This is a genomic window from Streptomyces sp. WI03-4A (genome assembly GCF_033792105.1).
In the GTDB taxonomy this organism is placed as follows: Bacteria; Actinomycetota; Actinomycetes; order Streptomycetales; family Streptomycetaceae; genus Streptomyces; species Streptomyces collinus_A.
The window spans coordinates 1-57,208 of the sequence record NZ_JARAUO010000004.1; the positions used below are offsets into that span (position 1 = coordinate 1).

Sequence of the window (57,208 nt, forward strand, 5' to 3'; positions counted from 1 at the left end):
GTCGATCGCCATGCGGACCGAGTCCTGCACGCCGTACCGGCACCAGGTGGAGCCCACGCAGGACTTCACCGTGCGCAGCGACTTGCCGTAGGCGTGCCCCGGCTCGAAGCCGGCGTCCACCAGCCGCGCCCAGATCAGCGGGAGCTGCTCCACCCGGGCGCCGAACATGTCGTAGGTGCGCCGGTCGAGGTACGTCAGCGCCTCCTTGACTGCCCGCAGGAGAGAGCCGGTGAGAACGTCGAGCTCGTCCAGTGCGCGCAGGGCCTGGGCCCATTCAAGCTCGTCGAGCCGGGCGAGCAGTGAGGTGTCGCTGGTTTCGGCGTGTGCAGCTCGTTCCTTCACTTCCTCGCGCAGGGCGGCAAGGAGTGTATGGGCGATCTGCTGGCCGGTTCCGAAAGGGCTGCGGCGGTGCATGGTGATCAGGTCGCGGAGCCAGGCCGGCCGGCGGCCCGGGTCCTTGAGATCGGCCCCCTTATGCAGCCGGAGAGTGACCGAGTCGATCGCACACCGGGACCAGTCAAGCTCGCTGCCTACGGGCTCGACCCTGCCACCACCACCGCACTGCGCGCCTGGGCCCTGCAGTGGGACGACGACCTCGCGGCCCGCCTCCTCGCAGAGATTGATATCCCAGACATCGACTGATGAGTCCTTGCCCCTCCACGTGTTGAAGCTGTCGGCCGGGCGGCGGGTCCCTCTCCCGACTGCATCACCTGAGTCGGTCGTCCCAGCAGCCGGCGCAGCACCAAGGGCTGACTGGCAGCCAAACCGAGCGTTTGTTCGGCGGTGGCCTCAGAGGTGACTGGGCGGACTGGTCGCACTGCGCAAATTCAATCGGACGCCATTACTTGATCTTGAGGCCGGCCCTAGGCTGATGGCGTGACAGCCAGGGGCGAGCGGTCAGGTCCAGGTCCTCGAAGCGTGATGCGGTGGTCGCTGAGCCTGCATGTTGCTGTTGTGCTGGTGCTTTCCGCCTTCACGGTCGGCATCGTCGCGGCCGCGCTCTGGCTGCTTCTGGGTACGCCTCGGCTGCACGTAGCCGGACCACTCAAGCCCGGAGATATTTACGACGGCATCAAGATCGCATTGGCGATCGTCGCTGGAGCTGGCGGCGTGGTGGCTCTGGTCGTCGGCTACCGGCGCCAGCACCTCAGTGAGGTGAGTGAGGAGCGTGAGCATGGCAGATCCTTCACCGACCGGTTCGGGGCCGCAGCCGATCAGCTCGGGGCGGATCAACCAGCGACCCGGATGGCGGGTGCGTATGCCTTGGCCCGGCTCGCCGACGAGTGGCGCCAGGAGCGTCAGACCTGTATCGACGTGCTGTGCGGCTACCTGAGGATGCCCTATGCGCCCGATCCTCCGGCCAACGAGTCGGCCCTCGTCGCCTGGCAACGCGAACGTGAGATACGCAAGACCGTCCTCCGGCTCATCGCCGCCCATCTGCGAGATGACTCACCCGAATCCTGGCAGGGGTACGACCTCGACTTCACCGGAGCCGTCCTCGACGAGGCGTACTTCCGTGGCGCCCGCTTCACCGGCGCCGACATCATCTTCGTCAACGCGCTCTTCGTTGGCCACGATCGAGACCAGGTGGTCTTCGACGAGGTCGAATTCGCCGACGGGAGTTGCGTCTACTTCCGCCTCGCCGAGTTCCGCAGCGGCACCGTCCGCTTCGACCGGGCCGTCTTCAGCGGCGGCTGGGTCACCTTCGACAGTGCCCGTTTCGCTGGCGCCCGTGTGAACTTCCGCGATGCCGCTTTCAGCGCCGGAGAGATCCGCTTCGAGGACGCCGAGTTCTCCGGCGGTCTCGTCGACTTCGCCGGATCCAGCTTCACCGGCACCATCGTGGGCTTCGGTGAGCACCGCCTGCAGAGCCTCCACATCACAGTCCCGCCCGCCCGCTTCACCGGCGGCACCGTTGATCTTTCCCGTACCGCGACGTTCACTCACCCCCCGCGCTTCGGACTGCCAACAGCCCCAGAGGGGCTCCTGCTACCCCCCGGGACCAACATCTCCGAACTGTCCTGACAGGGCCCAGGTAGCGCCCTTCCCGCCACGCGGGCAGCCGGGGCGATCAGCGCCCTGGCCGGCCGACACGGCCCGTACGCTCCACGACCGAGCGGCCGCAGCCCTTTAGACCGTGTCCTACATGGTGAGCTTGAGGAGTCACCTGTAGCAGCAGAGGGCTGCGGCAAGTCCGAGAAAGGCCAGGTAGTTGCGGGGGTTGGCGTTCGTATCGGAGGCTGAGTCTGCGGTAGCCGGACAGCCAGGAGATGGGCCGTTCGATCACCCACCTGCGGCGGCCCAATCGTTCGCTAGACCGTGTCCTACATGGTCAGTTGACAGTCGTACCGGACATGGAGAGTGGACGGTGGGGATGGATCGTTCCGGACGGCTTGCGGGAGATCGCGAAGCCGTTGCTGCCGCCGGCGCGGGCGCGGCCACAAGGAGGGCGGCGTCGCGAACATCGACTGCCCTTTTTTTCGTCGTCGGTGGTGGTCAGCTTCCGTACAGACTTGATGTGCGTGTAGTCCGCGGCGTACGTACACCAGAAGGCGTGGTTCGTAGGCTTCCAGTCGGCCGGCCCGCTGTCGGACTTCGACGTGTTCGACGACTCCGACGCGATGAGCAGTTGGGGGTCCTTCAGGTCGTTGCCAAAGGAGCGCCAGGCCTCTGCCAGGGGCACCATGTGGTCGATGGTCGCCTTCGCGACCTCGGTGACATCTGTGTCTTCATACGCCGAGTACCAGGACCCGGACTCCGGCTGGCAGCTGCTCGACTTGTCCTGGACGTCCTTGCCGTCGCGGGCGAGGACCGCCTGGCGGGTGGTGCAGCCGCCGGGCTGGGTGGACCAGATGTCGAACTTGTCGCGGGCGTAGCCGTCCATCGAGTGCAGAGCGGCCACGCTCAGGCCGGCCAGTTCCTGCCGGGCGGTCGATGTCGTCGGAGGCGGGTCGGCCAGGGCCGGGGCAGCTCCGAGGGTGGCCAAAAGCAGTGCGGTGCGGGCAGGCCGAGGACGGCACGGCGCATGAAGTCTCCAAAAAGTGTGGGAGGTTTGGAGATGCGCACACGAGAAAACCGCACGCCTCCACCTGCAACAGCGGCGGCATGCCTTCCGGCATTGGCGGCCTGAACGAGGTCGACACCGGCAACGACTGCGTGCAGACCTACGCCACCCGCGTCAAGCAAGGCGAATGGCACCTGTACGACGACATCCGCGGCGCTGCTCCGACCTGGAAGGAGGTCTGTGGCCGCTCGGCGATGTCGGGCTGGATCAACTCCACCTCGATGGGCGGGGCCTTCAGCTCGGGCTTCTCCGGCAAGTACCGGCTGCTGGACAAGGACCCGTACTGGGTGGACCATTAGCACCCGCTCGGCCACCGGCAATGACCACGGCCGACCCCGCAGCCTGCCATTGCCACCCCGCTCCCGCAGCACCTTCAACAGTCCCGAAAGCTGCGTCATCCGCAGCCCCGTGAACGTCTCCACCCACACCCGCTCAGCACGTGACACCGCGGCCATACCTAGGAGATGCCCAGCTCGCGGCCTTGTGCAACACCCTTTAGGGGCGGCTCTGCCGCCTTCGAGCGAGGCTGCGCAGCCCTCGCGCAGTACAGGCAAGAGGGCACGTAGGTGCGCTCCTCGTGGCCCTGGCCACCGCCCTCAACGCGGAAGATCAGCCCCCGCGATCAGGATGAACCTGGTGCCCCTGAGGCGATGATCTCGTTCGACGCGCACGCCGCAGCCTGACCCAGCCCGAAGCCCCCGCCTCGGAAAGATCCGGCCGGCGGGGCTTCAAGGTGAAATCAGTCAGTGAGACGTTCCAGGATCGGCGCCTACAGATCCTCCGGTGGCCGGACGTAGAACTCGTTCCCCTCGGGATCAGTCATCAGAGCCCATCCACCTTCGTCCCACTCCAGCACCCGGCCCCCCATAGCGGTCAGCGTCTCGGCCAGTTCCTGGACTGTTCCGACGAGTGGACTAGTGACCGGCCGCATGGACGACACCGGCCCCTGGGAGATCGTCAGGCCGTCCATTCCGGGAACGAGACTCCAGAAACGACGAATGTGTTCCAGATCAAGGGCCTCGAACGCGAACTCCATGGGGCTCCTTCGTCTGCAGTCCACGTAGGTGTCGCCCGAGTCCGCGATACCGGTTTCGCTGAAGTGTCCGTGGTACTCGACCTGAAGCGTCACCTGCGTGTTGTACGTCTCCTTGTGGCCATCATGCACGCACTTGAGCGGCTTCGTCGTCACTCGGCCGCTGCACTTCGTCCACCCGCTGTCCTTGTGCTTCACCGCGTGCCAGTGCCCGTCATAGGCTTTGAGCCGCTGAAGATCGACCTGGGCCCGGCACTTGTCGGACACCGGAGTCGAGCAACCCGTGTAGTGCCCCTGGGCGATCAGTCCCCCGTTGTAAGTGAGCTTGAACGGCTTCTCGCCCTGGAAGGTGCACCACACGTACGCACCAGGATTCTTCACGGCGACCTTGCCCGTGCTCCGGACTGAAGCCAGCGCAGCCGACGCCGTGGTGGTCCATCCACGGAGTGCCGGTGCGGTACTTGAACGCGATCGCGTCGATGACCTGCCGGTGATCCCGCCACCGCCCTCCCCGCCTCGGAGTCCGGTCCGGCAGCAGCGGCTCGATGCGTGCCCACTGGGCGTCAGCCAACGACACACATCAACCAACGATCAGATGATCCGAAGTAAACGGCTTAAAGGGTGTTGCACGAGGCTTGGTGGCGGCATGTCTGGATGATGGCTGACCTGCTGTTTCACCCTGCCATGGCGAAGTGCGCGTGGTGGCTACGGCCTGGACGGCGTGATGGAGGCCGTCGCCCCTTTGGCGGCAGTCGCGGAGGACCTTCCAGTTCTTCATGCGAGCCAGGTGTGCTCGACGCGGGCCCGCACCCGCCGGTGCTCGGCGTTGTCTTCCTCCTGACCGCGCAGGAGGGGGCGTCCGGCTCGTCTGCGGTGCGGGACGATCAGTCCCGTACCCAGGTAGGCGCCGTCCGCGATCACTGAGCGTTTTCAGAGTGGCCACTGATCGGGTGACGAGGTCGACGTCCGCAACGCACGAGGCTCCTCTGCTCGCAGAACAGGGTGACCCGTGGATTGGCCAGCGTCACAAATCGCAGTCGCCCATCCGACTTACCGCCCGATCGACCGCTGGGTCGTAAGCGGACCGTGTTTTGGCTATCCGGCTTTCGCCGCCTCCACCGCCGCTACGAGCGCAAGCCGGAGCACTTCCTCGCCTTCACCGCCATCGCCGCGACCCTCATATGTCACCGCAGACGCCGTCGACGGGTCCGTGCGGCACCTGCCGGACTACATCCGCGGCAACGGCAGCTCTGTCCTCAACAACAGCAGCCGCACCGCACGCATCTACCAGAAGGACAACTACTTCGGCAGGCACGTCTGTGTCGGACGCGAAGGCGGCACCATCAGCGACCTGCGCTCCTACCAACTCAACGACACCACCCACAGCCTGCGCAACAACGACACCCCCTGCGGCGCCTGAGCGACCGACGGGACGGGCTGACACCCAGGCGAGCGAGCATCGATCAGCCGCCTTTCCTCCTGCTTGCGTCGGATCGGCCACGAGCAGCAGGAAGGGGCCCGGGCGCGAAGGTTCCGGCTGGCCCGCCCCCCGCCCCTCCCGGGCGAGGGGCGCGGCTGTTACGCCTACACCGCTCCCCCGAGCCGCTGGTAGAGCACGTACCGGGACCGTCGGACACGGGTGACGAGCCCGGCCCGGTGGAGGATCTGCAGGTGGTAGGAGACGGTGGCCGGACTCAGGTAGAGCCGCTGGGCGATCTCCGTCGTGGAACGCGGTTGGCTCAGCTCGGCCAGGAGCTTTCGCCGCATCGCCCCGATCAGCGGGTGGTCCTGGGCGGGCGGAAGACAGTCGACCTGCGCGGCGGGATACACGATGAGCGGAGTGCGCGGCGCCGGCGTCCCGGGCGGTTCCCCGGCGCAGAAGAGGGCCCGGTCGACGAAGACGCTCGGCGTGAGGATCACCGCTTCCGCGTCCAGCGTCAGCCGGTGGATGCTGTCCGTGCGGAGGTGGACGAGCAGTTCGCCGTCGCGCCATTCCAGGTTCGGGGCCAGCCGGTTGAGGGCCTCGACGAGCCCGTACTGGGCGATCTCGGAGGCCCGGGCGGTGACGTCGGCCTCCAGTCGGGCCCGGATGGCCGGCCACGAGGGCTTCAGCGCCGCGTGCCAGAACCGCGCCATCTCGTCGGCGAGTCGGCGCGCGAAGTGGTCCTCCCCCCGGCCGAGGGCCTGCAGGAGCTGCCGCGGCGCCGGGCGGCCGGAACCGGGGTCCCAGGAGTGGCCGTTGACGGCCCCGGCCAGCTCGTAGCGGATCCGTTCCTGCGGGGTCGTCGCGATCTGGTGCAGCGCGGTGTCGAAGTCGGTCAGGAAGGCCGGGGGTTCCGGCCGCAGGAAGTCCGGGGCGTAACCGAGGGGGCCTCCCCCGCCGACCACGGCCAGCAAACCGAGCCGGTGACGGGTCAGCGCGTCCGTGGTGCTGGTCCGCCAGGGCGGGGTCAGGGTGCCTGGGCTGAAGCCGACGAGGCGGAGCAGGTCCTTGGCCGAGCCCATCGGTGAGACCGCGAACCTCACGCCCCCCAGCCCTCGGGCGCCCAGGCGGATCCGGATCACACGCGTTCCCCCTTCGCCAGTCCCTTCGAAAGAAATCGAATCATTCGACCGGTCAATCGGCATGGCGTTTCCTGGATTCACCGCAGAGACCGGCCCCGAAAGGAATCCAGGACCCATGATCGTTAACAAGAAGCTGGCCACCGTCGCGACCGCCGTGGCAGCCCTCACCGTCGGTGCCTCAGGCGCGGCATCCGCCCAGGCCGCCGAGCCCGCCGCCCACCACGTGGCCTGGGAGCATGGCCAGGCGCCCGGCGCCCGGGCGGGCTCCCTCACCGCGGGCATCTACGTCCGGATCTACAGCCTTTACCAGGCGACCCCGGGCCAGTGCCTGGACGCCGACGCCACCGCCGGCGGCAACGGCACCAAGGTCCAGGTGTGGGGGTGCAACGGCACCACCCAGCAGGAGTGGCTGCTGTCCACCGACGGCAGCCTGCGGAGCGTGCGGTTCCCGAACATGTGCCTGGACGCCGACACCAGTGGCGGCGGCGCCAACGGCACCCGGGTGCAGCTGTGGCAGTGCAACGGCACCACCCAGCAGCAGTGGTACCACCCCTCCGGGGACCTGGCCATCTACAACGTCCGCTTCAACAACGGCAACAACACCGTGCTGGACCGCGACACCAACGTCCCCGGCAACGGCGCCCGGGCCCAGCTGTGGGGCAAGAACTTCCGGTCCCAGCAGTGGTGGGACATCCGGACCGCGTGACGCCTCCGACGCCGTCGGCGCCGGTGCCCGGTGAACAGCACGTCTCGACGCGGAGGGAACACGCATGAACGCAGCGGCACGTACCCGGAGGAAACTCAGCGCGGGGGCCGTGGGGCTCGCCGCCGCGATCGCGTTCGCGGCGGGGGTGACGCCGGCCTCGGCGTCGGCACCGACCGCGATCGCGTCCCCCTCGGTCAAGGACGGGGAGATCGTGGAACTCTGGAACTACAACAGCCAGCACTGCCTGTCGGTCGGCGCCGGGAGCACGGCGGGCGGGGCCGGGATCATCCAGTGGTCCTGTTACGGCGGCGCCGAGCAGTACTGGGGCCTCTACCCCATGCCGGACTCCGGCGGCGGCTACGAGGTCGTGAACAAGAACAGCGGCAAGTGCCTGGCCGATCCGGCGAGTTCGCCGAACGCCGGTGTCCAGCTGATCCAGTACGGCTGCGACAAGGGAGCGGAGCAGACCTGGTACTTCGACCGGAACCCGGACACGGGCTTCGCCCAGATGTGGAACCGGGCGAGCGGCCTGTGCGCCGCGGTCGGCGCCTCGAGCACGACGCCGGGCGCCCCGGTCGTCCAGTGGCCCTGCTACGGCGGCGCCGAGCAGCGGTGGACGACCTCCGCCTGATCGCCGACCGGGCCGGCCACAGGCGGCCGTTGACCGACGTGTCGCGGCTTCTTCCTCACGGAGCCGCGAGACGGCCCGCCCGGGCCGCGCCCCTCGCCCTCCCCCCGTTCACCCGATCGTGAGTAACAGACACAACGGAGACCTGCGCCTCAAGGGCCGATGCATTGAGCATTCAGCCGCACGTCCCCTGAAAGGCTGAGGCGGAGAGGGCAGGATTCGAACCTGCGTGGACCCCGAAGGGCCCGACCGTGAGGCGAGCTTGCTGGTCCCCGATCAACCACTCCGGGCACCTCTCCCCGGCCGGGCACCCGAGGCAGCCAGCGGGTCAGGGCGCGGCAGGCTCGCTTTGTGCTGGTGGCCGGTCGGGGATGAGGCGGGGGACGTTTCTCACGAGCCGCCGCCCTCGGGCCGGCCTGCGGCGATAGCTCAGCCAGCCGCTTGGCTGCCGTCCCTCTCCGGCGGTGGGCCCAAGGTAGGCATGCCGAGGTCGGTCCGCGCTGGTGCCGTGCGGCAGGCAGATGTCCGGCGTCGGTGAAGTACGACGAGGACTCCGAGCCCGGCTGCGACGGCGAGGACCGCGAGGGCGGGTATCCAGAGCGCGCCGATCGCGGAGGTGACGCCGATTCCGCCGAGGACGGCCAGGAGCGGGCCCGCGCAGCACACCGCGCAGGCGGCGATCGCGGCCGCGCCGGCGCCGAGCGTGCCCCAGGGCCGGGACGGACGGGCAGAGGAGGCGGTCATGCGGGTGCTCCGAAGAGGTCGTCCAGCATGCCGGCGGCGGACTCGGGGGCCCGCACGTCCAGCTGGAGAGCGGTCGGGGTCAGGTGCAGGGTGAAGTCGAAGAACGCGCAGCAGCCCTGCTCCGCCGCGGCCAGCTTCGCGAGGTCACCGGCCAGCTCAGCGTCTGCGGGGAAGGACAGTCGAAGGCCGTCGGTGATCTCCTCGTGGCTCGTGCCTCGTGGCCTTGGCGACCAGCTGCTGCCACTGTGCGGTGCGCTCGCCCAGCTCGGCGCCGCCCGGGGTGCAGGCCACCGGGACCTCCCGCCACGGCTCGGTGTCCATTGAGAAGCGTGTCGGCGACAGCTCGATGGGCACAGGCTCGGCCGCCGGCGCCGAGCTGGTCGTGGTGCAGCCGCAGTCCGGCCCGCACGCCCCCGTCGGAGCCGGGCCGGACAGGTCGGCATGAACGCGAGCCAGGTGGGCGGAGAACGCACGCAGCTCGGCGATCCGGCCGTCGGTCTCCGCGATCCGCCTCCAGATCAGCGGCAGCATCCGTGCCCGGACCGAAGCGCACACCCCTTCCTCGCGGACGGCCAGGAGCTCGCGGATCTCGTCGAGGGCAAGGCCCAGGAGCTTGGCCGAGGAGATGAAGGCCAGGCGCTCCACCGCGTCCTCTCCGTACACGCGGTACCCGGACGGCGTGCGGTCAGCAGGCAGCAGACCGGAGTCCTCGTAGAAGCGCAGCGTCGTGGCCGGAACGCCGGAGCGCTGGGCCAGCTGCGAGATGCGGTAGCTCGTCACACAAGCGACCGTAAACCTTCGACCCGACTCGAAGGTCAAGTCGGAGCGGCCGAAGCGCCTCCGCTCGCGAAAGGACCTGCTCAGCACACCTGGTGTGCCCGTGGCGCAGGCGGCGTGGGTGGCACTCGACCACGCCCACCGACAACTCGACCTCACCCCGCAGCAGCGGCTAGCAAGCCGACACGTACGCACCCTCCCCATCACGGCAGCCATGACCCTCGCCGACCTCACCACCACACTCACCCTCCTCATCACAGCCGGCCACTGACCGCGACACGGGCACCGCTCCGGTACCGACCAAAACCCCCGCCCGGGTTCTGGCCGTACAGGGTCCGACCCGCACGCAGCACGGCTCCGGCTCACAGTCGGTACCGCTCCGGCTCGCCGCTAGTCGGCACTCACCGCCGCGTCAGGCCCCCGGCACCGCCGGCGGGCCGGCGTCCGCGCTGCGGCCCGCTCGTGCCGCATGCAGCGGTCCCCGGACCGGGCCCCGAGCGGGCGGCCAAGACGTCGGCGACGACTCCGGTGACCACGACGCAAACGCTCTCGTGCAACACAGCCACGACCAACTCCTGGCGCGGCCAACTCCCCAGCGACGCACCAACCCCGGGGCGTCGGCCTTCGCACTCACCGCCGGACAGGCCGGTGACGCGCCCGCCTCCACTCACGTCACGGCCCGCCTCCACGCCCTTCGGTGACGAGGACGCCCCCGTACCAGGCCGGACGTGGCCCTGGCCGACAAGACGTACTCCTGCCGCGCGATCCGCAAGCACCCGCGTAAGCGCGGAAACCAGGGCAGTCACCCCCGTCCGTCTTCTCCACCGGGGATGCCTGGGCATCGTCCCCGCCGACGGCGCCCCTCCCTTCACTCGCCCAGGCCAGCACGTAGGCATCGACTCTCGGCAGCGGGCGATGGCCGAGCGCCCATGGTGGCGGCTTGCCCGCCGACGTCGGGCGGCACGGGCAGCTCGGTCGTCCGGCGGCCTGCTGGTCCACACTTCATCGCAGGGACCGTGTGATGAGCCGCTCCATCGTCGCCTCAGGCAGTGCCGGGTTGCTCGCGGCGGCCTGAGCAAGGCAGCCGTCAGGGGCGTCGATCAAGGTTTCCAGGGCCGAGAGGGCGATGGCCGGGTTGGCGGCCGCGTGATGGCGGGCGGCGGGATCCTGGACGGCCAGGCAGAGAAGCAGCGTCTCGGACCGCGTCGCGGGGTGGCGGGCGATCTCTCTTAGGGCGCGCCGGGTGACGGCCGGGTCCGCCGCCATGCGGTGGAGCAGTGCGGTGGGACAGCCCGGGTGGCGGGCCACCGCGGCGAAGATGGGCGGTCCGTGCCGTTCGACCAGTACGGCGAGCCGTTCAGGGTTCAGTTCCGGGCGGGCGGCGATTCGCCGGGCCACGGCGATGTCCGGGTCGCCGGCGAGCTGTTCGGCCAGGTGGGCGGGCAGCCGCGTGCGGTCGGCGACGAGCGCTCTGACCTGTGCCACCCGGCTGCGGGCCAGCGCGCGCAGTTCGGACTCGGTGGCGGACTCGACGCGGGGTGCCGGTGCGGTGGGCAGCCGTTCATGAGCGGCCACGGCGACGAGCAGGTCGAGGGGGACAGCCGGGTTCTCCACGACGGCTCGGCGGACCTCGATGGCGCGGTCGGCGGCGAGTGCGCGCAGCACGCCTTCGCAGACGGCGGGGTTCGCCGCCACGGCGGCGCGCACGTCACAGGAGGGATGAACGGCGAGCCGGTTGAGGAAGTCGGCCGGCAGGTCGGGCCGGGCGGCGAACGTGGCGACCGTCCGTGCCTCGGGAGCATCCAGGAAAGCAGCGAGGCCTTCATAAGGCACAGCCGGGTGGCCGGCGGCCGCCAGCCGGACGCGCCGGATGCCGGGTGCGTGATCCACACACCCCCTGTCACGGTTGTGGCAGGCACCGCAACGGGTCGGGGCCGGCTGCCCGCCGTCACCGAGGAGGGCGGCGAGCAGCGCGGGCGGTGCGCCCTCGTGGCCGGCGACGGCCTCACGGACGACGGTGCTGGGGTGGCGGGCGAGGTCGGGAAGCAGTTCGGGCGGCAGGTGCGGGCTGCAGGCGGCGTCCGCGACGACCCTCGGGTCCGGATCGCGGGCGAGGGAGGCGATGACATCGACCGGTGCGCCGAAGGCGCAGGCGACCTCCTGCCGCACTTCGGCGTCCGGATCGGTGGCGGCCTCCCGCCAGGCGGCGGCCGGAGCCACCCCGCCGAGGACCGCGTCGAGCAGCCACCCCGGGTGGTCCCGCGGAACGTCGGGCCACGGCACGAGCCCGCTGCGGACCAGAGAGCAGGTCAGCGACGCCTCGCCGACGGCGAGCAGACTCCTGACCTGCGACGGGGTCAGCCGCTCACGCGCGGCGAGCGTGTACTGAACCTCGTCGTCGCCGCTCGCCAGGAGCCGGGCGAACAGCCTCGCGGGCAGGGCCGGATTGTCGGCCAGCCCCAGCAACGCGTCACGCAAAGGGTCCCTCTCCTCGACGACTCGGCCCGCCGGCCACCTGGTAGTAGCTGTCTACGACAGGCCGATGTGACAGGAGCCGGTGTAACAGGAGTGGAGCTCCGCCGTCCATCGACTGGAGGGCGGCGGCCCGCCCGCCGCACTGTCTCACCGGAGGGCGAAGTGGTCTGTGGTGAAGGAGGTCTGGTCTCGGCGGCGGGTGCCGTCGGTGATCCACCAGTGGTCGGGGTGTTCCCCGTACAAGCCGAACAGCAGGCCCGGTGCCCAGGCCAGGACGAGTTCGTCGTGGCCGTCGCCGTTGAAGTCTCCTGCGCCGACGGGGCGGGCGTGCAGCCACTTGGCGGGTGTGTGCCGGCTGCCGGCGGTCGCGGGGCCCTGGCGCAGCACGTTCGTGCGACGGTCGCCTTCGATGAGGGTGGCGCCCTGGTAGGTGGCGACCAGCATGGCGGGCTGAACTTCCTCGCCTGGTCTGTGGGCCGTGCGCTATAAACGGGCTGGTGACATTGATCGTTGAGCGAACAGACGCACGTACGTGGCCTGATGAGCAGATACAGGAGCTCTTCAGTGAGGGCTTCCCGGAGTTCATCACAGCCGATCGGCTAGCCAAGCAGTACATCGGCAGGATCAGGGAATGGTTCCCCGACCTCAACCTCACACTGGTGAACGAGCGCGGCGTGCCTGTCGCGACCGGCTGGGGTATACCGATCCGCTGGGATGGACGAACGGAGACACTCCCCACTGGGTACACCCAGGCCACCATCTGCGCCGTGGAGGGCCGAGAACAAGGCGTCCAACCCGACACCCTGGTGATCTGCGGGGCAATCGTCACCCCATCGCTCAAGGGACGCGGCCTGGCCGGGGAGATGCTCAAAGCACTACGTCGGCTCGCCGAGGATGCAGGGTGGCCACGTGTCATCGCACCGGTCCGCCCGACGCTGAAAACCCGCTACCCACTGACGTCCATTGAGGCGTTCATGAGGTGGACCCGCGAGGACGGTTTGGCACTCGACCCATGGATCCGGACGCACCAGCGTCTTGGCGCCCGTATCCTCGCGGCTGCTCCCGAGTCGCAAACCATGACCGGCACGATCGCCGAATGGGAGCGATGGACCGGCATGGTGTTCCCCGAAACGGGTGACTACATCATCCCCGAAGGGCTGAGCTTGCTACGGCTCGACCGTTCCGCTGATCAGGGAACCTACGTAGAGCCCAATATCTGGATGCGACACATCTGAGTAACCGCAAGTGGTTCCGGACTGCTGCTTTTCAGGGTGTGGTGTCCTCCTGGTGGAGCGGGATGAGTCCAGTGCCGGTGAGGCAGCCGTCGAGGACGTCATGGCGGTAGTGGAGCTGGCGTAGGCCGCGTCGGACAGCAGTGATCAAGTCATCGGGGCCGGCGAAGGCACGGTTGGCCACAGTAGTGCGTCGTAGGACGGACCAATGTCCTTGTACGGGTTGAGGTCGCTTGCGTAGGGCGGCAGTTGGAAGACAGTGAGCCAGTCGCGGTCGGCTATATAGCGGCGGCGGAGCGGCCCCGCACGCGGATCACCGGGGTGTGGCCGCGGCGGGACCAGGTGCGGGTGTCGGCGGCGTCATCGAGAAGCCGGCCTCGTCCTCGAAGACGAGCCAGGCGTCGAGCGCCGCCACGGTCCTTCCACGCTCGGCCAGGTCTCCTTCCCGGGATGCTGGGGCAGGGGGATTTCAGCGAGGCGTTTCCATCGGCCGTCAAGCTGTCGGCGTGCGGAGCGGGACCTGGACGGTCGGTCAGCGTTACCCGGCGCAGGATGAGCTGACCTTTGATGCTCGCTCCCGGCAATCGCACTGCGCCTTTCGACCGGGCACCGCCCGATCCCGATGCTGGCCACGGTGTCTGCCAGGCGCGCTCGAGAAATCGTCAGGCAGACGTCATGCTCGGGTGAGCACGAGCTTCTTGCCGCCGGCCCGTCCGGTAACCACCCGGGCGAACGCAGCCGGTCCCTCGCTCAGCGGCACGGGTTCCGGTGCGAGTTTCAAGGTTCCCGCGGCGGCCTGCTCCGCCAGCTGGACAAGCTGCGCGGCGTTGGGCTCGACGTAGAGGTCCCAGCTCGTGATGCCTCGTTCCTCCGGAGGCGCGTCCGAGGTCAGGGAGCACAGTCGGCCGCCGTCCCGCACCAGAGGCAGGGCGGAGTCCGCCGTACTGGTGGCGATGGTGAGGGCGGCGTCGAACCCGCCGCGTACCTTGGCCGACCAGTTCGGATCGTGGTAGTCGACGACCTCCGTCGCTCCCAGAGCGAGCAGGCGCTCCGCGGCGGCAGCAGACGCGGTCGCGGTCACTTCGATGCCCTCGGCAGCGGCGAGCTGGATGGCCAGAGCTCCGGTGCCCCCGCCTCCGTTGGTGATCAGCAGCCGCTGTCCTCGGCTGAGGTCCAGCTTCTCCAGGGCCTGCAACGCGGTGAGTCCGTTGACCGGCAGCGCCGCCGCGTGCACGGCGTCCAGCCCGGGTGGGCAGGCCGCGGTGTGATCCGCGTTGATCAGAACGCGCTCGGCCCAGAAGCCGCTTCCCCCGGGCAGCGGAGCCTCGTGCGCGAGTACCCGGTCGCCTACGGCAAACCAGGTGACCCCCGCACCGACAGCCAGCACCTTGCCCGCGCCCTCCACTCCCAAGGCCGCCGGGGGGCGCAGCCCCACGTCCCAACCAGCGCCGTTCAGCAGCTGGTCCCATGGACCGACCCCGGCCGCCTCGACCGCCACCAGGAGCTGTCCGGGCCCGGGAGATGACGGTTCGGGCAACTCCAGCAACGCGACTTCCTGCTCGGCCCCAGGCACTCCGCACGCCTTCACAGCAGATCTTTGTCCTCTCACTCAGCCCGGCTGACCTGGAGGTACGGGCCGGAATGCCAAAGCAGGCACCAGTGTCGACCTCGAGATCCCCTACAGAGGTCACTTGCGGTCTCAGCCGCATTCGTGTCGAGCCCATCCAGCTAGTGAACTTGATTGGGTGCTGTCGGGTCGTTCGGCTGAGCATCGAGCCCTCTGCGCTGCACTGCTGTGACCGTGAGGTACGCGCAGGGCGGCGGCGTGACCGACGCCGAGAGGGAAGCCCGGGAGCGAGTGCGGCTGGATGCGGTGGCTCGGTTCGAAGCCGGGACAGGAACGGGACCATCGCTGCCACTCCGGGGGTGACAGAAAGATTCTCCCTGCGTCTCCCCCGCACCCGTTCGGCTGAGCCGTACCGCCAGCCCGTCGATCTGCCCTCGCAGATTCATGACGGCGATGGTGCCGCTCGTCCCGGCTCGCGCTCCTGGGCCGACGCCCCGGTCATGCCGCTTCCTGGGGAGGCATGAACGCGGCCAGGCGGGCGCCCGGTCCGGCGGGGGCGAGTTGGGAGCGTTGAGGTAGGGGAAGGTGTGGGTGGCCGGCTTGGCCGCCTGGTCGACGCCGTCGCCGTCGCCGAGACGCTCCCCGTCGACGCCGCCCACGAGCAGGGTGTCGACGAAGTCGTCGTTGAACGAGCGGCCACCGGAGGTCGTGTGCGGACGGCCGGCGGGCAGGGCGGTCTCGATCTCGAAACAACTGTCCTCGGAGCAGGGCTTGGCCAGGTCGACGACTAGGGCCTGTCCGATGGGTCCGCAACCGATTCAGTGCCTGTTTCGCATTTCCTGACCCGTGTCAGTGGCTCGCGCTCCGCAACGCGGTCGGGGCTGCTGGACCGCCGACGTCACAAAGCCGGCGAGGATTGCGGCCAAAGCCGGGTCACGAACTGGACGCCTTTCCGTCCGCTCCGTACCGGAGGCCGTCGAGGAGCAGGTCGAGGAGGCGTCCAGCCCGTTCGCGCTGGTCGGGAGCGCTGGTGATCAGTCCGATGCCGGCCAGGCTGAAGCCGACATCGAAGGGGTCGATGCCCGGGCGCAGGAGACCGGCGTCGGCGCCGGCGTGCAGCAGGGTGCCCAGCGCGGTGGCGAGCTTGTAGAGGGTCTCGGCGAAGGGGTCCGCACCGGATGCGACGGCGGCCCGCAGCGCGTCCGCCATGCCCTGCTTGGCAGCCAGGTAGTCGATGAAGTCGTCCATCCACCGGCGGATCGCCCGGTCGGGCGGGTTGTCGGCCAGCAGCTTCGCGGCGCTGTCGCAGACGCGGGCCAGCTCGTTGCGGTAGGCCGCCTCGACGAGCGCCTCGCGCGTGGGGAAGTGGCGGTAGAGCGTGGCCGAGCCGACGCCCGCGGCCTTGGCGATCGTGTCGATCGCGACGTCCGGGCCCTTCTCGGAGAAGGCGCGTACGGCCGCTTCGAGGATGCGCTCCCGGTTACGGCGGGCATCGGCGCGCAACACGCTCGGCTTGGTGGTCAAGGCTGCTCCCTTCATCGGGGGACCAGTGTAACTGGACAACCGGGGAGTTCCCCGCTTACCGTCATGACTAACCGGGGAACTCCCCGGTTACGGCGTTGACCGCGACGCTCCACGCGCAAGGAATGGCGATCATGACAGCACAGCAGCCCATCGGTTCCGGCTTCGGGGCCCGCAGCACCACGGCCGACGTCCTGGCCGGCCTCGACCTCACCGGAAAGCTCGCAGTCGTGACCGGCGGTAGTTCCGGACTGGGGCTCGAGACCACACGCGCCCTGCGGGGCGCTGGCGCGACTGTCGTCGCAGCCGTCCGCCGCCCGGAAGCGGCCGCGGAAGCCTTCACCGCAGTGGACGGGGTCGAGGTGCGCCGTCTCGACCTGGGCGACCAGGCCAGCGTGCACACCTTCGCGGACGTGTTCCTGGCAAGCGGCCGCAGCATCGACATCCTCATCAACAACGCCGGCGTGATGGCCCTGCCCGAGACCCGCCTCGGACCCGGCTGGGAGGCGCAGTTCGCCACCAACCACCTGGGCCACTACACACTCACGAACCGGCTGTGGCCCGCCCTGGCAGCCGACGGCGGCGCGCGCGTGGTCGCGCTCAGCTCTGCCGGACACCGCTATTCGCCGATCCGCTGGGACGACGTCATGTTCGCAAACGACTATGACAAGGCCGTCGCCTACGGACAGTCCAAAACCGCGATCGCGCTGTTCGCCGTCCACCTCGACGCGCTCGGCCGCGAGCACCAGGTGCGGGCCTTCGCCGTCGCCCCCGGTGCCGTCATGACCCCGCTCCAGCGGCACATGACCCGCGAGGAGATGATCGCCTTCGGCTGGATCGACGACCAGGGCAACACGGCCCCCAGTTTCAAGACCCCCGGACAGGGTGCCGCTACCCAGGTCTGGGCGGCCGCCTCCCCGCAGCTGGCCCACACCGGCGGCGTCTACCTGAACGACTGCGACATCGCCCCGCTCTCCCAGGACGACGCACCCGGAGTCCGGCCCTACGCGGTCGACCCCGAACAGGCCGCACGCCTGTGGACCCTGTCCGCCCAGCTGACCGGCACCAACGCGTTCGCGAATCGGTGACACGACGGCATAGCGCACTCCCCTCCAAGAAGCCCGCACCTGAAATCTCTGCAAGAAGGGTCACGAAATCATGACGCACACCGATCTGGCCGCCGTCGCGAACGAAGCACAGGCATGGTTCGACAGCTACGTCGAGACGTTCATCGGACTGGCAGCAAAGGGGAGCACCGATCCCGCGCCGCTCCTCGACTACTTCTCGGTGCCGATCAGCATGACCACGGGCACGGCCCACACCGCTCTCACCTCCGCCGAGGCGCTCTCCCAGGGACTCGCACACGAGCTGCGCGCACTGCGCGACGCCGACTACGGGGGCAGCAAGGCCCTCGACCCGGTGGTACGCGTGCTCAACGAGCGGGCCGCGCAAATCGAGGTGACCTGGGCGCGCCAGGACAGCCAGGGGCGGGAGTTCCAGCGTGTCCGTGTGCTCTACCTGGCCGCCCGTACCGACGCGGGATGGCGGACGGTCGCCTCCGTGATCCTGGCCAGCTGACGAAGCACATTGCCCGCGCGGTCGCCCGCGGTGCGCTCGCCGGTCAGCGAGGAGACAGAACCCCGCCACAAGATCGCCGCGCGAGCGCATGAACCTCACCGACGCGCCGGCGCGCTGGCCGACGGGACCGCCGCCCCGCTGTGGCCGTTGACCACACCCCCGCCCGGCAATCTCGCGCACCTCAATCCTGCAATCCTGCCCCCAGTTCCGGAGGACGCACGTCGGCTTTTCTGCGGTCCGGTGGAAGGACCCACACGGCTTTCGTAACGCGTTCGATCTCGTCGCTCGTCCGAGCGATCCGGTGGAACGTCGTGCGCGCCATGGTCGCTGCATGACTGACACCCCCCACCACAACGCCACGGACCCGCAGCGCGTCACCGAGCCGGCCGAGGGTCCGGCCGGTGCCACCCGCAGGTCCGTCATCGCCACCCTCGGCGGCGCCACGCTCGGCGTGGCCGCACTGGGACTCACCGCCACGCAGGCCGCGGCCGCGGCGGCTCGGAGCGCGGACCGGCCCGCTCCCCCGCTCGCCGCGGCGTGCGTCCTCACGCCCGAGCAGACCGAGGGCCCCTACTACCTGGACCTGGAGCGGGTCCGCAAGGACATCACCGAGGGCAAGGCCGGCGTTCCGCTGACCCTTCGCGTCACGGTCATAGACAGCACCACGTGCGCCGCACTGCCCGACACGGCCGTCGACATCTGGCACTGTGACGCGCTGGGGATCTATTCCGGCTACGTCGCCGGCGGATCCACTCCCGACACGACCTTCCTGCGCGGTGTGCAGCTGACCGACGCCTCCGGGGTCGCGGAGTTCACCACCGTCTACCCGGGGTGGTACGTCGGCCGGGCCCTCCACATCCACGTCAAGACGCACGTCGGCGGCACCGTCTCCAACGGGACCTATCACGGAGGCCGCATCTCCCACACCGGCCAGCTCTACTTCCCGGAGACCTATAACACCAGGGTCGCCGCCCTGTCCCCCTACCGGCGCAACACGGCCACGCGCACGCTCAACGCGAGGGACGGCATCTACCGCAACGGCGGTTCGTCGACCCTACTGACCCTCACCCAGAAGGGCAGCGACCTGAGCAAGGGCGTGACCGGGACCGTCGTACTCGGGATCGACCCCACCGCCACACCCTGACGGTCGTCCGGGAGCGGTGGCCGGGCCCTGGGAAGGTTCCGGCCACCGCGCGCACCGCCCACTCGCCGCGCATGGTTTCGGCGCGAGAACGCGCGGCCAGGAATCGGGGATGAGCCAGAGTCGAACGTGCGAGCTATGCGGTACGACGCTGATCACGAGGCCGCAGGGCGGCCGGCCGGCTCGTTACTGTTCCAACGCCTGCCGGCAACGGGCGCTCCGGCGGCGGACGGCAGCGCGGGACACCGTCCGGACCCAGGGTGCCGCGTCGATTGCGGCCCCCACCACGGCACCCGCTGCGACGACCGCGGCAACCCGTGAGCGCGACCTGCCGCCGGCCCTCGACTCCTTCGTCGGCAGGCGGCAGGAGCTGTCGAGCCTGCGCGCGCTGCTCAGGAGCACACGGCTGCTCACGCTGACCGGGGCGGGCGGCGTGGGCAAGACGCGGCTGGCGCTGGAGTTCGCCAGGGGGTTACCGAGCCGGTACGCCCGGCTCGACCTGGTGGAGCTCGACTCGCTGCGGGACGGCGTAACTCTGCCGCAGTCCGTGGCCGACGCGCTGGGCGTGGGCGAACGGGCGGGCCGTACCGGGGTCGACGTCCTGGTCCGTACCATCGGTAATGCCTCGCGGCTGCTGCTTCTGGACAACTGCGAGCACCTCGCCGAGCCGTGTGCCCGGCTGGTCGTGACCCTGCTGGGCCGCTGCCCCCGGCTGCGGATCCTGGCCACCAGCCGGGAGGCATTGCGGGTGCCCGGGGAGACCGTGTTCCGGGTCGGCGAGCTGTCCCTGCCGCCGGCGGACAACGGGGACGACGTGACAGCCCTACTGCGGGCGGACGCCGTACGGCTGTTCGTGGAACGCGCCGCGCACCGCTCGCCCGGGTTCGCGCTGGACCGGAACAACGGCCGGCTGGTCGCGGAGATCTGCCGACGGCTGGACGGCCTGACCCTCGCCGTAGAACTCGCGGCCGGCCACATCGGTACCCTCGCGCCGGGCGACATCCTCGCGGGCCTGGACGACCAGTTGTCCCAGCTGGACCTCCTGGCCGGTGGCAGCAGGACCGGGCCCCGGCGGCACAGCGGGCTCGCCACCGCCGTCGACTGGAGCCACCGGCTGCTGGATCCGGCGGAACAGGCCGTCTTCCGGCGCCTCGCGGTCCTCGTCGGAGGATTCGATCTGGCCGCGGCGCGCTCGGTGTGCGCGGGCGGCGGCATTGGGCCGCGAGAGGTCCTTCCCCTCCTGTGCGCGCTCGAGGCGAAATCACTGATCGTACGGCTGCCGGGGGACGCGACGCCCACCCGCTTCCGGCAGCTCGGCGTCATCCGCGCCTACGCCATGGAACGTCTGCGCGCATCCGGCGAGTTGGGCCCCACCCTGCGCAGCGCCCTCACGTGGCTACACGAGGTGGCCGAGCGCGATCGCGGGGATGTGTTCGCCGACCAGGCGAGCAGCCCGCTGACGGCGGAACGGGACAACCTCACCTCGGTACCGGCCCACGCCACCGGCCAGGACGAGGCCGCGCGGGTACGGCTGACCCTGGAGCTAGCCCGGGTGCACTACCAGCAGGAACGACCGTCGGCCGCGGGCGCACTGCTGACCGGACTGCTACGGGAGCCCGGCGGTCGGGCACTGGGCGGGGAGGTGGCCGCGCTCGCCGCACGCGTGGCCGCTCAGAAGGCCGACCCGCACCGAGCACTGTCCCTGGGCGAGCGGGCGGTGAACCTGGAGCGGCGGCGTCACGTGCCCGCCGGGCTCGCCAACGCACTCGACGCCAGGGCCGCGGCGCGGCTGTGTCGCGGCGAATTCGCCGAGGCCGTCACGGACTTGCGCGCGTGCCTGGACGTCGTCGCCTCGCTCGGCTCGCCCGAGGACGTCGCGTGGTGCACCCAGCACCTGGCCTGGGCGCTTCTCCAGGCGGGTGCGGAGCGCGAGGCCGACGAGCTGATGGCGGATTGCCTTCCGGTACTCAGGGAGCAGGCGCCCTGGCCCCGGGCCGCGGCCGCGCTGCACACCGCGGGCGCCGTCCGGCTGGCTCTGGGGCAGCTGGAGAGCGCCGAGGCCCTCTTCGCCGAAGTGCTGCGCATCGCGCCCGGAGGGAGCTTCCACGCGCTGTACCCCGTCGAGGGCCTGGCGCTGGTGGCCGCGGAGAGCGGTGACATGCAGCGTGCCCTGCGGTTGTGCGAGGCGAGCGCGCAGGCGCGACGCCGGCTGGACACCGAGCCCGAGGCGCCCTGGCGGCGCCGGATCGAGCAGGCGGCGGCCCGCGCCCGGACCCTGCTGCCGACGGCGGCGCGGGAGGCCGCGGTCGTCGGCGCTCGCGGGCTGCGCGGGGACCGGCTCGTCGCCTACGCCCTGCGGACAGGAAGCCGAGAGCAGGTCCGGCAGGGGCCGGACACCATGGGGGCCGGCGACGAGTGGTGGCGGCTGACCGCCAGGGAGTTCATGGTGGTCGAACTCGTCGCGAAGGGGCTGACCAACCGGCAGATCGCCGGCCAACTCGGGCTTTCGGCGCATACGGTCGCCACACATCTGGACAGGGTGCGCGACAAGCTGGGGCTTCGCTCACGCACACAGATCGCCCTGTGGTTCGGTCGACGAGATTCGGAAGCTTCGGTTCCTTGACATCCGACACGCCGCCTTCAAGAGCTCGAGGTACCGAACAGTGGATACCGCTCTGACGACGATTCGGTCGGCTCGCCTGGTGGCAGGTCCGTGACGAGATCCGGTTGAAGGGGGCCTGGATGGCCATGCCGAGCAGGCCCGCTCGGCCATCCCGGCCGTTACAACTGGCTGTCACCGCGCGTACGCCTGCTTGTTAGCGTGCGGGCGCAGGACGGCGCCGGCAACTGCGTCGCGCACTGACGGTCCCGATGTGCCCATCAGCACGGCGCACCACGGGTCCGCGCCCTTGCCGACCGCGGAGCGCCCCGCGACCTGATCGACGTGTACGCGGCCTCACTCCCCTGGAGCACTGTGGAACTCGAGGAGTTCGGCAGCCGTCACGCCCGTGGCCGCTTAGAGCGCGAGGATCTGCGGTCGAACCCCACGGGCGCCGGGTGGACCGACGACGAGGCCTTCGCCGCCTATGGGCTCGATGATGCCACCATCACCGCGCTGCGCGTCTGGGCCTTGGAGTGGGCCGACGACCTCGCGGCCCGCCTCCTCAAAGAAGCCGATATCCCCGACATCGACTGACGAGTCCGCGCGCTTCACGTGGCCGGGGTGGCGCTGTCAGGCCGCGGCCTCCGTGGCCTTCTCGGACAGTTCCACGAGAGCCGGATGCGGGGCTGGCGGGACGTAGGGTTCGCAGGCCGCGGCGCGGTCCGGGCCGGGCTTGCCGCCGTAGCGCGCCAGGAGGCCGAGCTGGGCCAGCGCGGCGAGGCCGCGCTCGCCACGGCGAACGGGACCATGCGCAGGGTGAGTCAGCGGTCAGTCAGAACCGTTCAGCAGTTCCTCAGCCCGGTCCCTGGCCGCGGCCACCTCTCGCTCGGCGAGGCCGCACAGCCGCAGGCACGACGACGCGATGGCGTCCGTGTCGGCCGGTTCCGGCTCGCGGGAGTGCCGTATCTGGATGACGACCTCCACGAGCTGGATCAGCAGTTCGCCGATCCGTTCGGCGGGCATGCTCCGCGCGACGTCCCCGGTGGCCGCCAGGGCGCCGAGGACGCCGTAGTTCGCCTGGAGTCGGCCCCGTTCGGCGCGGAAGGTGTCGAACCGTTCGGTCCGCACCTCCGGCAGCAGATAGAGCGTGCCGATGTTGTAGGTGGTGCCGGCGAGGGTGCGTACGTCCAGGGCTGCCACCGCGTAGAGGGCGGCGGCCGGCTCGGCCCGCTCGGGCACCAGCGCCCGGATCCGCTCGACCATCCGCAGACTGGGCCGTACGGATGTGGCCAGCAGCTCGGCGAGGATGTCCTCCTTGGTGGCGAAGTGGTAGTAGAGCGAGGCCTGGCGGATGCCGACCCGTTCGGCGATCGTGCGGGTGCTGGTGCCGGCGATTCCGCGTTCGACGAAGAGAGCCCCGGCGACGTCGAGGATCTGCTCGCGGGCGGAGGTGCCGGGGTCGGACGGCGGCGTGTGCCGGGGCCTGCCTTGACGGGGACGCGTCGTCGTCATGGGCCCATCCTGCCACCCCGGTGCCAGGCACTCGGCTGGGGCCGGCAGGAAGACGGCTGCTGCGCCGCCGTCGCTCACGAGGAGGCCGTGTACGCCCGCCAGCCGCCGAAGCGGGTGATGTCGGGCGCGCTCTCGACGGCGTACGGCTCGACGAGGAAGCCGCTGACCTGCCGCCCGTCCGCCAGTTCCACGGTGCCGATGGCCATCGGCGGGGGAACGGCGGCGGTGAACGTTGCGAAGCCCGCCGCCGGAAGCCGCCAGACCTCGCCCTCGATGCCCGCCAGGGTCAGGTCGCCCTTCCCGGAGCCGCGCGCGGCCTCGGCGCCTGGCCCGGTGCCGGCGCCGTGCCCGGCCGGGGCGACCCGGACCAGGCCCGGCCGGGGCGGGTCGGTGGGCAGGGCGTACAGCCGGTAGCCGGCGGCCGTGCGCGCCGGGCCCACCAGCGTGCCGCCCGCCTGCACCACCTGGGCGTTGAGCGGCTGCCCGGTGAGATGGGCGCCGACCACGAACAGGTCGAGCCCCGGGTTGGCGAACCGCTCGGCCAGGACGGCCAGGGCGCGGTCGGAGAAGGCCGGCCCGGTGAACATCACGCCGAACGGCAGGCCGTCCGCGAACCCAGCGGGCACGGCGAGCGAGGCGCAGTCCAGCAGGTTCGCGAAGTTGGTGAAACGGCCCAGCCGGGCATTGGCGCCGACCGGGTCGGCCGCCACCTGAGCGAGGGTGGGGTGCCAGGTGGTGGTGGGGGTCAGCAGCGCCGCACAGCCGTCGAGAAGGGCGCGTCCGGCGGAGCCCAGCGCGGCGAGGCGCGCGGTGTCGGCTGCCCAGTCGGCGGCCGTCTTCTCCCGGCCGGCCAGCACGAGGGAGGCGACGGTCGGATCGAGGTCCGTGCCGATCAGGTCGCGGTGCTGTTCCAGATGCGCGCCGACGGCGGCGTACCGCTCGGCGACGAACGCGCCGCCGTACAGCAGGTCCGCGGCCTGGAGCAACGGGGTGATGTCGGTCTCGACGATCTCCGCCCCGGTGCTCGCCAGCCGGGTGACCGCGGCGGCGAAGGCCTCCCGCCAGCCGTCGGCCATGTCCTGGAGGTGCTGGGGGGCCGGGACGGCGATCCGCGGGCGGGCGGGGGGCGGCGGGAGCGGGGCGCCGGTGCGCGAGAGCGGGTCGGACGGGTCCGGGCCCTCGATCAACTCGGCTGCTGTGCGGGCGAGTCGCAGGTCGCGGGCGAAGACGCTCACGCAGTCGAGGGTGTAGCAGGCGGGGACCACACCGGTCACGGGCACGAGTCCCTTGGTGGGCTTGACGCCCACGATGCCGTTGAGGGCGGCGGGCACCCGCCCGGAGCCGGCCGTGTCGGTGCCGAGTGCGAGATCGGCGATGCCGAGTGCGACCGCGACGGCGGAGCCGGAGGACGAGCCGCCCGAGACGCGGTCCGTGGCCCAGGCGTTGCGCACCGCGCCGTACGGGCTGCGGGTGCCGACGAGGCCGGTGGCGAACTGGTCCAGGTTGGTCTTGCCGAGGACCACCGCGCCGGCCGCGCGCAGCCGCGCGACCGCGGGCGCGTCGGCCCGCGGCACGTACGCGTACGACGGCGCGCCCGCTGTGGTGGGGAGCCCGGCCACGTCGATGTTGTCCTTGACCGCGATGGTCAGGCCGGCCAGCGGCAGCGCCGGGTCGATACCGGCCGCCTCGGCGAGCGCCTGCCCGCGTGGCCTGAGGTGGATCCAGATCTCGGGTCGGCCGGCGTTGGCGGCGCGGTCGTAGGCGGCTGCCACGCGTGCGGCCGGTGTCATGACACTCATGCTCGCACCGCCGCGAGGACCTGGCCGGGCGCGACCTGTTCACCGGGCTTGACGTAGACCTCCAGCAGGGTTCCGGCGGCGGGGGCGTGCACCTTCGACTCCATTTTCATCGCCTCCAGGGAGAGGATCGGATCGCCGTCGGCCAGGGTGGCGCCGGGTTCCGCGGTGATCTGCCAGACGGTCGCGGTGAACGGCGCGGTGACCGGGACCGCGCCGTCGGGGACGGTGACGGCGGTGGGTGCGGTCGCGGGTGCCGGATCGTCGTCGCGGTCGAACTCGCCGGCCGCGCGCCAGCGCTGCCTCTCGGCCTCGAACGCGGCGTTCTGCCGCTGCCGGAAGGCGGCGATCGAGCCGGCCTCGGCGGCCAGGAAGGCGTGGTGCTCGGCGATGGAGAAGGTGCCCTCCTCGACCCGGAAGTCACCGCGGCCGGCATCGGTCTCGGCGCGCAGTTCGAGCAGTTCCTCCGCGGTGACGGGGTACCACTCGATGCGGTCGAAGAAGCGCAGCGCCCAGGGGGAGTCATGGAACAGGCCGCCCTTGCGGAACCGGTTCCAGACCTGCACGGTGCGGCCGACGAACTGGTATCCGCCGGGTCCCTCCATGCCGTAGACGCACAGGTAGGCGCCGCCGATGCCGACGGAGTTCTCCGCGGTCCAGGTGCGGGCCGGGTTGTACTTGGTGGTCACCAGGCGGTGGCGTGGGTCCAGGGGGGTGGCCACGGGAGCGCCGAGGTACACGTCGCCGAGTCCGAGCACCAGGTAGGAGGCGTCGAAGACGGTGCGGTAGACGTCGTCGGCGGTCTGAAGGCCGTTGATACGGCGGATGAACTCGATGTTCCAGGGGCACCAGGGGGCGTCGTCGCGCACCCCGGCCATGTACCGCTCGATGGCCAGCCGGGTCGCCGGATCGTCCCAGCTGAGCGGCAGCCGCACCGTACGGGAGGGCACCACCAGTTCGTTGGTCGGCGGGACTTCTTCCTCCAGTTCGCGCAGCAGTGCGGTCAGGTCACGGGCCCGCAGCCGGCGGGGGTCGGTGTGGATCTGGAGGGAGCGGATGCCCGGGGTGACGTCGACGACGCCGTCGGGCGCGTGCGCGGCCAGGGTCTCCTGCAGTGCGTGCACCCGCATGCGCAGGCCGAGGTCGAGCACCATGGGGCCGTACTCGACCAGGACGTTGTCGTCGCCGTCCCGGCGGTAGGTGACGGCCGGCCGGGCGTCGGTGGCCTCCAGCCGGCCCAGCACCCCGTCGTCACCGTCACCGCCGGAGCTGGTCAGCGCCGGGGAGGCGCGGTGGTCGTCGAGGCCGGCCGCGTCGGCTTCCTTGACCGGTACGAAGCGGACGGTGTCGCCCGGCCGGAGCTGGCCGAGCTTCCACAGGTCGCCGCTGGCGACCACGGCGGGACACACGAACCCGCCTAGGGACGGCCCGTCGGGGCCCAGGACGATCGGGGTGTCCCCGGTGAAGTCCAGCGCACCCACCGCGTACGGGGTGTCGTGGATGTTGGAGGGGTGCAGTCCGGCCTCGCCGCCGTCCTGGCGGGCCCACCGGGGTTTCGGCCCGGTCAGGCGGATGCCGGTGCGCGCCGAGTTGTGGTGCACCTGGTAGTCGGTGGCGTAGAGGGTGTCGATGTCCTCGCGGGTGAAGAACTCCGGTGCCGCGTGCGGGCCTTCGGTCACCCCGATCCGCCAGTGCGAGACGATCGCGGGCCGTCGCCCGGGCGGAGTCGGGCGGCCGTCCGTGGCCGGGCCGGTGCCGGGCCTGAGGACGTCCCCGGCGCGCAGCGCCCGCCCGCCGTGCCCGCCGAAACCGCCGAGAGTGAACGTCGAGGCGCTGCCGAGGTACGGGGGCACGTCGATGCCGCCCCGGACGGCCACATAGCTGCGCAGTCCGGGCCCCTGGCACGTGCCGAGGACCAGGGTGGCGCCGGCCGGCACCGGCACCGGTTCCCACCGGGCCACCGGGGTGCCGTCCACCGTCACCGGGACGGGGGCGCCGGTGACGGCGACCACGGTGGCGTGTGAGAAGCGCAGGGTCAGCCCGCCCGCGGTGACCTCCAGGGCCGGTGCCGTCTCCGGGTTTCCGGTGGCGAGGTTGGCCTCGGCGAACGAGACGGCGTCGAACGGCCCGCTCGGCGGCACGCCCACGTGCCAGTGGCCGAGCCGGCCGGGCAGGTCCTGCACGGTGGTCAATGGGCCCGGCACCAGCACGTCGATGCGCGGCTCGGGGTCGTGGGCGGTGTCGAGCGTGCTGGTGCTGTGTACCGCCTCGCGCACCTCGTCCCGCGCGGTCAGCGCGCGCAGCAGACCCAGGTTGGTGACGATGCCGTCCACCCGGCTCGCGTCCAGGGCCCGGCCGAGCAGATCGAACGCGGCGTCCCGGCCGGCGCCTCTGGCGATCACTTTGGCGAGCATGGGGTCGTAGTACGGCGAGATCTCCAGACCGGTTTCGGCGAAGCCGTCGACGCGGACGCCGGGCAGGGCGTCCGCGCCCTCGCCGGGAAAGACCGCCCGGGTGATCAGGCCCGAGGAGGGCAGGGAGGCCTTGCCGGGGTCCTCGGCGTAGACGCGGGCCTCCACGGCGTGCCCGGCGGGCGCCCATTCCCGCTCGAACACCGTGTCGTCGACCGTGCCGTCACGGGCCAGCAGCAGCATGAGTTCGACGAGGTCGACACCGTACGCCTCCTCCGTCACCGGGTGCTCCACCTGGAGGCGGGTGTTGACCTCCAGGAAGGCGGCCTCCTCGCGCACGGGGTCGTAGACGAACTCGACGGTGCCCGCGCCCCGGTAGCCGACCGAGGCGAGCAGCCGGCGCGAGGAGTCGTGCAGCAGGGCGCGCACCGCCGCGGGCAGCGCCGGGGCCGGGGCCTCCTCGATCACCTTCTGGTTGCGGCGCTGCAACGAGCAGTCTCGGTCGCCGAGCACGGCGATCCGGCCGGTGCCGTCACCGAAGACCTGCACTTCGACATGGCGTGCGGGGCGCACGAGGCGCTCCAGGAACACCCCTGCGGAGCCGAAGTGGGATTCGGCGAGCGTGGCGACCCGCGCGAAGGCCTCGCGTACTTCGCCGGCCGTCGCGCATGCCTGCATGCCGATGCCGCCACCCCCACCGGTGGCCTTGACCATCACCGGCAGCCCGATCGAAGCGGCGGCCGTGACGGCCTCCTCGGCGCTCGCCAGCAGCTCCGTCCCGGCCAGCAGCGGCACCCCGGCGGCCTTGGCCAGGGCGCGCGCGGTGTGCTTCTCGCCGAAGGCGGTGATCTGGTCGGCGGTCGGCCCGGCGAACCTGAGGCCCGCCTGCTCCACGGCGCGCGCGAAGGCGGTGTTCTCGGAGAGGAAGCCGTAGCCGGGGTGGACGATTCCGGCGTCGTGGGCGAGCGCGGCCTCGATGATCGCGTCGCCACGCAGATACGAGTCGCGGGCGGGTGCCGGGCCCAGGTGGACCGCGTGGTCGGCCTCGCGGACGTGCGCGGCGGCCCGGTCGGCGTCTGAGAAGACGGCGACGGTGGCGAGCCCCATCCTCCTGGCGGTACGGATCACGCGGCGCGCTATCTCACCGCGGTTGGCGACGAGTACGCCGGTGGGACGGATCATGCGGCTCCCTCCGCAGTGCCGGCGGCCTGCGCGGACGGTGCGCCGTCGGCGGCCGGTGCCGGGTCCACGACGAGCATCCGCAGCGGGGTCGGGTTGAAGTCGTTGCACGGGTTGTTCATCTGCGGGCAGTTGGAGACCAGCACCAGGACGTCCGTCTCGGCGCGCACCGCGACACGGCGGCCCGGCGCCGACATGCCGTCCACGATGCCCAGCGCGCCGTCCGCCTCGACGGGCACGTTCATGAACCAGTTGAGGTTGGAGACGAGGTCCCGCACCCCGAGACCGCGCCGACCGGCCTCGGCGAGGAAGTTCTCCCGGCAGCCGTGCTGGAACGCCACGTGGTGGCCGTAGCGCAGGGTGTTGGACTCCTTGCCGCAGGCGCCGCCGATGGTGTCCTGGCGGTCGATCTCGTTGGCGACGACGGTCATCAGCGCCCGGCCCTCGTTGCTGCGCAGCACGGTGCCGGTGCGCACATAGGCGTTGCCCTGCCAGGCCAGGGTGTCGGGAACGCTGTAGCGCTCCTCGGGATCGTGGGCGTCGTAGAGCAGGCAGTCGGCCGACTGGTTGCCGCCCACGTCGACGATCGTCAGGACGTGCCCCCGGCGCACCAGCGCCGACCAGGGCGCGGTGGGGGCCACCGTCTCATCGAGGACGACGGCGCCCTCGACCAGGCTCGCCGCCCGGTCCAGGCGGGTGCCCTCCGCGTGGATCGCGCCGACGGGGACGGTGGAGGCGACGGTGCCGCCCGAGACGGTCGGGTGGGTGACCGGTGTGTTCCCGGTCGGTGTGGTCGCCATGTCACAGCCCCCTGGCTTCGCAGTAGTCGACGGTGTTGAGATACGCCCGGTGCAACTCGGGTGTGGTGGTGAAGCGCGGCTCGCCAGGGCCGGTCGGGGCGCCGCGCCAGGCGTGCACCCGCAGGGGGCCCACGACGTAGTCCGGGCGTGGGTCCAGCGGGTGGGTGACGTTGGCGACCAGCACCAACAGGGGCATTTCTGCGACGAGTTCGACATGTGTGCCCGGTCCGGCGCTGCCCTGCCAGCCGAGGGTGCCGTCCGCCTCGACGCGCACGCCCTGGAACATGGACACGCTGGGTGGCAGGTCGCGCCGGCCCAGGCCGTGCTTGGCGGCCGCCTTGAGGAAGAGCCCACGGCCCGACGGTGACGGGCCCTCGGGGCGGGCGTCGCCGTACTTGCGCTCGTTCCAGGCGTCGGTCGTGGTTCCGCAGAAGGCGTCGTGCCGGCCGGAGGAGTCGGCGCTGACGACGGCCAGGACCCGGCCGTCACCGGAGAGCAGAGGATGGTTCTCGCTCAGGTAGGCCTGCCAGGGTACCTTTTGGGTGTCGGCGACGTTGAGCCGCTCGACCGGTTCCAGGGCGTTGAAGAGCAGCAGGTGGGCGCAGGCGTCACCGGTCGGGTCGTCGAAGCGCAGCCGGGTGCCGCGGGCGAGCACTTTGTGGCTGTAGCCGCCGGGCGCCACCGTCTCGGCCCACACCAGGGCGGCCGGGTCCACTCCCGGCGGACGGTACGGGCTGCCGGACGCCGGAAGGTACGGCATCCACTCCCCCGGCCGCCCGCCCTGGGCACGGGCGTCGTGCCGGGCGCTGCGGACACTGTCGGTCGAACGCAGATCACGGGTGCGGGCGGTAACCCGCCCGGTCGGGCGCCGGCCGTGCGGCGTGCCGGCCGTCGAACTGTCCGCGGTGGTCATGGACTTCCCCTCGTCCCTTCGTCGGTGCGTGGTCGGTGTCGCTGCTCGCGTCGCCGGGCCCTCGGGCGGGTTCGGCCAGGCGGGTCGGCCCTCAGGCTGGCTCGGCGACGGCTGCGGCCTCGCGGGGCGGCTCGGTATGCGTGTGCGGCACGTGCCGCAGCTCGATGCGGCGGTGCAGCCGGCGGCCCAGGAAGTAGCAGGCACCGACGGCGAGGCTGAGCCCGATGAACAGCAGGGCGCTCCAGCGCAGCCACCAGGTGCCGCCGGTGAGGTCGTAGATCTCCGCACGCGGCCAGATGAGATCGACCGTCATGCCGGCCTGGTAGAGCACCGCGACCGCGTTGACCGCCACTGCCCACCGGCCCAGCGAGAACAGGGGCCGCCCGGTCTCGTCGACGCCCGCTGGGAGCCCCCCGGCGGCCCGCCACCGCAGACGGCTGACCAACAGCGGCACAGTCACACCCAGGTAGGCCAGGTACAGCAGAGCGATGCAGAGGCTCGAGAGCGCGGTGAAGATCGCCGACTGGTGGATGTTCACGAGGAGCGCGGCGGCGGCCCCGGCGCCCACCACGATCGACGTGGTGACCGGTGTGCCGGTGCGGGCCGAGACCTTCGCAAGGTGCCGGTGGAAGGGCAGGGCGCCCTCGCGTGCCATGGAGTACATCATCCGCGCCCCGGAGGTCTGCACCGCCAGTGTGCAGGCGAACACCGCGACCGCCACACAGCACAGCAGCAGCCGGCCCACGACCCCACCGAGCCGGTCGGTGAGCACCCAGGACAGTCCGCCTGCTGCCAGCTTGCCGTCGGTCAGGCTGCCCGCCGCCATCAGCCCCGACAGGATCAGCAGGGCCCCGCCGACTCCCGAGGTGATCAGCGCGCGCAGGATGGTCCGGGGAACGGTGCGGCGCGGGCTGTGGGTCTCCTCCGCCAGCTCGCCCGCCGAGTCGAAGCCGACCATGACGTACGCCGCCATCAGTGAGGAGGCGAGAAAGGCTCCGGCATAACCGCTCTGTCCGGACGAGCCGGTGTGGTGGAGCACCACCTGTGGCCCCCGCTCGGGCAGGAAGAACAGCACCAGGACGAGCGCGATCACGCCGATGATCTCGACCGTGACGCCGAAGCTGGTGGCGGCGGCCATGTGGCGGATACCCAGGATGTTCACCGCCGTGGTGACTACCAGCAGCAGGCAGCCCAGCAGGACCGCGTTGCGCGCGCCGGTCGCTGAGCCGACCGAGGGATCGGCGCCCGGCCCCCCGGCGATCTGGAAGCCCGACCAGATGCCCGGCAGGACCGCCTGAGCGGCGATCGCGGCCGCCGCGACGGTGAGGATCTGCCCGATGATCATGATCCAGCCGAAGAACCAGCCCGCCGTGGTACCGGCCAGCCGGCTCGACCACTGGTAGATCGCCCCCGATATGGGCCAGCGCGCCGCTAGTTCGGCGAAGCAGAGCGCGACCAGCAACTGGCCCGCGAAGACCAGCGGCCACGTCCAGAAGAACGACGCGCCGCCGAGGCCGAAGCCGAGCCCGAACAACTGGAAGACGGTGGTGAGGATCGACACGAAGGAGAAGCCCGCGGCGAAGGACGCGAAGCCGCCCACTCCGCGCCGGAGTTCCTGCTGATAGCCAAGGGGAGCGGTCCTGGTTGTGGGGCCGCCGTGCTGACTCTGCCCTGGGGGGAGTTGGGGCCGGCTCATCACCGAACCTCCGATCGATCGACGGATACCTGTCACCTGACAGGTATGGCGATCGTCGGCCGGACCGGTCTCACGCCCGGGTCGGGGGAGTTAACTTCGTGTATCCGCAGCGACGAGAGCGCCCCGCCATGGTCTTCGAGGTCCCGCAGGAGGGCTGCTGCCCCCCCCGGGACCGGCATGACTGTTGCCCCCTGTGCCGCTGGTGCGTCCGCTGCCTCGAGTGGCTGGCGCTGCGGACCTGCTCGGGCAGATCGACTTCCCCGCCCTCCTGGCCGCCCTGACGACAGACGAGACAGCGGCTGCCTCCTGACTGACTGCTCGTCCGCTCACGTCAGCAGCTGGGGAGTTACGTGGATTTCCGCCTGGGGAACTTCGCGATCGTCCGCAGTCGTGGAGCGGTGTTCCCGGCTGTCCTGACCGTCACAGATGGCGAGGCAAGCGGCGCACCCCCACTCCTCCGGCTCGGGCAGCGGCACGTCACTGCTTCCGCCGGCTCCAACCGCGCGAGGACACGGTCCGCCCGACGGTTCTATGAGCGCGAGGGACACCTTCGGGTCCCGAGGAAGCACCTCGAGCGGATCGTCGGCGAGGACCAGCAGGAGCGGCAGCACAAGCTGGGGGCCTGGATCGGGAATCAGCGCAGCCGGGCCGCGACGCTGACGCCGGAGCGGATGGAGCAGCCGTCCGCGATCGGGATGCGGTGGTCGTGATGGGCATCGTCGTCACCGCGGCGGCCGCGCTCGGCTCCGGCTGTCTGCCCGGGCGACTGCGCCCGTGGCAGCGACTGGGCGAGTGGGCGGCCGATCAAGTTCGCTTCACCGGTGGTTGGGAGCAGCGAAAGCCATACCAGCCGGCAACCGACCTGCCAGTCGCACCACGACATCCACTTGGTCACCCGATGACGGCGACCACAGCTCTGTCCTGCACGCGCTGTCGGACATCCAGTCCGCGATCCTGCTGACGCCCGCCCGCTGCCACCCCACCGCCCACTCACGGGCGTGGTCCGGCTGGCAGTGTCGGTGCGCATCAGGTCAGGAAGATCCGATCCAGGTGGTAGCGGAGTACGGCCGCGGCGGAATCGGCGTCGCGCTGGCCCACCAGGACGCTGGTGCCGAGTCCTGCGGACATGGCCAGCAGGCCGACCGCCTCGGTGTGGGTGTCCGTACCTGGCTGGAGCAGTCCGGCATCCGCCGCCTGTTGCAGCAGCCCGGCGAGGGTGGTTTCGGCGGCATCGGGATCCTTGATGAATGGCTGGGCCGCGAGGGCCTCGTCGGTCACCGACAGCACGGCGTACGAGGTGTAGAGGTGATGGAACATGCGGCTCTCCTCATCGACCGGCAGGGCCGCGGCCAGCAGCGCCTCGACCACCGCCCGCGGCCCGGGGTCGTCACCGGCGGCCCGGACCCGGGCGCTCATCCTTTCTCCGAACCTGTCGGCCAAATGCCGCAGTCCGAACAGGAGCAGCTTCTCCTTGGACTCGAAGTAGTACTGCACCAGCCGCAGTGAGACGCCCGCCTCGGCCGCCACGTCGCGCATTCCCACGGCATGCAGCCCAAGCCGTCCGGCAGCCCGGACAAGGGCCTGTGCAATCTCGGTGCGCCGCTCTGTGTGATCCACACGCCTGGGCATCGTTCCGCTCTCCGCTCTCGGCTCCTGCCTCCGACTTCAATGATACGGCTGTACCACTTTCATGGTACGTTCGTATCACAAAGACTGACTGCCCAGGAGATGGCCGTGCCCGAGTCCACAACAGCCCGTTCACAGCCCGACGTCGGCCGCTTCGTCAGCGACACCTGGCGTGAGCGCTACTTCGCCGCCTGCGACGCGGTCTACGCGCTGGGCGCGCCCGCGTCCTCGGAACAGGACCTGGAGACCTCGTTCGGGACCACGCACGTCTACCGCTACGACCCCGCGGACCCGGCCGCCCGCGAGCGGACCCCGGTCGTCCTCGTGCACGGAGCCGGCTCGTGCTCCGCCATGTGGTACCCGAACACTCCCGCCCTCAGCGCCGAACGGCCCGTCTACGCCATCGACACCCCGGGCGACCCGGGCCGCAGCGTGCAGCGCTCCCCCATCCACGAGCCCGAGCGCGCCGCACAGTGGCTGCAGGAGACACTCGCCGGCCTCGGGCTCGACCAGGTGCACCTCGTCGGCTCGTCGTACGGCGGCTGGCTCGCCCTGAACCAGGCCTACCGCGCACCGGAACGCCTCGCCTCGGTCACCCTGCTCGACCCCGGCGGTCTGGAGAAGGTGGGACTGCGCTTCTTCGTGTGGATCTTCGCCAGCCTGTTCGCCACCTTCGCGCCCAAGGCGCTGCGGCCCCGTCTCGCGTCCTGGCTCGAACAACCCGTCCTCGTCGTGCCGGAACTGCGCACCATGATCCGCACCGGCGTCCGCGCCTACCGCATCCGCCGGCCGGTGCCACAACCTCTGACCGATACCGAACTCGGCACCATCCGCGTGCCGTTGTACCTGGTGCTCGGCAGGCGCAGCCTCCTGGTCCACCCAGACAGGCAGGTCGAACGCGTGCCTCGCCTGATCCCCGGCGCACGGGCCGAGATCATCTCCCGAACCGGCCACGGCCCGCAGATCGACCACGCGCAGCTGACCAACCGGAAGATGCTCGACTTCATGAACGCCGCCGACATCGGCCTCCCGACATCCCGCTGAGCACTGTCCGGCGGCACACGAGCAGAAGCCTCGACGCATCCGCCAGCAGGCCACTGGGCCACCCTCAGTCAGGTCCCTTCAGTCCCGTGACCCTGAGGCTGAGGGCGGGTAGTCGTTCGGTGAGGCTCCCCTAGGAAGCCGACGGCACCGGGGGCCTCGCCGGGCCGGAAGGCGCCCTTACCGAAGTTCAGCGATCGTGGTCCTGGGGGGCCACAGCGGGGAAGACGATGCTGCTGATCCCTCTGTTGGTTGCCCTGGTCGCCGAACGCTGTGCGGGCAGCCCCGTCCCGGTGCTGTTCCCACTCGATTGAGGGATCCTGAGCCACAGACGCTGGGAATCCGCTGTAGGCGCCCTTCCTGGAACCGAACTCGGCGGACAGATCCATCTGGGGCGAACGATTCCGGTGCTTCCAGCCGATGGTGTCGGTCACTTCCGGTGATCACGTCACCCGACCCCGGAGGCTCCCGGCCCTCCCGGAACGGAGGTTGACCAATAGTGGCCCCTCTTGGATGCGACGTACGTCACCTCCGGGCACCGGCCCCGTACGCGGGCGCCAGGAGGCGCTGACACCCGGCTGACGGAGACCTGACGTCCCCTTGACGGGGCTCCGGCCACCTTGTGGGCAATCAGGGAAGATCCCCCTCACAAAGGACACGCACCACCACGCCGTCTTCACCGTGCACCAGTCCAACCGTGACTGCACCACTGCGCTGCAACGTGCCAAGACGCACCGAACCGGATGAAAACAACAGGCCAATGTCCGGATTGGCCTTGCTGCCGGCCTGCCCCGAGACCCAGACTCACTGCTGTACGACGAATGACCGTTCGGGCTTTTTCTCCAGCTTCGAGCGGAATCCGTACATGCCCTTCTTTCGGCATGTTCCGCGCCGCCATCCCATCGGCGCGTTCCGATCTCCACCTTCATCTCAAGGGAGTTCGTCATGTCCCGTACCTCGAACCAGCAGGACGCCTTGGAGCTCCAGGACCTCGCCCTGGACACGGACCTGGACCTCACCGACCTGACCGTGACCTCGCTGCGCGACACGGCCGCGCTGCCGGAGAACGGCGCCTCGTGGGGCTCCTGTTCGTGCCAGGGCTCGTCGTCGTGCGCACAGCCGCAGGTCACCACACCCGTCGTCCTCTGAGGCCGCGCCCGCCCCGAACACCGCCCTCCACACCTGAGAGGCTCCACATGTCCGACCACCGCGAGGACCTCCTCGCCCTCGAGGACCTCGACCTCGGCGAGCTGACCGTCACCGCCCTGAGAGACACCGTCGCACTGCCCGAGACGGGCGCCTCCGGAGGAGCGAGCTCGTGCTCGTGCGGTTCCTCCTCGTGCGCTCAGCCCAGGCTGCCCGACCTGCCCTACTAGTCGGCCCTCGGTCTCACGTCCCACCGAGCTCGGTGAGCCACGGCTCCCGTGCGGCCGGCCGGTTCGTCCAGTCCTGCCCGGCCGGCCGTACCGCTCCGTGCACACTCCGCCGACGCGGTCCGCTGATTGCACTCGGCCCGCATGCCCGGCCGGTCCGCTGAAGCGGTCCGCGCATTCCCGCCCCCCGCTCCGCCGATCCCGCCTGCCCTCCGAACCGAACGCCGGGAGCCCCGTCATGCCGCACTTCGCCCCGCCGACAGCCCCGGCGAGTGTGCCGCCGCCCGACCGGGTCGCCCCGTCCGGCCAGACCGCGACACAGGGCCCGGCGGACCCGTACGACCGGAGCACCCCGTACGCCCTCGTCCGTACGACCGTGCTCCCGTACCCCGCCGAGTCCGCCACCGCCGCCGAGGTGCGGGCCTTGCTCGCCCGGCTCACCGCCCTGGCCGCCCAGGACGCCGCCCTGCGGGCCGCCCTGTCCGACGACCTCTTCACCGCGCGCGCCGGCCACGACGAGGCGTTCCACCGCCAGGTGGTCCTCCCGCTTCGCCGCGCCCTGTACAACGGCCGCGAGCCCCGCCCCGCCCTTCTGGACCGACTCGGCGCCCTTCCCGACCGGGTTCCGCGGCTCGCCGACTGGCTCGCTTTGCGCGAGCTGCGCGCCCGACTGCTCGACGAGCTCGGCGCGGCCGTCCCGCCCGCCCTGACCGCCGAGCGCGCCGCGCTCGCAGACCTCTGTCGCTCCCCCGCCTTCGCCCGGGCCATCGCTCTGACCAGCGCCGACCTGCTGCGGGCAGTCGGCAGGGCAGGCCGGGGCGAGGCTGGTCGGCGGGCGCGAAAAGAGGAGCCCTCGGTCCTGCGGCACGCCCTGCGGGCGACCACGAAGACCAGTCCGCTGTCGTGGTTCACCGCCGTGGGGTGGGCGGCCGAGCCGGCCGTCGGTGCGGCAGCCATCGCTACCACCGCGTCGGAGCCAGAGCCCGGCCCCACCGCCCCTGTGACCTCTGTCGTCAAGGAGAACCGCACCCTCGTCGCCGCGCTCACCGCGGCCCTCCTCGACGAGCCGCGCCGCCGCCGCGCCCTCCCCCACCGCATGACGAGCACCGCACGGGTGGCCGACGGACGGGCCCGCTTCGCCCGCGCCGAGGCGCTGTTCGCCGGCGGCAGGTACCTGGTCAGCCGCGAGGACGAGGTCGAGGTGGCCGCACGCCCGGCGCTGGACAGGCTGGCCGCCGCCCTCGCCGAAGGCCCGCTCGTCCTCGGTACGCTGACCGCACGGCTCGCGGCTGACCTGGGCCGCACGGCGGACGACTCCGCCGTCGCCGACTTCGTGGACCGGCTCGCCGACGCGGGGCTGCTCGTGCCCGCCGAGCCCGTCGACCCGCAGCACCCCGCCCCGCTCCTCGCGCTCGCCGACTGGCTGCGCCAGTGGCCCGCGGACGCCGCCCTGGCGGACCGGATCACCCGACTCGCCAACGAGACACAGCGGTTCGCGGCCACCCCCGCCACCGAGCGTCCCGTCCTGCTCGCCACCCTGGCCGGCTGCTGGCACGAGCTGCTCGCCGACACCGGCCGCCCCGTCCCGCCGGACGCGGCCCCGCTGACGGCCCTCACCGAGGACGCCGTCGCTCCCGTTTCCCTGTCCCCACGCCGCCCGCCGACCTCACCGGATACGGGCGAGCGTGCCACGGGACTGCCGTACGGGGACCAGCCAGCCGGGTATGACCCGTTCACTCACGCCGACCACGCCGCGCTCACCGAACTCACCGCCTTGGCGGAGCTGTTCGACCTCGGGCACGTGATGAGCCGGGTCGCCCGGGACCGCTTCGTCTCCCGCTACGGGGAGGGCGGCGTCTGCCGCGACCCGTGGGACTTCGGCGCCGACACCGCCGCCGCCTGGGAGGAAGCCGGCCGCCTCGTGGGCCGGCCGTCCGACGACCCCGAACAGCCGGTTGGACTGGTTGACCTCGCCCGCGTTCGCGAGGAGTTCGTCGCACTGTCAGGGAAGGCGGCAGAAGCGGCCGGGGACACGGCTCCCGAGATCGTCCTGCCGACCGGCCCCGTCCGCGCCCTGGCCGCCCGGCTGCCCGACTGGACGGCTGCCCGGCCGCTCAGCTACTCCCACTTCGTCCAGCGCGATCACGACAGCGGGCTGTTGTGCGTCAATCACGTCTACGGCGGCTGGGGCCGGTTCACCAGCCGCTTCCTCGACGCTTTGCCGGCGAGCGCTGCGGCCATGGTCGGCGAGCGCGTCCGGCGCGGCCTCGGCGCGGGCGAGCGGGCGGCCCAAGTCCGGCCGGTGGGCGGGTTCAACGCCAACCTCCACCCGCTGTTGCTCGCCGAGGAGATCGGCCCCGACCGCGGCCGGACCGCCCTCGCCGAGGCCGACCTCGATCTCGTCCACGACCCGGCCACCGACCGACTGCGGTTCCGCGTGCGGTCGACCGGCGACCCGCTGGACGTGCTCTACCTGGGCTTCCTGGCCCCGATCATGCTGCCGCAACGACTCGGGCCGTTCCTCAACGACCATCCCACGGGTGTGGTGGACTTCCGCCCGCTGTTGCCCCGGAACGCCCTGGCGGCGCCGGGCGGTCAGGTGGTCCGTACACCGCGGCTGCGCCACCGCCATCTGGTGCTGGCCCGGCGCCGCTGGCACCTCGGCCCGGGCGTGCTCGACGCGCTGCGCGCCGACCTCGCCGCGGAGGAGCGGCACGTGCCGGCCGCCGCGGTGGCCCGCTGGCGGGCCCTGCTCGACCTGCCGGAACAGCTCTTCCTCCACCCCGTTCCACGGCCCCCGGCCGGGCGCGCGGTCGACGACTTCGTCGCGCGGCTGGGGGCGCCCAAACCGCAGGCACTCGATCTCGGCAATGCCCTGCACCTTCACTGCCTGGGCAGCTGGCTTGCACGCCATCCCCAGGGCGTCGTCCTGGAGGAGGCCCTGCCCGCCTTCGGCGGCCGGGACCAGCCCACCCGTGCCGTCGAGTCCGTCGTCGAGACGTACCGGCCGGCGCGCCGCCGCACGGCCGACCGGGCCGCGCCCCGGCCCGCCGGCCCGCCCCCACCCCGCCGAGGAGGCACCCGATGATCGCCGGCCCCGTCCCTGCGGCCGCGCCCGGCTCCGCCGCGGCCCTCGACGTCGTCCTGTACGACTACCGCGAGGACAAGGCCCCGCTGCTGCGCGGGGCGATGTTGCCGGCGGCCCGCCGGGCCGCCGCCGAAGGCCTGACCGCGCACGTCGAGCGCCACTGGCTGCACGGCCCGCACGTACGGCTCCGGCTGCGCGGCGCACCGGACCGGGCGGCCGCGGCGGCCGAGCGCACCGCGGCCGCCCTGCGGACCTGGGCAGCCGACCACCCCTCGGCCGCCCACGTCACCGAGGAGGAACTCCTCGCCCGGGCCGCGGTGGCCGGCCGCGCCGAGTTGATCGCCCCGCCGTACCGCCCACTCGTCCCGGATGGCACGGTCCGCGTCGAGCCGGTGGACCAGTCTTCCCTGCGTGCCCTGATCGGGCCCGATGGGGTACGGCTCCGCGACGACCTGCTGGCACTGGGCCTGCCGGCGCTCGAGACCGGGTGCGTGTTCCTGGGCGGGCACGGCGACACGCCCTCCGCCCGCGTGCAGCTCGCGGTGGCAGCGCTGGCCGCGCACGCCGCGGCGCACCCGGAGGGGCTGATCGGCGGTCACTACTCGTTCGTCTCGCACCTCGAGGACTTCCTGGTCTACGAGGACCCGGACGGGCGCCTGCGGGCGGCCTTCGAACGCCGGTGGGAGGCCACAGGGCCGGCCGTCACCACCCTGGTCGGGCGGATCACGAACGGCGGGGCGGCCGGCTGGGAACGCGCCTGGGCCGGCTGGTCCGCCGAGGCATGGCGTATCGCGGAGGAGCGGTTCGCTGCGGGCGCGGACTTCGCCGGCGTCCCCTTCGAGTACCGCGATCGGGCGGCGATGCTCGGCGACCAGACCGTGGCCGACCGCTGGAACCAGGACGTCCGCACCCGCTACAGCGAGTTCCACCGCCGGCTGCGCCGCTCTGACCCGCAGGGGGCGATGTGGAGTCGGCCCGACTACCTGATCTACCGAGCCTGCACGAACGCGCTCTACCGGCTGTTCGCGATCTGCGACGTACGGCCGGTGGAGCGGTACCTCGCCGCGGACCTGGTCGTGCGCACGGTGCCGGAGCTCACCGGCCACACCTGGCAGGGCCGCATCGGCGAAGTGATCGCGGCGGTGGAGGGCTCGTCATGACCAACGCGCCCTCCGTCGCAGCGGGCACGGCCCCGGAGCCCCCGGACCCCGCACCGGGCGGCGAGCGCGTTGCGTCGGCCTCCGAAGCCTCCGTCGCGCCCTCGCCGCGGCCGGAGCCGCGGCTCCGGCTGCGGCCCGGTGTGGCCGTCACTCCGCTGCTCGCCGGTCTGCACCTGCGCGGCCGCGGCGCCGGCGTCACGCTGGAGGGCAGCCGCGCGCTGCCGGTCCTGTGGCAGTTGCTCTCGGACCGGCTCGCTCCGGACCGCGCGGTGCGGGGCGCAGGCGGCGCGCAGGCCGGTGCCGGGGCGCCGGCGGACGGTGACACACAGGCCGGTGCAGGGGCCCCGGCAAACGCCCGGGTTCAAGCCGGCGCCGGAGCCCAGACCGACGTCCGGATTCCGGCAGACGCCGGGGAAGCCAAGGCCGGAGCACAGGCCGGTGCCCAAGGGCAGGCGCAGGCGCGGGCCGCCGAGAACGATCAGGCCGACCCGCGGGTGGAAGCCGCACTGGCCACGCTCACGGCACGACTGCGCGAGCACGACCTGCTGGTCGAGCACCCGGACGGCGTCGAACTCCCGCCCTGGCCGGGTTCGTCGGCCGCCCGACCAGCCGAGGCGGTCGAAGCGATCCGGAGCGCGCGACCCGTCGTCGCCGCACCGGATCCCGAGGGCCCGCTCGCCATGAGCCTTGTACGGGCGCTCCGCCGCGCGGGCGCGAGCCCGCGAGTCGCCACCGACAACCGGCTGCCGGCCGGCCGGGCCGTGATCACGGCCGATGCGCCGTCCGGGGGCGTGGCGCTGGCCGTTTCCTGCGACGCCGAAGGCGGCTTCGTCACCGCTCCAGGTCCCCCGGACCACGCCCACTCCGACGCCGCGGCGATCGCCACCCGCCTCGGGAGTGGCACACCACCGTGGGCACCGAGCGGTCCTGCCACGGAGCAGTCGCGGTCCTCGACGCCTGGCACGGCGCCGTCCGAGCCGTCTGTCGGTGCCGGGGCGCCGCCGCAAGCGGCTGCCACTGCCGGGGCACCCTCCGGTACGCATGTCGCGCTGCTCGCCGGTGCCGCGGCCGGGCGGCTGCTCGCCGCCGTCGCCGACCTTCCGGACCCCGCCGCGCATGAGGACGCCGTCGGCACCGCGACGGCCGAGTATGCGGCCGTGCTGATCGCCCGGGCCGAGCCCCCGGAGGCGACGTATCACCCCTGGGCCGCGGCCCCGCGCGCCGCCCGCCCGGGGCCTGATGCCCCGCCCGCGCCGGACCTCGAGGAGGCCCTGCGCCGGGTCACTGCCCTGGGCAACCCGCGTCTCGGTGTGCTCGACGCGCCGCTGCCCGGGGACCTCCCGCAGCTGCCCGCGTCGCTCGCATCCTGCCGGACCCCGGCGGGTCTGCTGGTGGCCGGGGCGGTACGGGCGGACCTGGCCCGGCTGGAAGCGGCCTGCCGAGCCGCCGAACTGGCCCTCGCCGACGGCCCGTCGGCCCCGGTCGTCGGAGCCGGCCCCGACCACGCCCGCGGCCGGGCACTGCGCCGCGCCGTCCTCGACGGCATCGAGCGGGACACCGTCTCCACCACGTCAGAGGCGGATCCGGTCGCGGCCGGCGCCTGCGCCGACGGCATCGGTGACGACGTCTGGCGCACGCATCCTCAGGCCCGCCACTGGTGGACCGTGCTGACCGAACGCATGGGCCGGTCCGCCGATCTGACGGTCCGGCGACTCGGCTCCGAAGAGGCCCATTCCGCCGTCATCCGGGTGCGATCGACCTCGACCGTTGCCGGCGCCGCCCCCAGCACGGTGAGCCGAGCCGTCGAGGTCACCGCGGCCGACGCCGTGGCCTTCGCCACCCTCGACGCGGTCACGCGCGCGATGGCGGCGGAGCACGCGCCGGACGTGGCGCGGCACACCGCTCTCAGCGGCGCCGTGGCCCCGCTCGCCGTGGCCGGCGTCGAGCCGGCCGAATGGACGGACGAGGGGTGGACCGACGCCTGGCTGGCCTCCGTCGCCACCCGGGAGCCGGCCCTGCGCGCCGCCCTGCACCGCCTGACCGGCCTGTACCCCAGACCCTGGCAGGGCACTGCCCACCACCCCCTCGCCCACGCCCTGCGAGCATCCGGATTCACGGTCCTGACCGGATCGGGAGGCCCCCGATGAGCACCGCCGCCCCTTACGCCCCCAGCGTCCCCGTCCTCGATCCGGCGGCGGCGCTCGCGACCGTCGGGGGCACCGCCGTCGTGCAGCTGACCGCGTGGGACCTCGGACTGGCCGAGCGGCTCAGCCGGCACGCCCTGGCCCACCCCGTGCGGTTCGTACCGGTGCGCGAGGACGGGGCGTTGACCGTGATCGGACCCGTACTCCACCCCGAGGCCCGGGCCTGCGTCGTCTGCGCGGAGTACCAGCGGCTGGCCACTGCGGGCGGCCGGGTGCCGTGGCAGAGCCCGCGGCTGGCGCTCGGCGGCACCGGAACCCCGCCGCTGGCCGAGGCGGCGCTCCGGCTCGCGGCAGACCTGCTGGCGGCCGACCCGCCCGCATCGGAGCCACCCGTTGCCGGCCGGCACGACCCGCCCGCAGCCGATCCGCTGCCATCCGACCCCGGCTCCTTTGACCCGGTCGACGACCGGGCCGTCGTCCACATCCTCCAGGGCGACCGGTACACCTGGTCCACCCACCGCCTCCGGCCGGTCGGCGGCTGCCCGGTTTGCCGGCCGCTGCCGAACGACTCGCCCGCCGGTGCCCGGTTGCCGGCCGAGCCCCGGCCGCTGCCGGACCCGTCAGTGCTGCGCGGTCCCAACGCACGTACGGCGCCCGCTCACTTGCGAGCCGAATTGCAGGACGAGCGATTCGGTCCGGTGCGTCGGCTCTTCCGAACCGAGAACTCCGCGTTCGCGCTGACCACTGCCTGGGTGACGGACGGCCGCGCCCTCGACGACGGCGGCTACGGCCGGTCGGGCGACTTCCGCTCCAGCGAACGCGTGGCTCTCTTCGAGAGCGTGGAGCGTTTGGCCGGGATGCGGCCCACCGGCCGCCGCACCGTGCTCCGCGCCTCGTACGCCGACCTCGTCGCCGGGGGCGATCACGCCGTACTCGACCCCGTCCGGCTCGGCCTGCCGGATCCGGAGTACGACGGCCACCCCGCCCGCCGGACCGTCCCGTACTCCCCGGACCTCGCACTCGACTGGGTGTACGGCTGGTCGCTCACCGATCGCCTCGCGCTGGCGGTACCCGAGCACGTGGCGTACTGGGACGTACCGGGGCCGGGCCGGCCGCGGGTGGTGTACGAGTCCTCGAACGGCTGCGGGCTGGGCAACAGCCCCCAAGAGGCCGTGCTGTACGGGCTGTTCGAGGTCATCGAACGTGATGCCTTCCTGATGGCCTGGTATGCGCGCACCCCACTGCCCCGGGTCGCCGTCCCCGTCGACGACCCAGAGGTCACCGCCCTGGCCGACCGGGCCGCGTTGCTGAGCTACCGCCTGACCCTGCTGGACGCCACCAACGACCTGGGCGTGCCGGCGGTGATCTCGCTCTGCCGCTACGAGGGCTCGCATCCCGACGCCCCCCGCACGTTCCTGGCCGCCGGCGCCCACCACGACCCCCGGGTGGCGATCCGCTCGGCGGTGGCCGAGGTGGTCACCAACGTCCAGGAAGCCGCCCGCCGTTCGGCCCCGGGCGGTCCCCGGGACCCGGAGCGGCTGCGACCGATGCTGGACCGCCCCGAACTGGTGTTGGACCTCGACGACCACGTCGGCCTCAACACCCTGCCGGAGGCACAGCCCCGGCAGGACTTCCTGTTCACCGATACCGTGGAGACGCCGTGGTACGAGCGGTGGCCGGGGAAGCCCGAGCCGGTGGCCGACCTGACACGGCTGCTGGAGCAGACCGTGGAGCGGCTGGCTTCCGAAAGCTTGGAGGTCATCGCGGTCACGCAGGACGAACCGGGCGTACGGGACCGGCTGGGGCTGCACTGCGCCAAGGTGATCGTCCCCGGCACGCTTCCGATGACCTTCGGGCACGTCAACCGCCGCACTGCGGGACTGGACCGCCTGCTGGAGGTGCCCCACCGGCTGGGCCGTACCGCCCGGCCACCGCGCCGCGACGAACTGCCCCTCCACCCCCACCCCTTCCCGTGAGGACGCGATGACGACCGCCCGCCCCCGCCCCTACCCGGCCGCGTCCGAGGGCCTCGGCCGCCCCTGGCACAGCCTGCACGTCGCCCTGCACACCAACGGCGCGGAGACAGACGCGTTCGTCACCGACGACCTCGCCCCGCTGATGGACGGCCTCACCGTCGATCCGGGCGCCTCCTGGTTCTTCATCCGCTACGGCGAGGGCGGCCCTCACCTGCGGATCCGTTTCCGGTGCCCGCTGCCCGCCCGTGCGGCGGCCGGACTTTCAGCCGCCCTGGCCGAGTTGGCGGCCGCCCGGCCCGCGGAGTTCACCGGCCCCTGGCCGTCCCGGCACGGCGAGGTGCGGGAGGTGCCGTACGTACCCGAGACCGAGCGGTACGGCGGCCCCGCCGCACTGCCCCTCGCCGAGGAGGTGTTCGTCCACTCCACCCAGGCGGCCGTCGAGGCCCTGCGCTCGGCCCCGAACCGCGCCGCCCGGCTCCCGCTCGCCCTCGACCTCGCCCACGCCACCGCCCACGCGCTCGGCCTCGACGAACTGGCGGCCTCAGGCTGGCTGCGCCGACACGCCGCCTCCTGGCGTTGGATCACCGATGTGGAGCCGCTGCCCGGAGCCGCCGTCCACTCCCGTGTGAACTCAGTGTTCGCCCTGCAGCGGCCGGGCCTGGTCCGGCGCGCCCGGGCCCTGCATACCGCTCTCGACGCGGGCACCGCCGCGCCCTGGCTGGCGGAGTGGGTGCGCCGGGTCGGCGCCGCGGACGCCCGGTTGCGCAGCGCCATGCCCGCGGAGCAGGCCGCCCGCCGTGTGCCCTGGGTGTGGGCCTCCCAGCTGCACATGCTGTTCAACCGGCTCGGCGTGACCCCCGACGAGGAGCGGGCCGTCTGCCGCCTCGCGGCCCGCACGCTGCTGGAGACCGAGGACGACCCGGGGTTCTTCCCCGCCGGGCACCGCGCGGCCGACTACCAGTACCTGGAGCGCAGCAAGTTCCGGATCGGACGGTCCGAGGACACCGCGCTGCGCGACCTGCCCCCACCGTCGGCTCCACCGGCGGCGCAGCTGGCGGTCGAACTCCCGTTGCCCGCTGCCCCCTTGCCGGAACTGTCGCTCGCCGAGGCGCTGGGCCGACGCAGCTCCGTGCGCGGGCCGCTGTGCGGGCCGCTGGACGCGGGGACCCTGGGCGGGGTGCTGTGGTCCGCGTATGCCAAGAGCCACGCGACCCACCGTCCGCTCGCCGACGGCACCGTACGCACCGTCCGGCACCGCCCGTACCCCAGCGCCGGCGCCCTCTACAGCGTGCGCGTGCGCCTGGTGGCGCTGGACGTCGAGGGGCTGGCCGCGGGCACGTACCACTGCGTGCCGGAGCGCCGGGCCCTGCTCCCGATCGGCCCGGCGCCGACCATCGCCGAGCTCAAGGCGCTGTCCTCGTACCTTTCGCGGCCTGCGGACGACCCGGACGCGGTGGGCATAGACGAGGCCCCGGCGGTGCTCACGGTCCACCTCGACCTCGGCCTGCTGCGCCGGCGCTACGGCCTGCGGGCGCTGCGGCTGGGCCTGTTGGAAGCCGGCCACCTCACGCAGACGCTGCTGCTCACCTCGGCGGCGTTCGGCCTGGCCACCGTCCCGCTCGGCGGCCTCCACGACGATCTGACCCACGAGCTCCTCGGCCTCGACGACCTCGACGAGCCGGTCCAGTACCTCCTCCCCCTGGGCCGCCCCGCCCCACCCTCCTCGCCCATGCCGCAGAGAACGGCGCGGTCCTGAAGCTCGCGGGCTGCTGGTTCGGTCGGCTGCATCTGTCGCTGGTCTCGTCAGTGGGTTGAGCAGTCGAGCGGGCTTCACTGCGCCGCCTGCTCGGCAGCTCCTCCCGGAGGCCCGCGGGTGAGTCCGCGTAGCGGACGGCGTTCCTCTTCGATGCTGAAGACAAGGCCGAGGTGGAGCGGATCGGCGCCGTGGGTGAGCGCCTCTTCGAGTCGTCGGTCGACGCCGAGCCGTTCGAGGGGCGTGAACGGCGGCGTGCCGAGATCCGGGTTCTGGTGCCGCATCAGACAACGTCCGCTCTGTGGCGCCACTGGAAACTCGTCGAAAAGTCTGCCTGGCGTGGCCGGGGATGGGCCTTTCCTGGCCCCATAGGGGGTGCTTGGGCGACGTGGGGTCGAGGCCTGGAGTGGGTTGCCTGCCGGTCTCCTCCGGGGTCCGCAGCAGCCCACTCCAGGCGTCGCGAACGCCACCTGAACACCGCCTGACCTGGCCTGTTGTTCCCTTCACTCCTATGATCGCACTCGGTCGAAAGGGGGGCCGGGTGGACCGGACCGTACGCACCGTCGAGGACGTTCTCGCGCTCTTGGACGGGTTGTTCGCATCTGTATCCGGCGCTGGCCGCTTGGCGACCGGTGACGGCAAGGACTTCTGGGATCGCTTCTATGCCGACCGGTCAAGGCCGGTCCCGTTCTTCGTGGCGAAGCCCGACGAGAACCTGGCCGCCTATCTCGACCAGGGCCTGATCGCTCCCGGTCGGGCCCTGGACCTGGGCTGCGGGGCGGGCCGCAATGCCCTGTTCCTCGCCTCGCGCGGCTTCGAGGTGGACGCGGTCGACCTCTCCCCGGTGGCCGTCGCGTGGGGCGAGGACCGGGCTCGAGAGGTTGGCGTCGACGTCCGTTTCCTCTGTGCTGACGCTTTCGCTCTCCCCGCAAGCGAGTTGAGCGGCCCGTACGACTTGGTCGTCGACTCAGGATGCTTTCACCACTTGCCGCCGCACCGCCGGGTCAGCTACCTGAGTCTCCTCGACCGCGTCCTGGCCCCCGGCGGCCATCTCGCCCTCACCAGCTTCGCTGCCGGCGAGGGAGGAATGGGTTCGGAACTCGCCGACGCGGACCTCTACCGTGAGCGCGAGTTGCAGGGCGGCCTCGCTTACACGCCCGAATCGCTGCGCTGGATCTTCTCTGACCTGGTGGAGGTCGAACTGCGCCGCATGCGTGAGGAGCCGCCCGAGTCAGCACTCTTCGGTGTGACCTTGCTGTGGACCGCGTTGTTCCGTCGGGATGCAGGCTCTGCCACATCAGGCGAGTATCGAAAGTAGATCTTGAGACGTGAATGATCACGGTTCACTAGGGCGGGGAGGCCGCCCGTCTGGTTCCGGCGGCGGCTGATCGGCGGCATAAGGTTCCGGGTCCGTACCGGTGTGCCGTGGCGGGACGTGCCCGATGCGTACGGGCCGTGGGGCCGGATCTACGACCTGTTTCGCCGATGGCAGAGGGACGGCACCTGGCACCGCATCCTCACCCGGCTCCAGTCCCTGGCCGACTCGCAGAGTGCGATCAGGTGGGACCTGAGCGTCGACTCCACGGTGTGCCGCGCCCATCAGCATGCGGCCGGGGCCCGTAAGCAGGGCCACCTGCAGAAGGAACGGCCGGGCGGTGTCTTCGCCGAGCTCAGTGATCACGGGCTGGGACGCTCGCGCGGCGGGTTCACCACCAAGCTGCACCTGGCCATCGAGCAGGGCCAAAAACCCATGTCTATCGTGATCACGACCGGCCAGCGCGGCGGCTCGCCGCAGTTCGAACCGGTGCTGGAGAAGGTCCGCGTGCCCCGCATCGGACCAGGCCGACCACGCGTCCGACCAGATCGAGTCCGCGCCGACAAGGCGTACGCCTCCCGCGGAAACCGTGCCTATCTGCGCCGAGGTCACCGCGCCCGTGCGCGGCATCGGAGCGGTCAGCAGGTGCCATCCGTTCCGCCAGCTCCCGCAGCGTCTCGAGACAGGCAAGCACCTCCGCGCGATTGTCCGACCTTTTCATCCACGCTGGCAGTCGAGCGAACATCGACATCGTCGGCCGCACGCCGCCACGCTCTCGCAATCGCGCCCCGACGTAGGCAGACAGCTCGTCGACATGCTCCTCGTTGTAGGCCCACAAGATGTGACCGGCGCAACGGGTCTGCAGCCACAGAGGCCGCTTGAAGAACGGGTCCTCACTCCCCCTCGAGCATGCCCCACAGCTCGCTGCCAGCCACTTTCGATACACGGCCTAGCCGGTGGCGGTATCTGGCAGGCCGGCATGGTCGGCGGTCCAGCGCGGGCTCGCGGACCAGGCGGTGACGAGCCTGATGCGGTCGACGGTCTAGTCTCGCGCAGGATGCTGTCGGCGCCGATGACGGTCTCCAGCCCGTCGGGCAGCAGATCGCGCGGCCGGTACCACTCGCAACCGCGCCGCGTCGACGTCATCAGCGATCGGCTTGTGGCATGCCGGGGGCGAGGGTCTCCTCCCACGCCCAGGTAGCTCGCCGTGGGTCGTATCCCGGTCAGCTCTCCTGCGGTACGGCCATCTCACCGAGGCGTGACCAGTCGTCCTGGGGGACGGTCACATTCACTATGCGGGGCGTCTCCGCGAGGTGACGCGGCAGCGCCTCGCAGGCCGTCCGGAAGTGGTCGGAGCCGACGTGCGCTGCGCCGGCCTCGTCGTCGCGGAACGCCTCGGTCAGGACATACTCCGTCGGGTCGTCGACGCTGCGGGCCCACTCGAACCACAGGCAGCCCGGTTCGGCGCGGGTCGCCCGGGTGAACTCCCCGGAGATTTCGGGCCAGGCGTCCGCGTACTCGGGCAGAACGCGGAACTTCGCGGTGATGAAGATCATCGGTGCTCCTCACAGACGGTGCGTGTGCCCGGTGGTCCGGGCCCTGCCGTTGCCGCTCAGGGGACGAGGATCGCGCGTCCCCGGACCCGGCCCGCGTCCAGGTCGGTGAGGGCGTCCTGGAAGCGGTCGAGCGGATAGGGGGTGGTGTGCAGGCGGACCCGCCCCTGGGCGGCGAGCACCATCAGCTCGCACAGGTCGTTGTAGGAGCCGACGAGGTTGCCGATGAAGTTGATCTCGTTGGAGATGATGTCGATGGTCGGCACGTCGATGTTCTCGCCGTACCCGACCACGTGGTAGTCGCCCGCGCGGCGCAGCATGCGCACCCCGTCCTGGGTGGCGCCGCCCTCGCCGACGAAGTCGATCACCACCTCCGTTCCCTGGCCGCCGGTCAGCTCCAGCACCTGCTCGACCTGTTCTCCGTCGGCGACGACGCCGTGGTCGGCGCCGACGGAGCCGGCCAGTTTCACCGCGTCGGGGTTGCGGTCGACGACCACGATCTCGGCGGCCGTCAGGGCTTTGAGAACCTGCACGCCGATGTGCCCGAGCCCGCCGGCGCCGATGACCACGCAGCGGTCGCCGGGCCGCAGCCTCCGGGCCGCCTTGGCCACGGCGTGGTACGCCGTGAGGCCGGCGTCGGCCAGGGCGGCGACATCGGCCGGCTCCAGGGAGTCGTCAAGGCGGACCACGCTGCGGGCGGAGGTCTTCAGGTACTCCGCGTAGCCGCCGGCCGTGTCGATGCCGGGGAAGAGGCTCTGCTCGCAGTGGACGTCGTCACCGGACCGGCACGCCCGGCACAGCCCGCAGGTGATCAGCGGGTGGACGATGACCTTGTCGCCCTCGGCGACGTTGGTGACGGCGCTGCCGACCGCATGCACCCAGCCTGCGTTCTCGTGCCCGATCGTGTAGGGCAGTGTGACCCCGGACTTTTCCGCCCACTGCCCTTCCAGGATGTGCAGGTCGGTCCGGCACACACCGGCGCCGCCGATTCTGACGACCACGTCGTACGGGCCGGTGACCGAGGGTTCCGGCACGTCGTTCATCTCGGGATTGCGGCCGTAGCCGACGACCTGGACTGCCTTCATGGGGCCTTCTCCCTGGCAAGGGGGGCGGGCCGCGGATCCGTGGCCCGGGGGGACTGGTCGGTCGCGGCCTGCGGGTAGCGGGTCCGCAGCAGACCGCGGCAGAAGTGGGCATTGCCGTCGATCGAGATGCGGACCGCGCGGGCGTACCGCAGCCGCAGCGGAACCTCGCCCGGCGGGAAGGGGTGCCCGTCATCGTCGACGAGGACGGGCTCCGACGGTGCCGTGCCCAGTCCGAGCGCCTCGCGCCGGCGCAGCAGCGCGCGGGTCTCGGCGGTGTCGGGCAGGTCGCCGAGCACCACGTCGTGCAGCTTGTCTTCGGTGAGTGCGGGGGCCTGCCGCAGCAGCGCGGTGACGGCCCGCTCCATCGCCGCGGCGTGGGCCTTGCGCCGGAAGACGAGCCGCAGCTGCTCCAGGCTCTCCTCGGCCTCGTCGCCGAACGTACCCCGGTACCCGGCATCGGCGGCCAGACCGCGGTTGATCAGATCGGAGTCGTGGTGGTCGTCGAGCAGGACCGTGACCGGGCCGGCATCCGGCAGGGCGGCCAGGACGTCCTTGGCGTCGGAGGCCATGAGGTAGGCGAAGTTCGGGGAGCAGAAGGAGGTGGGTAGCCGCAGGTGCACCGTCAGCCCGCCGCCGAGGTCGGCCTCGACGGACCGGACGAAGCCAAGGTCGGTGATGGGTTCGTCCAGTTCGGGGTCGAGGACCGCGTTGAGCGCCTGCCTGGCCCGCTGCTCCAGGGTGGCCATGTCACGTCTCCGTGGGCTGCGCCGCGACGGAGGCGGCGCCAGCCGGGCCCGCGGCCTCGCTCGCGGCCGGGCCCGGGGCGGTGGCCGCGGCCTCGGCCCCGGCGGGCACCGGGATACCGTACATGGCCGCCGCGTTCAGGCCGAGGATCTTCCTCTTCTGGTCGGTGGTGATCGGCGGGTACTCGTCCTGCATGTCCTCGGGGATCTGGAAGGCGACAAAGCGTTCGATCAGCCAGCGGGGCGTCCACAGCGCGTAGTCACTGGAGAACTGGATGCGGTTCTCGTCCAGCCAGTACAGCAACTCTCCGATGATCTGCGCGAAGTAGCGGGGGCGGGTGTGGATGAACGGGATGGCGACCGCGAGTCCGGCGTGCACGTTGGGCTCCTGGGTGGCGATCCAGCAGAAGTCCTCCAGCCGGGGCAGCCCGCAGTGCTCGACGACGAAGTTCAGCTCCGGAAAGTCCGTCGCGGCCTTGTCCACGTCCGCGACGTCGAAGGCGTCCCGGTCCAGCGGCCGGATCGTCGGCCCCTTGTGGACGTGGATGTTCTTGATGCCCAGTTCCTGGGCCATCTCCAGATAGCGGTAGGACCACGGGTCGTCCAGCTTGTAGCCGCGCGAGTCGCCGTGCCACTCCGCGGTGTACAGCTTGGCACCCTTGAGCTGGAACCGGTCAGCGTCGCGCCGTAGCTGGTCCAGGCCACGCTCCTCATACCGGGGATCCCAGCAGTGGTTGTAGGTCAGCTTGTCGGGATGTTGCCGGGCCAGCGCGAAGGCCTCCTCCGTCTGCCCGAAGCCGTTGCGGTAGAAAGCGCGGAGCAAGGCAGGCTGGAAGATCGCGTGGTCCACGTACCCGTCGAGGAAGAGGTCCTTCATCAGCCGCTGCCCGCCGTAGTAGAGGTACTCCTCGTACGGCCACACCTCCGATTCGGGGCTGAGATTGCGGTGGTAGTCGTAGAAGCAGTCGATGAACTGCTTGCCGTGGATGTTGAGCTGGTTCTCGGGGCGTGCGTCCCACAGCGCGATGTGCGCGTCCACGATGAAGAAATTCTCGCCGTCCTTGCTGTACACGTCGGCCTCCGTCCCTCTGAATGCCTCGTGCCACAAAAACGACGGTAGGCACGGAGCAGAGAGACTGCGAGTCGTAGCTGTCTCACTGTGAGACGACCGGCCGCGAGCGCCTCCCGGCCACCGCGATGAGCCTGCGGGAAGTGAGAGAGAGGGCTCTTCACGGAAATCGATGAGGACCTTGAGAGTGGCGCGGCACCACTGCCCGCCGCACACGCGGCGACCTCGGGTCCGCCGTCCTCCCGCGGCACGCCTGGACCGGCCCCTGCGGCGGCGGCACCCCTGCTTCTGGAGCGGGAACGCCGACACCTGGGGCCCTGACGGAACCATGTTTCCGGCATCTGGAACAACGGCTATGCCGTCAAGCTCGACGCCGTCGACCTCCACTCCGGCGTAGCAGACACCGAGCACTCGCATGCACAAGCCGAGACGGCTTCTGGAACCGACACCCCCCACCCCACGGGCCCAACGGCGCAGGGGGCGGAGCCGCCGGGCGTCGGGCGTCGGGCGTCGGGCGTCGGGTGAGGACGCCCCGCCGCCCAGGGATCCGCTGCCAGTCCATGCCGCCATCCGGCGAGGTACGGAGGCACGGACCGGGTTCCGTGGACGAGGGGCTTGGATAGGTACTAAGCGACTGCTTAGTACCTAGCTCAGGGTGGGAACAGCCTGCCCGCGCCGCGCCCTCAGGAGCCCATGTTCTCCCTCTCCGGCAATCCGCCCTCGTGACCGGCGGTTCCCGCGGCATCGGCCTGATGATCACCCGGGGCCTGGTCGAAGCAGTAGCCAAGGTCTACGTCAGCACCCGCAAGGCGGAAGCCTGCGAGGAGGCCGTGCTCGCGCTTTCCGCTCCCGGCCAGGCGGTCGTACTGCCCGCCGACCTGTCTCGCGAGGAGGAGTGCCACCGACTCGCCGCGGACATCGGCGAGCGCGAGGAGCGGCTGCACATCACGGTGAACAACGCCGGCGCCGCCTGGGGCGCGCCCCTGGACGAGTTCCCGGTCAGCGGCTGGCACAAGGTGATGGACCTCAACCTGCGCAGCTTGCTGCTCACCCAAGCTTGCCTGCCAAAGCTGCGCGCTGGCGGGTCGACGGAGGACCCTGCGCGGATCATCAACGTCGGATCCATCGACGGCCTGCACCTCAGCCAGGCCCGGCCTACTCCTATGCGGCCAGCAAGGCGGGCCTGCACCTCCCGACCCGCGTTCTGGCCAAGGAGCTCGGGCCACAGGGCATCACCGTGAGCGCCATCGCGCCCGGCCCCTTCGAGTCGAAGATGATGGCCACGACCCTGGACGCCATGGGCGAGGCGATCGCGGAGGCGGCTCCGCTGATATGCGACTCAACCGCTGTGCAGGACAACGTCGGCGAGGTCGTCTGCGAGACCCAGCGTGACGACGAGCTGGCGCATGTGAGCCGCCCGAGATCTGGGCCGGAATGGACCTTGGCAAGGAACATCACCACTGCGTGGTGGTCAATGAGCGGGGCGGACGCGCCCTCTTGCACGCCGAGCCACCGTCACGAACGCAAGGCCTGCCGTTCCCTGACCTTCACCGCCCTCGCAGCCACGCTCATCTGCTACCGCAGTCTGACCAAATGAAATGACCCGCCCGTGAAAGGTGGGCCATCAGAGTGAAGCTGTGGCTACGGCCGGAATGGGCTTTCATGACGGGGTATGCATGTATGCATTTGCCATAGCGTCGATAAAAAGAAAGCCTATTTATAGGAGTGGACTGGCATGCCCGACCACGCACAGCGGCGACGGGCGACCGCCTGGATGCGGACAACTGCCGTCGAGGAGGTCGACGCCGCCCGCGCCTCAGCTGCCCTACGCGACACATCCGGTGACTCCCTGGTGGGGGATGACATCGCCGATGGCGGCTGCGGACCCGGTTCCACTGCGCTGGAGCCGGGACGGCTGTACCGCAGGATCAGCGGCAGGGAGGATCGGGCGCGGCCCGTCAGTGATGAGGAACTGGCGGCGCTGGGCGACCCGATGGCGGTCGAGTTCTTCCGCGTGGGCACCTTTCCGACCACCGTGCAGGAACTGCTGTCCAAACTCCCCCCCACGGCCGCCGCCTCCCGCAAGGTGTATCTGGTCAGCGAGTCCGGGCAAATCCCACCGGATGCCATCGGCGAGCGTGACATGCGGTTCGCGATCACCACCGCCGTGGGAGGCAGTCAGGTCGACCTTCTGGTCAGCACCCAGGCGGGCGGCGACCCCAGGCAGGGATTCCTTCAGGTCGCGGCGTGGGATCCCGGGGCGAGGGTCTTCAACTTCTATGCCCGGTTCGAATCCAGCTGGGTATGGGCGGGCCACTCCTGGCATGCGCTGGAGCCGGACACGCGGGGCAAGGGCTGCTTCGACAGTCACGTCAACGGCAGCGCCGTGATGAAGGAGCTGAGAATCCCCTGGATCAACTGGCAGTCAGAGCGGGCCGTGATCCGGCTCGCCGAGGATGACCCGCTGCGCCATGACCAGCTGTACCAGCAGGTCATCGGAGCCGAGCGGCTGGAACTGACCGTCAGGTCCCTCATCACCCGGTGGACGGCCGCCCGCCTGGCTGCGGTGACCGCGAACGGCGTGGTGGACCACCCCGACCGGCTGCTGCGTCACCTGTTCACCAGCACCACGGTCAACCTCACCAGTACAGACCGGCAGAGCAGCACCATCACGGCGGACAGTCCAGACCTGACGCTGCCCGTAGGCTTCTGGCTGAACCAGGACGTCCTGTTCGACGACCTTCGACTGTCCACGCAGGCCGCCCCGCCGAGGGCGCAGGCCGCCCGGTACCTGGCTGGCCTGACGCGGTTTGACTTTCGGCTGGAGGAGAAGTCCAGTGGCTTCTCCCAGCCAGGTGACACGTTTTTCGCGTTCGTTGTCCCCGAGGCTGCCCACGAGGACAACGAGGTGGTCCGGCAGATGGTCCGCAAGGGGCTCATCTCGGCCAGGTTCGCAGCCTGCGTCCTGATGGTGGACTTCTTCAACCCTGTCTTCAGCCCAGCCCGCAGTCTCCTCATGCAGTACGTGCCGACCACTCCGACCAAAGCGGCGGAGTTGTGTGACAAAGTCACCCAGGCCATCTTGGACGCCGCGCGAACGCGAAACCTGCCGGCCGACAGTCCCGAGGTCCGCTTCGCCGCGCACTGGCAGGTACTCGAAGACGCCTGGCAAACAGTGTTCGGACAGCGGGTGGACTCCTATCTGCGCAAGGTCACCCAACAGATCCAGACCGCATCCGGATTCGCCGACTACGTCCGGCTGGCCGAGTCCCGCCGTCGTCAATTCCGCCTCATGAAACTGAATGAGTTCGAGCTCACCCTGCCGGTCACCAACATTCCCCCCGGTGCACCACCGCTGGCGATGCGCGAGGACGCCACCGTCGCAGAGCTGCCATGAAGCCGCCCCCTCATCAGCCGACACGGCATCACCATCAGCGGCGCTACCGGCCGCTGCGTTCCGCCCCTCCGCCCTCACGAGCAAGGAGAACGCCATGGCCACAGTGGATGCCTACGGGCCTCCCGGCAACCTCGACGATCTGGACGACTTCGGCCGCAAGGCCTGGAATACATTCATCTCCGACACGGTCGACGAGGCCATTGCGGGCCCCGACCCCCAACAGGTCCGCAACGACAGCCCGAGACCGCAGTTCTACAACCTGACCCGCACGGACACAGCTTCGGACGTCCAGCGCGCCTCCATCACATGGACCGCGTTCCCCCGCATCATTAAGATCACCTCCGTTGGCGACCTCCAGCGATGGCAGCGCGCCGACGCCAGCCGTGACGTCCAAGACGAGTATTGCGAGTGGAGCGTCACCCGGGAAGCCTCAGGAAAGATCGCCCAAGTCACGTTCACCTGTGAAGGTCCCGAGTATTGGGAGATCCTGGCGCAGACGAACCCGGACAAGGTGGTCGAGCTCTACCACAGATTCATCAGCCCAGACGTGCGCAAGGAGGATCTGTTCTCCCCCAGCGGCAGATACCAGCCGCGCAACAAGTGGAACAACTCCACGAGTCACGGCGCCATGTACTTGATCCAGCAGAACAATACCCTAGGCGCAGAAATCGAATTGGCTGCGGCAGCCACCATCCGGCGCGTCATCAACGGACAGGAGCTGACCACTGAGCAGGAGCTCATCACCTGCAGCAAGTACGGTGCCGCAGAACGCAACAGCGATCCCCATATCGGCGCCGGAGTCAACGCCTTGGCCCGTCAGAAGGCCGACATCAGCCTCGCCGACCCAGTGGGCCTGTACTTCGACGACCTGTCGACAGATGGCTGGGAGACCCCGGACGGCTCCGACCCCAAGAGCTACTGGACCTATTTGAGAGGCGACTCGGAACACCGTGTCCGGGCCGTCTACGAGGTGCCCCCGGACAAAGGTTTCAGCGTCGGGGACATCACCATCGGCGGTAGGCCCATCGAGTTCGGAGCCCAGATCGCGGACTTCATCACCATCAGGCTCACCGGCGTCGCCTGCCGCTTCGACGACTCCACGGCTCAGCCACAGACCGCCTGTAAAGAGTTCCCCGCGGTTGACATGCGGGAAGAGGGCTTCGGCGCAGCCGCGTTCTCCGCCTCCGGCGGCTTCTTGGATCCCCGCCCCACCCTCTCTCACCGCTCCTCCCGCATCACCTGACCACTTCCGTCGCCGAGCGCGTCGCGCTTCACCAGGCGCGGTATGTCGAACACGGAACTTGTGGTGCGGCCTGCGGATAACCCCTGACCGAGCCCGCTCAAGTCGCGGGTCCAGCGACGGGGCTGTGGACCGGACCCGTCGTGCGGCGAGCGACAGTGGCACCGATGCTGGGACAGGCCCGTGACCGTCTACCCACGCCAGGAGCCTTGCCCGGCGGCCTGGTCCACCAGGCGAAGTTATGGCCGAGGTTTGGCCTTGTGCGTTGCCCACGACGGAAACGGCTCGCGGGCGCACCGGCGTGGTAAGCCCCCGACCCCGACGTCGTCGCCGCCGTCCCGGACCGGGTGTCTTCGCCTGCCGGGCCCGAAGGGCCGGGAAGATGGGTCCATGCGTGAGTGGTGCGGCGGCCGACGATCTTGCGCCCCCGGATGGTGAGCGTGTGCACTTCCCAGCAGGTCGGTCGTGCCGGATCCTTCGACGCGGCGCGGGGCCATCTCCGCCTCGAACTCCTCGACGAGCATGAGGTGTTTGCCGTCGCGCCGCGAGCCGCTGCGAACGGCTGATCGTGCCGGACACCGTATAGGTGGCCTGGGGCGTGCCCATGCAGATCTTCACTCGGGGGCTCCTGATCGGTGATCGGCGGCACGCGCCGCTCGTCGGTTCTGCGGTAGTCGCACAGGCCTTCGCGCCATGGCACCCGGT

General features: G+C 71.1%; 47 protein-coding genes and 10 pseudogenes. 30 read left to right on the forward strand and 27 right to left on the reverse strand.

What is annotated here, in order from left to right; genetic code table 11:
* Positions 1–342: hypothetical protein (locus PV343_RS06415; RefSeq protein ID WP_319146036.1), on the reverse strand; the 342-nt coding region annotated here is incomplete at its 3' end.
* 27 nt (positions 343–369) lie between these two features.
* On the opposite strand from PV343_RS06415, the gene PV343_RS06420 reads away from it, so the two are divergent.
* Positions 370–642, forward strand: coding sequence for a hypothetical protein (locus PV343_RS06420; RefSeq protein WP_319146037.1), 273 nt, complete (start codon positions 370–372; stop codon positions 640–642).
* 312 nt (positions 643–954) lie between these two features.
* Positions 955–2,025, forward strand: coding sequence for a pentapeptide repeat-containing protein (locus PV343_RS06425; protein WP_319145802.1), 1,071 nt, complete (start codon positions 955–957; stop codon positions 2,023–2,025).
* Between the two features lie 138 nt (positions 2,026–2,163).
* Here the strand turns inward: PV343_RS06425 and PV343_RS06430 are convergent.
* Positions 2,164–2,317: pseudogene (locus tag PV343_RS06430) on the reverse strand (transposase); the annotation flags it as partial.
* A 15-nt stretch (positions 2,318–2,332) separates the two neighbouring features.
* The gene (locus PV343_RS06435; protein WP_319146038.1) at positions 2,333–2,986 is read right to left on the reverse strand and encodes an HNH endonuclease; all 654 of its coding nucleotides are present in this window, start codon (positions 2,984–2,986) and stop codon (positions 2,333–2,335) included.
* Positions 2,987–3,105: 119 nt separating this feature from the next.
* Between PV343_RS06435 and PV343_RS06440 the strand changes: the two genes are divergently transcribed.
* The gene (locus PV343_RS06440) at positions 3,106–3,363 is read left to right on the forward strand and encodes a hypothetical protein (RefSeq protein WP_319146039.1); all 258 of its coding nucleotides are present in this window, start codon (positions 3,106–3,108) and stop codon (positions 3,361–3,363) included.
* Here the strand turns inward: PV343_RS06440 and PV343_RS06445 are convergent.
* The 4 genes and pseudogenes from PV343_RS06445 to PV343_RS40315 form a co-directional block, all read right to left on the reverse strand.
* Positions 3,355–3,519 (reverse strand): annotated as a pseudogene (locus PV343_RS06445) (IS5/IS1182 family transposase); the annotation flags it as partial. The gene PV343_RS06440 and the pseudogene PV343_RS06445 sit on opposite strands and share 9 nt — an antisense overlap.
* 314 nt (positions 3,520–3,833) lie before the next feature.
* On the reverse strand, positions 3,834–4,478 hold the full coding sequence (locus PV343_RS06450; protein ID WP_319145803.1) for a hypothetical protein: 645 nt from the start codon (positions 4,476–4,478) through the stop codon (positions 3,834–3,836).
* Positions 4,479–4,542: 64 nt separating this feature from the next.
* A pseudogene (locus PV343_RS40310) lies at positions 4,543–4,674 on the reverse strand (transposase); the annotation flags it as partial.
* Positions 4,675–4,800: 126 nt separating this feature from the next.
* Positions 4,801–5,021 (reverse strand): annotated as a pseudogene (locus PV343_RS40315) (transposase family protein); the annotation flags it as partial.
* Between the two features lie 84 nt (positions 5,022–5,105).
* Here PV343_RS40315 and PV343_RS40320 point away from each other — a divergent pair.
* A pseudogene (locus PV343_RS40320) lies at positions 5,106–5,291 on the forward strand (IS5/IS1182 family transposase); the annotation flags it as partial.
* Positions 5,292–5,307: 16 nt separating this feature from the next.
* Entirely contained in the window at positions 5,308–5,517 is a 210-nt protein-coding gene (locus PV343_RS06465; protein WP_319145804.1) for a peptidase inhibitor family I36 protein, read from the forward strand.
* Between the two features lie 164 nt (positions 5,518–5,681).
* Here the strand turns inward: PV343_RS06465 and PV343_RS06470 are convergent, their stop codons facing one another.
* Positions 5,682–6,623: a helix-turn-helix domain-containing protein gene (locus PV343_RS06470; protein ID WP_319145805.1), complete on the reverse strand. Its 942-nt coding sequence runs from the start codon at positions 6,621–6,623 to the stop codon at positions 5,682–5,684.
* Positions 6,624–6,777: 154 nt separating this feature from the next.
* On the opposite strand from PV343_RS06470, the gene PV343_RS06475 reads away from it, so the two are divergent.
* Together PV343_RS06475 and PV343_RS06480 are read left to right on the forward strand one after the other, a co-directional pair.
* Positions 6,778–7,368 (forward strand): RICIN domain-containing protein, encoded by a 591-nt coding sequence (locus tag PV343_RS06475; protein ID WP_319145806.1) that lies wholly within the window; start codon positions 6,778–6,780, stop codon positions 7,366–7,368.
* Positions 7,369–7,432: 64 nt separating this feature from the next.
* Positions 7,433–7,999 carry an RICIN domain-containing protein gene (locus PV343_RS06480; RefSeq protein WP_319145807.1) on the forward strand — a complete coding sequence of 189 codons (567 nt, stop codon included), beginning with the start codon at positions 7,433–7,435 and terminating at the stop codon, positions 7,997–7,999.
* Positions 8,000–8,200: 201 nt separating this feature from the next.
* Here the strand turns inward: PV343_RS06480 and PV343_RS06485 are convergent.
* Both PV343_RS06485 and PV343_RS06490 read right to left on the reverse strand, forming a co-directional pair.
* A pseudogene (locus tag PV343_RS06485) lies at positions 8,201–8,295 on the reverse strand.
* Between the two features lie 601 nt (positions 8,296–8,896).
* The gene (locus tag PV343_RS06490) at positions 8,897–9,520 is read right to left on the reverse strand and encodes a heavy metal-responsive transcriptional regulator (RefSeq protein ID WP_319145808.1); all 624 of its coding nucleotides are present in this window, start codon (positions 9,518–9,520) and stop codon (positions 8,897–8,899) included.
* 100 nt (positions 9,521–9,620) lie between these two features.
* Between PV343_RS06490 and PV343_RS06495 the strand changes: the two genes are divergently transcribed.
* A complete protein-coding gene (locus tag PV343_RS06495) occupies positions 9,621–9,788 on the forward strand; it encodes a hypothetical protein (RefSeq protein ID WP_319145809.1) in 168 nt (55 codons plus the stop codon).
* 731 nt (positions 9,789–10,519) lie between these two features.
* Here PV343_RS06495 and PV343_RS06505 read toward each other — a convergent pair.
* Both PV343_RS06505 and PV343_RS06510 read right to left on the reverse strand, forming a co-directional pair.
* On the reverse strand, positions 10,520–11,995 hold the full coding sequence (locus PV343_RS06505; protein ID WP_319145810.1) for a hypothetical protein: 1,476 nt from the start codon (positions 11,993–11,995) through the stop codon (positions 10,520–10,522).
* 144 nt (positions 11,996–12,139) lie between these two features.
* Positions 12,140–12,436, reverse strand: coding sequence for an FG-GAP repeat protein (locus PV343_RS06510; RefSeq protein ID WP_319145811.1), 297 nt, complete (start codon positions 12,434–12,436; stop codon positions 12,140–12,142).
* A 53-nt stretch (positions 12,437–12,489) separates the two neighbouring features.
* Between PV343_RS06510 and PV343_RS06515 the strand changes: the two genes are divergently transcribed.
* Positions 12,490–13,227, forward strand: a complete 738-nt coding sequence (locus PV343_RS06515; protein WP_319145812.1) for a hypothetical protein — start codon at positions 12,490–12,492, stop codon at positions 13,225–13,227.
* Between the two features lie 670 nt (positions 13,228–13,897).
* Here PV343_RS06515 and PV343_RS06525 read toward each other — a convergent pair.
* A complete protein-coding gene (locus PV343_RS06525; protein ID WP_319145813.1) occupies positions 13,898–14,797 on the reverse strand; it encodes an NADP-dependent oxidoreductase in 900 nt (299 codons plus the stop codon).
* Positions 14,798–15,378: 581 nt separating this feature from the next.
* Between PV343_RS06525 and PV343_RS06530 the strand changes: the two genes are divergently transcribed.
* Positions 15,379–15,582, forward strand: coding sequence for a hypothetical protein (locus tag PV343_RS06530; protein WP_319145814.1), 204 nt, complete (start codon positions 15,379–15,381; stop codon positions 15,580–15,582).
* A gap of 142 nt (positions 15,583–15,724) precedes the next feature.
* Here PV343_RS06530 and PV343_RS06535 read toward each other — a convergent pair whose 3' ends face one another.
* Complete coding sequence (locus tag PV343_RS06535; protein WP_415923459.1) at positions 15,725–16,315, reverse strand: TetR/AcrR family transcriptional regulator; 591 nt, start codon at positions 16,313–16,315, stop codon at positions 15,725–15,727.
* Positions 16,316–16,443: 128 nt separating this feature from the next.
* Between PV343_RS06535 and PV343_RS06540 the strand changes: the two genes are divergently transcribed.
* The 6 genes and pseudogenes from PV343_RS06540 to PV343_RS06565 form a co-directional block, all read left to right on the forward strand.
* Positions 16,444–17,400 (forward strand): SDR family NAD(P)-dependent oxidoreductase, encoded by a 957-nt coding sequence (locus PV343_RS06540; RefSeq protein ID WP_415923463.1) that lies wholly within the window; start codon positions 16,444–16,446, stop codon positions 17,398–17,400.
* A gap of 70 nt (positions 17,401–17,470) precedes the next feature.
* Positions 17,471–17,890 (forward strand): hypothetical protein, encoded by a 420-nt coding sequence (locus PV343_RS06545; protein ID WP_101375765.1) that lies wholly within the window; start codon positions 17,471–17,473, stop codon positions 17,888–17,890.
* A gap of 79 nt (positions 17,891–17,969) precedes the next feature.
* A pseudogene (locus tag PV343_RS06550) lies at positions 17,970–18,157 on the forward strand (hypothetical protein); the annotation flags it as partial.
* Positions 18,158–18,221: 64 nt separating this feature from the next.
* Positions 18,222–19,034 (forward strand): intradiol ring-cleavage dioxygenase, encoded by an 813-nt coding sequence (locus tag PV343_RS06555; RefSeq protein WP_319145817.1) that lies wholly within the window; start codon positions 18,222–18,224, stop codon positions 19,032–19,034.
* 109 nt (positions 19,035–19,143) lie between these two features.
* On the forward strand, positions 19,144–21,654 hold the full coding sequence (locus PV343_RS06560) for an ATP-binding protein (RefSeq protein ID WP_319145818.1): 2,511 nt from the start codon (positions 19,144–19,146) through the stop codon (positions 21,652–21,654).
* Between the two features lie 273 nt (positions 21,655–21,927).
* Positions 21,928–22,227: pseudogene (locus tag PV343_RS06565) on the forward strand (hypothetical protein); the annotation flags it as partial.
* A 234-nt stretch (positions 22,228–22,461) separates the two neighbouring features.
* Here the strand turns inward: PV343_RS06565 and PV343_RS06570 are convergent.
* The 6 genes from PV343_RS06570 to PV343_RS06595 all read right to left on the reverse strand — a co-directional run bounded on the left by PV343_RS06570 (position 22,462) and on the right by PV343_RS06595 (position 31,940).
* Positions 22,462–23,145, reverse strand: coding sequence for a helix-turn-helix domain-containing protein (locus PV343_RS06570; protein WP_319145819.1), 684 nt, complete (start codon positions 23,143–23,145; stop codon positions 22,462–22,464).
* A gap of 74 nt (positions 23,146–23,219) precedes the next feature.
* The gene (locus tag PV343_RS06575) at positions 23,220–24,935 is read right to left on the reverse strand and encodes an allophanate hydrolase (RefSeq protein WP_319145820.1); all 1,716 of its coding nucleotides are present in this window, start codon (positions 24,933–24,935) and stop codon (positions 23,220–23,222) included.
* Positions 24,936–24,940: 5 nt separating this feature from the next.
* Entirely contained in the window at positions 24,941–28,534 is a 3,594-nt protein-coding gene (uca, locus tag PV343_RS06580; RefSeq protein WP_319145821.1) for an urea carboxylase, read from the reverse strand.
* Entirely contained in the window at positions 28,531–29,331 is an 801-nt protein-coding gene (locus tag PV343_RS06585) for an urea amidolyase associated protein UAAP2 (protein ID WP_319145822.1), read from the reverse strand. The genes uca and PV343_RS06585 overlap by 4 nt, the downstream gene beginning before the upstream one ends.
* Position 29,332: 1 nt before the next feature.
* The gene (locus PV343_RS06590; protein ID WP_093471473.1) at positions 29,333–30,244 is read right to left on the reverse strand and encodes an urea amidolyase associated protein UAAP1; all 912 of its coding nucleotides are present in this window, start codon (positions 30,242–30,244) and stop codon (positions 29,333–29,335) included.
* Positions 30,245–30,335: 91 nt separating this feature from the next.
* A complete protein-coding gene (locus tag PV343_RS06595) occupies positions 30,336–31,940 on the reverse strand; it encodes an amino acid permease (protein WP_387955732.1) in 1,605 nt (534 codons plus the stop codon).
* Positions 31,941–32,338: 398 nt separating this feature from the next.
* Here PV343_RS06595 and PV343_RS40325 point away from each other — a divergent pair, with 398 nt between their 5' ends.
* Positions 32,339–32,650, forward strand: a complete 312-nt coding sequence (locus PV343_RS40325) for a helicase associated domain-containing protein (protein ID WP_415923464.1) — start codon at positions 32,339–32,341, stop codon at positions 32,648–32,650.
* Here PV343_RS40325 and PV343_RS06605 read toward each other — a convergent pair.
* Both PV343_RS06605 and PV343_RS06610 read right to left on the reverse strand, forming a co-directional pair.
* Positions 32,575–32,748, reverse strand: a complete 174-nt coding sequence (locus PV343_RS06605; RefSeq protein WP_319146040.1) for a hypothetical protein — start codon at positions 32,746–32,748, stop codon at positions 32,575–32,577. The genes PV343_RS40325 and PV343_RS06605 overlap by 76 nt on opposite strands.
* A 218-nt stretch (positions 32,749–32,966) precedes the next feature.
* A complete protein-coding gene (locus PV343_RS06610) occupies positions 32,967–33,569 on the reverse strand; it encodes a TetR/AcrR family transcriptional regulator (RefSeq protein WP_319145824.1) in 603 nt (200 codons plus the stop codon).
* A 99-nt stretch (positions 33,570–33,668) separates the two neighbouring features.
* Here PV343_RS06610 and PV343_RS06615 point away from each other — a divergent pair, with 99 nt between their 5' ends.
* The 8 genes from PV343_RS06615 (at position 33,669) to PV343_RS06650 (ending at position 46,104) form a co-directional block, all read left to right on the forward strand.
* Entirely contained in the window at positions 33,669–34,610 is a 942-nt protein-coding gene (locus PV343_RS06615; RefSeq protein ID WP_319145825.1) for an alpha/beta fold hydrolase, read from the forward strand.
* Between the two features lie 942 nt (positions 34,611–35,552).
* On the forward strand, positions 35,553–35,756 hold the full coding sequence (locus PV343_RS06620) for a thiazolylpeptide-type bacteriocin (protein WP_319145826.1): 204 nt from the start codon (positions 35,553–35,555) through the stop codon (positions 35,754–35,756).
* 47 nt (positions 35,757–35,803) lie between these two features.
* Positions 35,804–35,983, forward strand: a complete 180-nt coding sequence (locus PV343_RS06625; protein ID WP_319145827.1) for a thiazolylpeptide-type bacteriocin — start codon at positions 35,804–35,806, stop codon at positions 35,981–35,983.
* Between the two features lie 235 nt (positions 35,984–36,218).
* A complete protein-coding gene (locus PV343_RS06630; protein ID WP_319145828.1) occupies positions 36,219–39,068 on the forward strand; it encodes a lantibiotic dehydratase in 2,850 nt (949 codons plus the stop codon).
* Positions 39,065–40,228 carry a lantibiotic dehydratase C-terminal domain-containing protein gene (locus PV343_RS06635; RefSeq protein WP_319145829.1) on the forward strand — a complete coding sequence of 388 codons (1,164 nt, stop codon included), beginning with the start codon at positions 39,065–39,067 and terminating at the stop codon, positions 40,226–40,228. Before PV343_RS06630 ends, PV343_RS06635 begins: the two co-directional genes overlap by 4 nt.
* A complete protein-coding gene (locus PV343_RS06640) occupies positions 40,225–42,375 on the forward strand; it encodes a hypothetical protein (RefSeq protein ID WP_319145830.1) in 2,151 nt (716 codons plus the stop codon). Before PV343_RS06635 ends, PV343_RS06640 begins: the two co-directional genes overlap by 4 nt.
* Positions 42,372–44,348, forward strand: a complete 1,977-nt coding sequence (locus tag PV343_RS06645; RefSeq protein ID WP_319145831.1) for a TOMM precursor leader peptide-binding protein — start codon at positions 42,372–42,374, stop codon at positions 44,346–44,348. The genes PV343_RS06640 and PV343_RS06645 overlap by 4 nt, the downstream gene beginning before the upstream one ends.
* Before the next feature lie 7 nt (positions 44,349–44,355).
* Positions 44,356–46,104 (forward strand): thiopeptide-type bacteriocin biosynthesis protein, encoded by a 1,749-nt coding sequence (locus PV343_RS06650; protein ID WP_319145832.1) that lies wholly within the window; start codon positions 44,356–44,358, stop codon positions 46,102–46,104.
* A 74-nt stretch (positions 46,105–46,178) separates the two neighbouring features.
* Here the strand turns inward: PV343_RS06650 and PV343_RS06655 are convergent, their stop codons facing one another.
* On the reverse strand, positions 46,179–46,385 hold the full coding sequence (locus PV343_RS06655; protein WP_319145833.1) for a hypothetical protein: 207 nt from the start codon (positions 46,383–46,385) through the stop codon (positions 46,179–46,181).
* Positions 46,386–46,642: 257 nt separating this feature from the next.
* On the opposite strand from PV343_RS06655, the gene PV343_RS06660 reads away from it, so the two are divergent.
* Together PV343_RS06660 and PV343_RS06665 are read left to right on the forward strand one after the other, a co-directional pair.
* Entirely contained in the window at positions 46,643–47,419 is a 777-nt protein-coding gene (locus PV343_RS06660) for a class I SAM-dependent methyltransferase (RefSeq protein WP_319145834.1), read from the forward strand.
* A gap of 42 nt (positions 47,420–47,461) precedes the next feature.
* Positions 47,462–48,298 (forward strand): annotated as a pseudogene (locus tag PV343_RS06665) (IS5 family transposase); the annotation flags it as partial.
* Between the two features lie 341 nt (positions 48,299–48,639).
* Here PV343_RS06665 and PV343_RS06670 read toward each other — a convergent pair.
* Genes PV343_RS06670 through PV343_RS06685 form a run of 4 tightly spaced genes read right to left on the reverse strand, consistent with a single transcriptional unit; the run spans position 48,640 to position 51,869 of the window.
* Positions 48,640–48,972, reverse strand: coding sequence for a putative quinol monooxygenase (locus tag PV343_RS06670; protein ID WP_319145835.1), 333 nt, complete (start codon positions 48,970–48,972; stop codon positions 48,640–48,642).
* Between the two features lie 56 nt (positions 48,973–49,028).
* On the reverse strand, positions 49,029–50,054 hold the full coding sequence (locus PV343_RS06675; RefSeq protein ID WP_319145836.1) for an NAD(P)-dependent alcohol dehydrogenase: 1,026 nt from the start codon (positions 50,052–50,054) through the stop codon (positions 49,029–49,031).
* Positions 50,051–50,800, reverse strand: coding sequence for an iron-sulfur cluster assembly protein (locus PV343_RS06680; RefSeq protein ID WP_319145837.1), 750 nt, complete (start codon positions 50,798–50,800; stop codon positions 50,051–50,053). Before PV343_RS06680 ends, PV343_RS06675 begins: the two co-directional genes overlap by 4 nt.
* A gap of 1 nt (position 50,801) precedes the next feature.
* Positions 50,802–51,869 (reverse strand): amidohydrolase family protein, encoded by a 1,068-nt coding sequence (locus PV343_RS06685; protein WP_319145838.1) that lies wholly within the window; start codon positions 51,867–51,869, stop codon positions 50,802–50,804.
* A gap of 719 nt (positions 51,870–52,588) precedes the next feature.
* On the opposite strand from PV343_RS06685, the pseudogene PV343_RS06690 reads away from it, so the two are divergent.
* From PV343_RS06690 to PV343_RS06700, 3 genes and pseudogenes are all read left to right on the forward strand, one after another.
* Positions 52,589–53,463: pseudogene (locus tag PV343_RS06690) on the forward strand (SDR family NAD(P)-dependent oxidoreductase).
* 138 nt (positions 53,464–53,601) lie between these two features.
* Positions 53,602–55,263, forward strand: a complete 1,662-nt coding sequence (locus tag PV343_RS06695; RefSeq protein ID WP_319145839.1) for a hypothetical protein — start codon at positions 53,602–53,604, stop codon at positions 55,261–55,263.
* Between the two features lie 94 nt (positions 55,264–55,357).
* Positions 55,358–56,506, forward strand: coding sequence for a hypothetical protein (locus tag PV343_RS06700; RefSeq protein ID WP_319145840.1), 1,149 nt, complete (start codon positions 55,358–55,360; stop codon positions 56,504–56,506).
* The last annotated feature ends 702 nt before the right edge of the window (positions 56,507–57,208 follow it).

Excerpts from the sequence above, each read along its gene's own strand:
- PV343_RS06420 (WP_319146037.1), top strand. The coding sequence starts at position 370 with ATGGGCGATCTGCTGGCCGGTTCCGAAAGGGCTGCGGCGGTGCATGGT.
- PV343_RS06440 (WP_319146039.1), top strand. The coding sequence starts at position 3,106 with ATGCCTTCCGGCATTGGCGGCCTGAACGAGGTCGACACCGGCAACGAC.
- PV343_RS06475 (WP_319145806.1), top strand. The coding sequence starts at position 6,778 with ATGATCGTTAACAAGAAGCTGGCCACCGTCGCGACCGCCGTGGCAGCC.
- PV343_RS06480 (WP_319145807.1), top strand. The coding sequence starts at position 7,433 with ATGAACGCAGCGGCACGTACCCGGAGGAAACTCAGCGCGGGGGCCGTG.
- PV343_RS06510 (WP_319145811.1), bottom strand. The coding sequence starts at position 12,436 with ATGCTGGTCGCCACCTACCAGGGCGCCACCCTCATCGAAGGCGACCGT.
- PV343_RS06545 (WP_101375765.1), top strand. The coding sequence starts at position 17,471 with ATGACGCACACCGATCTGGCCGCCGTCGCGAACGAAGCACAGGCATGG.
- PV343_RS06555 (WP_319145817.1), top strand. The coding sequence starts at position 18,222 with ATGACTGACACCCCCCACCACAACGCCACGGACCCGCAGCGCGTCACC.
- PV343_RS06560 (WP_319145818.1), top strand. The coding sequence starts at position 19,144 with ATGAGCCAGAGTCGAACGTGCGAGCTATGCGGTACGACGCTGATCACG.
- PV343_RS06570 (WP_319145819.1), bottom strand. The coding sequence starts at position 23,145 with ATGACGACGACGCGTCCCCGTCAAGGCAGGCCCCGGCACACGCCGCCG.
- PV343_RS06575 (WP_319145820.1), bottom strand. The coding sequence starts at position 24,935 with ATGACACCGGCCGCACGCGTGGCAGCCGCCTACGACCGCGCCGCCAAC.
- uca (WP_319145821.1), bottom strand. The coding sequence starts at position 28,534 with ATGATCCGTCCCACCGGCGTACTCGTCGCCAACCGCGGTGAGATAGCG.
- PV343_RS06585 (WP_319145822.1), bottom strand. The coding sequence starts at position 29,331 with ATGGCGACCACACCGACCGGGAACACACCGGTCACCCACCCGACCGTC.
- PV343_RS06590 (WP_093471473.1), bottom strand. The coding sequence starts at position 30,244 with ATGACCACCGCGGACAGTTCGACGGCCGGCACGCCGCACGGCCGGCGC.
- PV343_RS06595 (WP_387955732.1), bottom strand. The coding sequence starts at position 31,940 with ATGAGCCGGCCCCAACTCCCCCCAGGGCAGAGTCAGCACGGCGGCCCC.
- PV343_RS06610 (WP_319145824.1), bottom strand. The coding sequence starts at position 33,569 with ATGCCCAGGCGTGTGGATCACACAGAGCGGCGCACCGAGATTGCACAG.
- PV343_RS06615 (WP_319145825.1), top strand. The coding sequence starts at position 33,669 with ATGGCCGTGCCCGAGTCCACAACAGCCCGTTCACAGCCCGACGTCGGC.
- PV343_RS06620 (WP_319145826.1), top strand. The coding sequence starts at position 35,553 with ATGTCCCGTACCTCGAACCAGCAGGACGCCTTGGAGCTCCAGGACCTC.
- PV343_RS06625 (WP_319145827.1), top strand. The coding sequence starts at position 35,804 with ATGTCCGACCACCGCGAGGACCTCCTCGCCCTCGAGGACCTCGACCTC.
- PV343_RS06630 (WP_319145828.1), top strand. The coding sequence starts at position 36,219 with ATGCCGCACTTCGCCCCGCCGACAGCCCCGGCGAGTGTGCCGCCGCCC.
- PV343_RS06635 (WP_319145829.1), top strand. The coding sequence starts at position 39,065 with ATGATCGCCGGCCCCGTCCCTGCGGCCGCGCCCGGCTCCGCCGCGGCC.
- PV343_RS06640 (WP_319145830.1), top strand. The coding sequence starts at position 40,225 with ATGACCAACGCGCCCTCCGTCGCAGCGGGCACGGCCCCGGAGCCCCCG.
- PV343_RS06645 (WP_319145831.1), top strand. The coding sequence starts at position 42,372 with ATGAGCACCGCCGCCCCTTACGCCCCCAGCGTCCCCGTCCTCGATCCG.
- PV343_RS06650 (WP_319145832.1), top strand. The coding sequence starts at position 44,356 with ATGACGACCGCCCGCCCCCGCCCCTACCCGGCCGCGTCCGAGGGCCTC.
- PV343_RS06655 (WP_319145833.1), bottom strand. The coding sequence starts at position 46,385 with ATGCGGCACCAGAACCCGGATCTCGGCACGCCGCCGTTCACGCCCCTC.
- PV343_RS06670 (WP_319145835.1), bottom strand. The coding sequence starts at position 48,972 with ATGATCTTCATCACCGCGAAGTTCCGCGTTCTGCCCGAGTACGCGGAC.
- PV343_RS06675 (WP_319145836.1), bottom strand. The coding sequence starts at position 50,054 with ATGAAGGCAGTCCAGGTCGTCGGCTACGGCCGCAATCCCGAGATGAAC.
- PV343_RS06680 (WP_319145837.1), bottom strand. The coding sequence starts at position 50,800 with ATGGCCACCCTGGAGCAGCGGGCCAGGCAGGCGCTCAACGCGGTCCTC.
- PV343_RS06695 (WP_319145839.1), top strand. The coding sequence starts at position 53,602 with ATGCCCGACCACGCACAGCGGCGACGGGCGACCGCCTGGATGCGGACA.
- PV343_RS06700 (WP_319145840.1), top strand. The coding sequence starts at position 55,358 with ATGGCCACAGTGGATGCCTACGGGCCTCCCGGCAACCTCGACGATCTG.